The sequence below is a fragment of the Enterococcus sp. AZ088 genome (assembly GCF_051714845.1).
Lineage (GTDB): Bacteria > Bacillota > Bacilli > Lactobacillales > Enterococcaceae > Enterococcus > Enterococcus faecalis.
On record NZ_JBIOSQ010000001.1, the window covers coordinates 1,852,533 to 1,910,203 of the forward strand.

The 57,671-nt window shown below is 37.0% G+C and carries 42 protein-coding genes and 1 riboswitch (2 of these 43 cut by a window edge); of the genes, 6 read left to right on the top strand and 36 right to left on the bottom strand.

What is annotated here, in order from left to right; translation table 11 throughout:
* The 8 genes from IGL17_RS09020 to IGL17_RS09055 form a co-directional block, all read right to left on the bottom strand.
* Positions 1-448, bottom strand: partial view of a response regulator transcription factor gene (locus tag IGL17_RS09020; RefSeq protein WP_025193388.1) — the beginning only. It extends 1,034 nt beyond the left edge of the window; the window shows 448 of its 1,482 coding nt (coding positions 1-448); it begins with the start codon at positions 446-448; its stop codon lies beyond the left edge, outside the window.
* Positions 449-459: 11 nt separating this feature from the next.
* On the bottom strand, positions 460-2,190 hold the full coding sequence (locus IGL17_RS09025; RefSeq protein ID WP_002387241.1) for a sensor histidine kinase: 1,731 nt from the start codon (positions 2,188-2,190) through the stop codon (positions 460-462).
* On the bottom strand, positions 2,144-2,779 hold the full coding sequence (locus tag IGL17_RS09030) for a YesL family protein (protein ID WP_002362905.1): 636 nt from the start codon (positions 2,777-2,779) through the stop codon (positions 2,144-2,146). The genes IGL17_RS09025 and IGL17_RS09030 overlap by 47 nt, the downstream gene beginning before the upstream one ends.
* A gap of 70 nt (positions 2,780-2,849) precedes the next feature.
* Positions 2,850-4,316 carry an ABC transporter substrate-binding protein gene (locus tag IGL17_RS09035; RefSeq protein ID WP_016618080.1) on the bottom strand — a complete coding sequence of 489 codons (1,467 nt, stop codon included), beginning with the start codon at positions 4,314-4,316 and terminating at the stop codon, positions 2,850-2,852.
* Between the two features lie 23 nt (positions 4,317-4,339).
* Positions 4,340-5,263, bottom strand: a complete 924-nt coding sequence (locus tag IGL17_RS09040) for a carbohydrate ABC transporter permease (RefSeq protein ID WP_002359877.1) — start codon at positions 5,261-5,263, stop codon at positions 4,340-4,342.
* A gap of 11 nt (positions 5,264-5,274) precedes the next feature.
* Entirely contained in the window at positions 5,275-6,231 is a 957-nt protein-coding gene (locus tag IGL17_RS09045) for an ABC transporter permease (RefSeq protein ID WP_002356852.1), read from the bottom strand.
* Positions 6,232-6,768: 537 nt separating this feature from the next.
* Positions 6,769-10,911 carry an isopeptide-forming domain-containing fimbrial protein gene (locus IGL17_RS09050; RefSeq protein ID WP_202255360.1) on the bottom strand — a complete coding sequence of 1,381 codons (4,143 nt, stop codon included), beginning with the start codon at positions 10,909-10,911 and terminating at the stop codon, positions 6,769-6,771.
* Positions 10,912-11,384: 473 nt separating this feature from the next.
* Positions 11,385-12,200, bottom strand: a complete 816-nt coding sequence (locus IGL17_RS09055) for a MerR family transcriptional regulator (protein WP_002383586.1) — start codon at positions 12,198-12,200, stop codon at positions 11,385-11,387.
* A gap of 66 nt (positions 12,201-12,266) precedes the next feature.
* Between IGL17_RS09055 and IGL17_RS09060 the strand changes: the two genes are divergently transcribed.
* Both IGL17_RS09060 and IGL17_RS09065 read left to right on the top strand, forming a co-directional pair.
* Entirely contained in the window at positions 12,267-13,994 is a 1,728-nt protein-coding gene (locus tag IGL17_RS09060; protein ID WP_002359874.1) for an ABC transporter ATP-binding protein, read from the top strand.
* A 52-nt stretch (positions 13,995-14,046) separates the two neighbouring features.
* Positions 14,047-15,825 (top strand): ABC transporter ATP-binding protein, encoded by a 1,779-nt coding sequence (locus tag IGL17_RS09065; protein ID WP_016618171.1) that lies wholly within the window; start codon positions 14,047-14,049, stop codon positions 15,823-15,825.
* A 53-nt stretch (positions 15,826-15,878) separates the two neighbouring features.
* On the opposite strand, the gene trpS is transcribed toward IGL17_RS09065, so the two are convergent.
* From trpS to IGL17_RS09115, 10 genes are all read right to left on the bottom strand, one after another.
* The gene (gene trpS, locus IGL17_RS09070; RefSeq protein ID WP_002356846.1) at positions 15,879-16,883 is read right to left on the bottom strand and encodes a tryptophan--tRNA ligase; all 1,005 of its coding nucleotides are present in this window, start codon (positions 16,881-16,883) and stop codon (positions 15,879-15,881) included.
* Positions 16,884-17,044: 161 nt separating this feature from the next.
* Complete coding sequence (locus IGL17_RS09075; protein WP_016618170.1) at positions 17,045-20,824, bottom strand: Ig-like domain-containing protein; 3,780 nt, start codon at positions 20,822-20,824, stop codon at positions 17,045-17,047.
* Between the two features lie 10 nt (positions 20,825-20,834).
* On the bottom strand, positions 20,835-21,803 hold the full coding sequence (locus tag IGL17_RS09080; RefSeq protein WP_010775982.1) for a hypothetical protein: 969 nt from the start codon (positions 21,801-21,803) through the stop codon (positions 20,835-20,837).
* Positions 21,804-21,903: 100 nt separating this feature from the next.
* The gene (locus IGL17_RS09085) at positions 21,904-22,575 is read right to left on the bottom strand and encodes a hypothetical protein (protein ID WP_002389950.1); all 672 of its coding nucleotides are present in this window, start codon (positions 22,573-22,575) and stop codon (positions 21,904-21,906) included.
* A gap of 12 nt (positions 22,576-22,587) precedes the next feature.
* Positions 22,588-23,505 (bottom strand): carbohydrate ABC transporter permease, encoded by a 918-nt coding sequence (locus IGL17_RS09090; RefSeq protein ID WP_002383582.1) that lies wholly within the window; start codon positions 23,503-23,505, stop codon positions 22,588-22,590.
* Positions 23,478-24,380 (bottom strand): carbohydrate ABC transporter permease, encoded by a 903-nt coding sequence (locus IGL17_RS09095; RefSeq protein ID WP_002356840.1) that lies wholly within the window; start codon positions 24,378-24,380, stop codon positions 23,478-23,480. Before IGL17_RS09095 ends, IGL17_RS09090 begins: the two co-directional genes overlap by 28 nt.
* A gap of 150 nt (positions 24,381-24,530) precedes the next feature.
* Complete coding sequence (locus tag IGL17_RS09100) at positions 24,531-25,808, bottom strand: ABC transporter substrate-binding protein (protein WP_016618169.1); 1,278 nt, start codon at positions 25,806-25,808, stop codon at positions 24,531-24,533.
* Positions 25,809-25,857: 49 nt separating this feature from the next.
* On the bottom strand, positions 25,858-27,000 hold the full coding sequence (locus tag IGL17_RS09105) for a glycoside hydrolase family 88 protein (protein ID WP_002362143.1): 1,143 nt from the start codon (positions 26,998-27,000) through the stop codon (positions 25,858-25,860).
* 15 nt (positions 27,001-27,015) lie between these two features.
* On the bottom strand, positions 27,016-28,815 hold the full coding sequence (locus IGL17_RS09110) for a DUF2264 domain-containing protein (protein WP_002398050.1): 1,800 nt from the start codon (positions 28,813-28,815) through the stop codon (positions 27,016-27,018).
* The gene (locus IGL17_RS09115; protein WP_002356835.1) at positions 28,796-29,182 is read right to left on the bottom strand and encodes a hypothetical protein; all 387 of its coding nucleotides are present in this window, start codon (positions 29,180-29,182) and stop codon (positions 28,796-28,798) included. The genes IGL17_RS09110 and IGL17_RS09115 overlap by 20 nt, the downstream gene beginning before the upstream one ends.
* Before the next feature lie 175 nt (positions 29,183-29,357).
* Between IGL17_RS09115 and IGL17_RS09120 the strand changes: the two genes are divergently transcribed.
* Positions 29,358-30,419 (top strand): LacI family DNA-binding transcriptional regulator, encoded by a 1,062-nt coding sequence (locus tag IGL17_RS09120; protein WP_002356832.1) that lies wholly within the window; start codon positions 29,358-29,360, stop codon positions 30,417-30,419.
* 40 nt (positions 30,420-30,459) lie between these two features.
* Here IGL17_RS09120 and IGL17_RS09125 read toward each other — a convergent pair whose 3' ends face one another.
* Both IGL17_RS09125 and lepA read right to left on the bottom strand, forming a co-directional pair.
* Positions 30,460-31,293: a hypothetical protein gene (locus tag IGL17_RS09125; protein WP_002369000.1), complete on the bottom strand. Its 834-nt coding sequence runs from the start codon at positions 31,291-31,293 to the stop codon at positions 30,460-30,462.
* A 278-nt stretch (positions 31,294-31,571) separates the two neighbouring features.
* Positions 31,572-33,410, bottom strand: a complete 1,839-nt coding sequence (gene lepA / locus IGL17_RS09130) for a translation elongation factor 4 (protein WP_002362887.1) — start codon at positions 33,408-33,410, stop codon at positions 31,572-31,574.
* Positions 33,411-33,656: 246 nt separating this feature from the next.
* Between lepA and IGL17_RS09135 the strand changes: the two genes are divergently transcribed.
* The gene (locus IGL17_RS09135; RefSeq protein ID WP_002356813.1) at positions 33,657-34,877 is read left to right on the top strand and encodes a GNAT family N-acetyltransferase; all 1,221 of its coding nucleotides are present in this window, start codon (positions 33,657-33,659) and stop codon (positions 34,875-34,877) included.
* 23 nt (positions 34,878-34,900) lie between these two features.
* Complete coding sequence (locus IGL17_RS09140; protein WP_002362157.1) at positions 34,901-35,380, top strand: nucleoside 2-deoxyribosyltransferase; 480 nt, start codon at positions 34,901-34,903, stop codon at positions 35,378-35,380.
* 36 nt (positions 35,381-35,416) lie between these two features.
* Here the strand turns inward: IGL17_RS09140 and clpB are convergent, their stop codons facing one another.
* The 12 genes from clpB to IGL17_RS09200 form a co-directional block, all read right to left on the bottom strand.
* Positions 35,417-38,023, bottom strand: coding sequence for an ATP-dependent chaperone ClpB (clpB, locus tag IGL17_RS09145; RefSeq protein ID WP_438760173.1), 2,607 nt, complete (start codon positions 38,021-38,023; stop codon positions 35,417-35,419).
* 273 nt (positions 38,024-38,296) lie between these two features.
* Positions 38,297-38,668 (bottom strand): DoxX family protein, encoded by a 372-nt coding sequence (locus IGL17_RS09150; protein WP_002359784.1) that lies wholly within the window; start codon positions 38,666-38,668, stop codon positions 38,297-38,299.
* Between the two features lie 191 nt (positions 38,669-38,859).
* Positions 38,860-43,509, bottom strand: a complete 4,650-nt coding sequence (locus IGL17_RS09155) for a WxL domain-containing protein (RefSeq protein WP_438760175.1) — start codon at positions 43,507-43,509, stop codon at positions 38,860-38,862.
* A gap of 33 nt (positions 43,510-43,542) precedes the next feature.
* Positions 43,543-44,604 (bottom strand): DUF916 and DUF3324 domain-containing protein, encoded by a 1,062-nt coding sequence (locus tag IGL17_RS09160; RefSeq protein WP_029679973.1) that lies wholly within the window; start codon positions 44,602-44,604, stop codon positions 43,543-43,545.
* A gap of 386 nt (positions 44,605-44,990) precedes the next feature.
* Positions 44,991-46,286, bottom strand: coding sequence for an adenylosuccinate lyase (gene purB / locus IGL17_RS09165; RefSeq protein ID WP_311792433.1), 1,296 nt, complete (start codon positions 46,284-46,286; stop codon positions 44,991-44,993).
* A gap of 42 nt (positions 46,287-46,328) precedes the next feature.
* The gene (gene purK / locus IGL17_RS09170) at positions 46,329-47,444 is read right to left on the bottom strand and encodes a 5-(carboxyamino)imidazole ribonucleotide synthase (protein ID WP_002384262.1); all 1,116 of its coding nucleotides are present in this window, start codon (positions 47,442-47,444) and stop codon (positions 46,329-46,331) included.
* Positions 47,445-47,771: 327 nt separating this feature from the next.
* On the bottom strand, positions 47,772-49,091 hold the full coding sequence (locus IGL17_RS09175; protein WP_002382793.1) for a nucleobase:cation symporter-2 family protein: 1,320 nt from the start codon (positions 49,089-49,091) through the stop codon (positions 47,772-47,774).
* 2 nt (positions 49,092-49,093) lie between these two features.
* The gene (locus IGL17_RS09180; protein ID WP_002356804.1) at positions 49,094-49,675 is read right to left on the bottom strand and encodes a xanthine phosphoribosyltransferase; all 582 of its coding nucleotides are present in this window, start codon (positions 49,673-49,675) and stop codon (positions 49,094-49,096) included.
* A 154-nt stretch (positions 49,676-49,829) separates the two neighbouring features.
* A riboswitch (purine riboswitch) is annotated at positions 49,830-49,927 on the bottom strand.
* Between the two features lie 146 nt (positions 49,928-50,073).
* Positions 50,074-50,760 (bottom strand): hydrolase, encoded by a 687-nt coding sequence (locus tag IGL17_RS09185; RefSeq protein WP_002356802.1) that lies wholly within the window; start codon positions 50,758-50,760, stop codon positions 50,074-50,076.
* Between the two features lie 19 nt (positions 50,761-50,779).
* Complete coding sequence (locus IGL17_RS09190; protein WP_002366997.1) at positions 50,780-51,421, bottom strand: glycoside hydrolase family 73 protein; 642 nt, start codon at positions 51,419-51,421, stop codon at positions 50,780-50,782.
* 99 nt (positions 51,422-51,520) lie between these two features.
* Positions 51,521-51,700, bottom strand: coding sequence for a hypothetical protein (locus IGL17_RS09195; RefSeq protein WP_002384259.1), 180 nt, complete (start codon positions 51,698-51,700; stop codon positions 51,521-51,523).
* A 59-nt stretch (positions 51,701-51,759) separates the two neighbouring features.
* Positions 51,760-52,284, bottom strand: a complete 525-nt coding sequence (locus tag IGL17_RS09200; protein WP_002382789.1) for a hypothetical protein — start codon at positions 52,282-52,284, stop codon at positions 51,760-51,762.
* A 166-nt stretch (positions 52,285-52,450) separates the two neighbouring features.
* Here IGL17_RS09200 and IGL17_RS09205 point away from each other — a divergent pair, with 166 nt between their 5' ends.
* Positions 52,451-53,410, top strand: a complete 960-nt coding sequence (locus tag IGL17_RS09205) for a Gfo/Idh/MocA family protein (RefSeq protein WP_016618164.1) — start codon at positions 52,451-52,453, stop codon at positions 53,408-53,410.
* Positions 53,411-53,456: 46 nt separating this feature from the next.
* On the opposite strand, the gene asnS is transcribed toward IGL17_RS09205, so the two are convergent.
* The 4 genes from asnS to IGL17_RS09225 form a co-directional block, all read right to left on the bottom strand.
* A complete protein-coding gene (asnS, locus tag IGL17_RS09210) occupies positions 53,457-54,809 on the bottom strand; it encodes an asparagine--tRNA ligase (RefSeq protein WP_002376912.1) in 1,353 nt (450 codons plus the stop codon).
* A 16-nt stretch (positions 54,810-54,825) separates the two neighbouring features.
* Complete coding sequence (locus IGL17_RS09215) at positions 54,826-56,025, bottom strand: pyridoxal phosphate-dependent aminotransferase (RefSeq protein WP_016618163.1); 1,200 nt, start codon at positions 56,023-56,025, stop codon at positions 54,826-54,828.
* Between the two features lie 38 nt (positions 56,026-56,063).
* Complete coding sequence (locus tag IGL17_RS09220) at positions 56,064-56,582, bottom strand: cell wall elongation regulator TseB-like domain-containing protein (protein WP_002382785.1); 519 nt, start codon at positions 56,580-56,582, stop codon at positions 56,064-56,066.
* Between the two features lie 75 nt (positions 56,583-56,657).
* Positions 56,658-57,671, bottom strand: partial view of an ATP-dependent DNA helicase DinG gene (locus IGL17_RS09225; RefSeq protein WP_016618162.1) — the 3' portion only. Its footprint extends 1,776 nt past the window's final position; 1,014 of the gene's 2,790 nt are visible here — the last part of the coding sequence; its start codon lies beyond the right edge, outside the window; its stop codon occupies positions 56,658-56,660.

The window sequence follows — 57,671 nt, forward strand, 5'->3', positions numbered from 1 at the left end:
TGATTTCATCATTAAGCCAACGCATCAAGCCATTTTCTAGATATAGACGCACGCGGGCATGGGATTTTTTTTGTTGGTCCAATTCTGTTTTAATTCTCTGGATATTGGCTAATAGTTCTTGCTTATTGACTGGTTTCAAAAGATAATCTTGGACCTGCAAAGCCATGCCTTTTTTGACGTAATCAAACTCTTGATAACCTGATAAAATTAAACTAATAAATTGATGTCCTTTTTTCTTTGCTTGCTCAATTAATTCGATCCCACTCATTTCCGGCATCGTAATATCTGTTAATAAAACATCAATGGATTCTGTTTCTAAAAAAGCCAATGCTTCTTGCGCACTACGCGCTGTTTTAACAATTTCAAAGCCTAACTCTTGCCAAGGAATAATCCATTTTAAGCCTTCTAAAATCATATATTCATCATCAACAAACATCACTCGATACATCTTTTCACCCCTTATGCTACAAACGAAAGACGAATTGTCGTCCCTTCTCCTTCTTTCCCTTCAATGGTTAAACCATAACTCTCCCCAAAAAAGCGTTGTAAACGTTCATGAACATTTCTTAATCCAATGGACTGTTCCGTGTCTATTTCTGTTTGATTTAAACGTTCGCGAATTTCCTCTAACCGATTGGCGGTAATTCCTTTTCCATTATCCACAACAGCCACAATAATTTTTTCGCCTTCTCGGTAGGCGTGGACCTTGATAGCATTGTCTTGTCGTTGATAGTCAATTCCATGCACAAAATAATTTTCGACAAGCGGCTGAATGATGAACTTAGGAATTTCAACATCAGCAATTGTTTCTTCTATTTCGAACTTATAGGCAAATTGGTCGGGATAACGCATTTGATACAAATACACATATTTTTCGCAAAATGAGATTTCCTCTGCCAAGGTCGTGGTTTTTTCTTGGTTAATATTATTCCTAAGTAACGTTGAAAAAGCATAGACAACATCAGCTAGTTCTTCTTGTTGCCGACTCAAGGCATACATACGAATATATTCCAACGTATTATAAAGAAAATGAGGATTAATTTGCGACTGTAACGCTCTCATGTGAGCATCGCGTTGCTTAATTTCTAAAGTATAAATATCGTGAATGTATTGATCTAAACTGTCTACCATAAAATTAATCGCGGAAGCAATATCATTCAACTCTTCCTGAACTTGATTCGTGTCAATTCGTTCTTTTAAATTGCCATCGCCAATGGCTCGTGTCGCTTCTAAAATTAATTGGACTTGTTGAGAATAGCGTTTAAACAGGCGGTTTAAGCCCACTAATAAAATAACAATCAAAAGTAACCCAATCCCTAAAATGGCCGCATAATTCATAAACAATTGCTGAAATAAGACTCGGCGGCTTGTTAATAAGAGAATGGTACTCCGGCCACTGCTTTCTATTTCCGTAATATCGTAGCGATTATGAAAAACCTGTTGAATGTCACTATCGGTGTGCATTCTTTTATCTAGTTGCCGCTCTTCTTCTTTGGTAAATTGTGCTTTTTCAGAAAAAATTTGATTCCCAGCACTATCATAGATAAACGCATTAATACCTGATTTTTTCAATAAGTCTGCTTGGTTGCCTAGCAACTCTTGACTTGAAAACACAGTGTACAACTCTCCCAGCGGTTGTCCTGTATAAGGATCGGAGATAATTCGCATTAGTTGAAAGCCATGTTTTTTAATTGATGACATATCCATTTTTTTCCCATTTGTAGCTGTGCGATTGGCGAACAAAACCTGATCAAATTCATCTAAGCGAATAATCACTTCTTCTAAGTCAGGAAAGGTGCTAAATAATGTACTTAAATTATTTCCAAAGTGGGTACTGACCCGATCTTCCGACCATTGACTGTAAGTATAGTCAAAATACTCAGGAGGAGAAAGTTCCATATATTTTCGCATGTTTTCAATTTTACTTGCAGAGCCAGCTAATTCATTAATCATATTTGTCGCCGCATTATTTTTATTCGTTACATAGCTGTCAATTTGGGAAACGGCGTTATTTTTTTGTGAATCAATTGATAAGTTAATTGTATAAGTAACATAAACGCACAAAGCAGCCACCGTTAACAAAATAATACTTGTTAACAGTAGACTGTATTTTTGTACTAATCGATTTAATAAATATTTTTTTTTAAACAGTTTTTTGAAGATTCGCTTCATTTTGTTCCAACTTTCCATCAATAAACTGGCGATTTTTGCGCGTGACATAGGCACACCACATCATAATTAAGGCAAACGAAGCAAATAGTAGCAGTCCTTTCATTTTCCAAGTTAAAGCAACGATACTAATTACACCGAATAAGACTTTAAAAAATACACCGAGGTTTAAAAAGATACTGATAAATGAAAGCTTCATTAAATCAATAGTTGAGATAAAATAGCTTCCTTCATATAGTAGCATATAAATGTAAAAAATAACGAGTATTAGGGAAACAAAAAATAAAATAAATGTAATAATTAACCACATTATTCCGGTAAATTGAACGGCTAAATAAATATTATAAAAAACAAATCCTAAAGTGAAGAGAAAAAGTAGAAAATAACAGTTACTTCTTTTAAAATGTGCTTTCCATGATTCAAATGCTCGTTTAACGGTGATTGCTTGATAATTCATGCCCTCTTCCAAAATGAAATCAGTCATCATTTGGAGTGCTGGACCAACACCAAAAATAATCCCTCCAGCTAAACTAAATAAAACAAACAGTAAATTTAGTTTGATTACTGTCCAGGAAAGGTAAAACAACCGCTGAATCCCTGTACTTTCCATCTTCCTCTTCCTTTCTATTATGTAAAAGGCTGAGCCAAAAGCGCTCAGCTAATGCCTCAGCCTCCTGTGATTATTTTTGAGATTGGATATATTCGTCTAATTGTGTTTGCATTTCTTTTTGAACTTTATCCCAGCCAGCTGTTTTTAGGTCATCCATTAATTTTGGAAGTGTTTCTTCTGGATCAACAGTTCCTGTATTTAAGCTTGCTGCGTAACGATTCATAACTGTAGCAACGTTAGTGATTTCAGTTTTCACTTTATCATTTACAAAAGTAAAACCAAGAATTGGTGAATCTTTTGCTTCTTCGATGCTCTTATCACGTTCTTTAACCATGTCTTCAGTGACAGATTCTTCTGGCCAAATGATTAAGTTGTTTCCTGTGTTCCAAGCACTCAAATGAGTTGTTGGTGTGTAATCTTTCAATAATTTCACGCGATCATCGCCAACTTTTTCATATTGTTTGCCTTCTTCACCATAAACAAGTCCGTTTAACAATTCTGGATTGCTGTTTAATAAACCTAACAATTCAACAGATTTTTCTTTGTTTTTAGACGTGTTTGCAACAACATAGTTAGCCATTTGCGCTTGTGCTGTTGTTTTTAATGGTTCTGTTAGTGGACGAGAAACAAGTGGTTTGCCAGCAGCTTGTGTTAAGATTGTATCACCATAATCCATAGGTCCTTGTGTTTCTTGACGCATGAACCAAGTATTGGTATTTAAGTCATATGGTGTTGTACTTGTAGCAGCATCTGTTGGAATCAAGCCATCTTTATACCATTGATGTAAGACTTTTAAGTTATTAATCATGTCTTTGTCGGCATATTGGTTAATAATTTTTGGTGAGCCATTATCAGTTGTTTTTACTGCAAATGGATATTGGTTACCAATAGGGAAGTCATAATTACCTGTTGCAAAGAATGTTTGGCCGATAGCAAAAGCAGCAATATTTGGTTCTTTTTTATGGAATTCTTTTAGAACTTCCGTTGCACTTTCATAACTACCATCGACTTTACTAATATCTAAATTGTATTTATCGACATATTCTTTATTAAAAGTTAAAACTTGTTGACCGTAAGAGTTACCTAGAATTGGGAACGCATACAGTTTTCCATTGATCGTATTTCCTTTAATATAGTTATCTGGCAATTGATCATAGGCTTCTTTGGCATATTTAGGTGCTAAATCAGTTAAATCAGCATAGGCGCCTTTTTGTGCATTCGTTGCATAATTTTGTGCTAATGAAATATCATAGCTTTCACCAGAAGCAACGATTGTTGACATTTTTTGGTCCCAATCGCCCCAACCAACAAATTCCATTTTTAATTTTGCCCCAATTTTTTTCTCGATAATCTTATTCGCATTATCGATTAATTGGTCATAATTATCTGGTTTGTCCCCAACACGATACATTAATAACGTTGGTGTACTATCATCACCTTTTGACGCTGCATCTTTTGAAGATTTACCGCACGCGCTTAATCCTACAGCTAAAGCTGCTGCGCCAGCTACGGCTAATCCTTTTTGCCATTTTTTCATTCCTTATTTCCTCCTGTACAATTTTATTCTTTCACGCCGCCGATTGTTAAACCACCCACGAAATATTTTTGGAAGAATGGGTAAGTTAACGCAATTGGTAACGTAGATAAGACAACAATCGCCATTCGAGCCGATTCACTTGGTAGAACGCCTAAGCCTTCTTGTGCTGCTGCACCCATATCCGTACTTCTTGATAAGAACTCTAAGTTGTTTTGAATTTTCATCAATAAATACTGTAATGGTACCAAGGTATCTTTTTGAATGTAAAGTAACGCATTGAACCAATCGTTCCAATAACCCAAAGCCGCAAACAAACTAATTGTGGCAATCCCTGGAACGGCTAGCGGTAACACAATGCTGACAAAAATGCGCATTTCACTTGCGCCATCAATACGTGCTGATTCAATAATACTGTCAGGCACGGTTTTCTTGAAAAACGTTCGCATCACTAAAATATTAAATGGTCCTAAAGCTAAAGGCAAAATTAACGCCCAAATTGTATCTTTCAATTGCAATAAGTTTGTCATTACTAAATAGTTCGCAACCATCCCTGGTGAAAATAACATTGTAATTAAAGCAAACAATGTAAAGAATTTTTTAAACGGAAAGTTGGAACGAGAAATGACATAGGCATATAATGACGTCATTGTTGCATTGACAATCGTCCCTGTCACCGTAATGAAGACCGTTACCCCTAAGGCATGAATAATGCGTTGACTCATTGCCCCTTGGAAAATGTAACGATAGGCCTCCAATGAAAATTCTTTTGGCCAAAACCGATAGCCGTTTGCTGCTAATGATCCTTCACTTGTCAATGAAATCATAATAACAAAGAAAAACGGAACCACACAGGAAATAGCAAAAATAGCAATGACAATATTGAAAATCAAATTCGCTGTCGGGTTGAAGGATCGAACGTTAACGCTAGTGACTTTTTTCTTTTTCATAATCCTTCCTCCTAAAATAGTGCTGAATCTGGTTCAATTCGACGAACAACTAAATTCGCAATTAATAATAAACATGCCCCAACGACAGATTGATATAACGCTGCAGCTGCCGTCATGCCTACATCACCAGTAGCCGTTAAGCCATTGTAAATATAGGTATCTAACACACTTGTCACGTTGTAAAGCGCACCTGAATTTCTTGGTACGATGTAGAACAAACCAAAGTCTGCTCTGAAGATACCGCCGATGTTTAAAATTAATAAAACAGACATCATTGGTAAAATTTGTGGAATCGTAACATTTTTTATTTGTTGCCATTTGTTGGCACCATCTACCATCGCTGCTTCATAGTATGTCGGATCAATCCCCATCACAGAAGCATAGTAGATAATACTGTTGTAGCCTAGACTCTTCCAAACATTTAGGAAGACAAAAATTACTGGCCACCAACGTGGATCTGCATACCAGTTAATCATTGTGCCGCCATTACCAGTAATCCATTGATTCAAAATCCCTTTATCTGGACTTAAAAAGGCATAAACAAAATAGTTAATAACCATCCAAGATAAGAAATATGGTAGCAATGACATCGTGTGATAAACTTTAACCAAGCGACGATTTCTTAATTCACTCATAATAATAGCAAAAGCAATCGCAAAGAATAAGTTAAAGGCTAAAAAGACGACATTGTACAAAATGGTGTTTCTAGTAATTAACCAAGCATCTTTTGACGCAAATAAAAATTTAAAGTTTTCAAAACCAACCCAAGGACTTTCTCTTAGACTAGCTAAGAAACCATCTGGTGAAATATGAAAATCTTTAAATGCGACCACATTGGCTAAGACTGGTATATAGAAGAAAAATATAAACCAGATAAATCCTGGTAACGCCATAAGGATTAAGGCCTTATAACGCCATACATTTTGAAAAAACCCGTTTTTCTTCTTCATTCGTTTCGCTCCTTTCATAAATATAATAGCGTTTTCATAATATCTTTTTAAGGAACAAATTATAGGATTTGAGAAACAAATTATAGATTTTGTGTCATTTAAGGTAAAAATTTGCCGAATTGACTGTTCTTTGTGAAAACGTTTATCTGATATTTTTTTTACAACTGTTTAAGAACCTTAAAAATAATTGGATAAGCTTCACTCATAAAGCGATTTTGCTAGCGTGTATTTGTTTTATAAAATCTGAGAACTTGATAGTTTCACAGAGGATATCCTCTAATTATTTTTGAGGAGGACTATTTTTGAATTTTATCCGTAAAAAACACTAGAGCAATTCGTTTAATTGTAGTTTATTTTTTTGCAGTTTTAATGCAAGCTGGTTCTTTATTATTACTAGCTATTTCACTACTATTTTTCTATTTGCCTTTATGCACACACAATATGTTGGATTTCTTGTTATAAATCAAAAAGAGTTGACGACATAGGTCATTTTGACTTATGTCGTCAACTCTTAAATTTTCAGCTAATTAGTCGTTCTAAAACAATCGATTTTGTTTACTCCTCTTTTTCTTTGTTTCTCTTTATAACATAGAGAATTAATACAATTAAGATCAGTCCTACACCCAGATACGCAAATATTTTTTGAACTTTTTCTCCTGTTTTTGGTAAATAGGATGATTTAGACGTTTCTTTCTTGTTTATGGCAATTTCATTTTTACTATTTTTTGTAGGTTTGTTCTGGTCTGTAACAACTTTTTTTGTTTCCTTTTTATTTTCCGCTGGTTCTTCGGGTGTAATAGGTACCTCTGGTTCTTCTGGTGGATTGATGCCATCACCTACTTTGGCTTTGTTGAGAATTGTTTCGCCCGCTTTCGCTTCTTCGTTAACAATCACTTTGAAGCGAATACTCCGCTCTTTTGTATCAGTGATACTTGGGTATTCCGCTGTGATTGTGCCGTTGATTTCTTTCAAGCTGGTTGGTTTTGGTTCATCACCGACACTTGTTAGGCTATCTTTGACATACGTCAGTCCTTTTGGTAGTTGGTCTGTGATAACTACTTTGTTTAGGACGCCGTTTTCGATGGTGTTGCGGAAACTGATTGTGTACTCGATTTCTTCCCCTAGTTTTGGTTTGGCGTTATTAACGGTTTTTGTTGCGGTTAGTTTGCCTTCTTTCGCTTCTGGTACTACAGGCACCTCTGGTTCTTCTGGTGGATTGATGCCATCACCTACTTTGGCTTTGTTGAGAATTGTTTCGCCCGCTTTCGCTTCTTCGTTAACAATCACTTTGAAACGAATACTCCGCTCTTTCGTATCGGTGATACTTGGGTATTCCGCTGTGATCGTGCCATTGGCTTCTTTCAAGCTGGTTGGCTGGGGTTCATCACCGACACTTGTTAGGCTATCTTTGACATACGTCAGCCCTTTGGGTAGTTGGTCTGTGATAACTACTTTGTTTAGGACGCCATTTTCGATGGTGTTGCGGAAGCTAATGGTGTATTCGATTGCTTCCCCTAGTTTTGGTTTAGCGTTATTAACGGTTTTTGTTGCGGTTAGTTTGCCTTCTTTTACTCGAGGTGTGATTGGTTCTTCGGGTGTAATGGGCACCTCTGGTTCTTCTGGTGGATTGACTGTGTCATCTACTTTGGCTTTGTTGAGAATTGTTTCGCCCGCTTTGGCTTCTTCGTTAACGATCACTTTGAAACGAATACTCCGTTCTTTCGTATCGGTGATACTTGGGTATTCCGCTGTGATTGTGCCGTTAGCTTCTTTCAAGCTGGTTGGCTGGGGTTCATCACCGATACTTGTTAGGCTATCTTTGACATACGTCAGTCCTTTGGGTAGTTGGTCTGTGATAACTACTTTGTTTAGGACACCATTTTCGATGGTGTTGCGGAAGCTAATTGTGTACTCGATTGCTTCCCCTAGTTTTGGTTTAGCGTTATTAACGGTTTTTGTTGCGGTTAGTTTGCCTTCTTTTACTCGAGGTGTGATTGGTTCTTCGGGTGTAATGGGCACCTCTGGTTCTTCTGGTGGATTGACTGTGTCATCTACTTTGGCTTTGTTGAGAATTGTTTCGCCCGCTTTGGCTTCTTCGTTAACGATCACTTTGAAACGAATACTCCGTTCTTTCGTATCGGTGATACTTGGGTATTCCGCTGTGATTGTGCCGTTAGCTTCTTTCAAGCTGGTTGGCTGGGGTTCATCACCGATACTTGTTAGGCTATCTTTGACATACGTCAGTCCTTTTGGTAGTTGGTCTGTGATAACTACTTTGTTTAGGACACTGTTTTCGATGGTGTTGCGGAAGCTGATTGTGTACTCGATAGTTTCGCCTAGTTTGGGTTTGGCGTTATTAACGGTTTTTATAGCGGTTAATTTGCCAGTTACTTGTTCGTCCGCAATTTTTGCTTCTACTATATTAGAAGTTTCGTTGACTTTTGCAGATGTTAAAATATCTACTGCCTCAACTGTTGCGCTATTAGGCACTAATTCATTTGCTTTTGCTCGTTCATTTATCTGCGCTTTAAATTCGTAAATTGTTTCAGCTGTATCAGCTTTGTAGCTACCTCCTTGTGTAGCAGTTGCACCATTGCCGACACGGACTATAATTTGTTTATTGGTTTCATCATATTCAGCTTGATCATCGCCTGAAGCATCCGTTTTTTCACCAGAATTTGGTCCACTAATAATTTTTAAAGAGCCTGGCAAATAATTTAAGCGACCATCTAGTGCATCCTTCGAGACTGAATTTATCGCTTCTGAATCAGCTTTTGTATTTTTTAGTGAGACACGATACGTGATCGTTTCACCAACTTTGTAAGTTTCTTTTGGTTCCACAATTTCTTTCTTAATTTCAAATTCAGGTGTTTCTGCGTTTACAGCAAAACCAATCGCATTCGTAGAATAATCGTCACCACTACTTGTTGTTCTAAAATTAATTTGGTTTTGTCCAGCATTTAAAACACCTTCGGGAATTGCCATACGATCGATATCAATATCTAAAAAATTAGGATGATCCGGCGCAAATTTTCCTGGATACTTATCTACCATATGTTCATCGTTATCTGTCACAGTTGCGTTCATAGCATTGTTAACTGGATTGAGCGTGTTCGAAATATTTACCCAAATTCCTGCGCTATTTTTAATTTGTGCGTTGTCTCCAGTCCAGTATTTATCTCCTTGAACAGTAAACCAGGTCACAATTGGATCAAGATTTCCTTGTTTTGCTGTTAAAAAGTTGCTCATAGTAAATTCATTATTAGTTCCAGCAGCATTGCCACGTGCTCCATAGTAAATACTAAAAGCTCTTGACTTACTTGCCTGATCCTTTGTAACAACAAACAAACTCCAACCACTAAAGTTATAATATTGATATTGACCATTTAAACTACTTGTCATAGGAATATCTGCTAACGTATAACTTCCTGTCGCACTTTTATCCCCTTGTAAAATTGAAGTTACATCTGCATAATTAGAAAATCCAGTATTATTGTACCCGAAACGTTGTCCTGGGTTTGTTGCATCTTGATCGATACGATGGTACCTTTGGGGCGAAACACGCTGTACGGTTCCATTTGGTGTAGTAAATTGAACTGGTGCACTAATTTCTTCATCAGAAAGATTTGTTCCGTAAGCAGGGCCTTTATATCTAGATGCACTCCAAAATAAGCCCGCCCAAGCAATCTCTTTTGCACCATTTAAATCAATATAAGCCCGACTAGAGTTATACGTATTTGGATCATTGTCAACATCTGCAAATTCTAAAGGAAAATTGTTAATTGCATAACCACTACTTGCTCCTCGTGTGTTTAAAAATGTTTGTGCAGCCGCCGTATTTTCATTCGCAATTTTTAAGTTGGTATTTCCCGTTGAAAAAAGTTCTCCTTTATGAACGCTTTGATAAATCGGTGTATTAAACCCCCGACCAGGTGTTGGTGGCACTAACGGACCAGTAGGTTGCGCCTTTAATGGAGGTTGCTCAGGACTTTCGGTAGCCTGCGTTAGTGCTGTCTCTTGAATACTTTCTGTCGCCTTTCCTGCTTCAGGCTTTGTTTCGTTACTAGTAGTTGCGGTCATTTCATTTGTAGAAGAGGCTGTTTCGTTTGCCTGATTTTCTACTTTTGTTTCTGAAGTTTCCTGTTTTTCCTTCGAAACAAACTCTTTATCTGCTAGCATATCTTTATTAGGTAAATCAATTACTAGTGTCCCTTTTTCATTATCTTCTATTAGTACGCTGACCAATAACTTGCTCGACGCTTTTGTAGTTATTTGCCCATTTATGGTAATCTTTCTTGTCGAATTTGGTTGAAGGTTAAGCAGTTTAATATCGGTTGTTCGATCTTTCTCATTTGTTTCAACCTTTGCTTGTTCTTCTAAAGACGTAGGTCCTCGCTCTTCGCTTAAAGTATCTAATACAAATTTGATTGGACTATCATTGTTATTTTTTTGTTTTAAAATGAGATTTTTGATTGGTACATCTCGTGTATTTGTTACTTCGTAAGTGACCGTTTTAATATCTTCTTGAGACGATGTATCTTCTATTTTCCCTATTACTTTGAGCCCGTCTTTTTCAACAGTATTCTCAGCATCACTTGTTACTTCTTGAGCAAATGCGTTCATCATTGGTAACAAATTTAAAATAAACAGCATGGTAATCATAAGGTAACTCACAAAATTTTTAACTGCTTTATTCATTTACATTCTCCTTCGTTCTTTTCATTTACTTAAACAAATCATCTTCAAACAACTTTTACAATTACTAATTGTTTCTCAATATCCACCTCCATAAAATACTTTTCAACCTTCAATTCTTTCTTTATTTAGCTACAACAACTTTTTTTAACGTACGATTTTCCGTTTCTCCTTACAATCAAAAAGTAACACATTATATTAGCTAAAAAAAGAAAAAAACCAGATATTTCAACAAAAAATTGCGAATTAAATAACACGTTTTATATGAAGCAAATATATTGACTTTCCCTAAAAAAATACAAATATAGGTAAGTTCTAGCTTTAAGAGTAATTTTTTTATTGTTTTTCCTTTAATAACATTCGTTCTAAATTGTTTTAAAAACTAAAACTTTTTTCATGTAATTTTCATTACATTTACCAAAAAAAGAAACTAGCTTAGCTACATTTGCTATTGCTAGTTCCTTTTTTTAATTGTTTTACTTTTCCCCTAAAATTTCAATCCAACCATAATAATATTCAATATATTGATTTTCCTCTTCTAGTTGTGTCAAGATATGCTCTCCGACAACGATGCCTGTTTCAAATCCTTGTTTTGCTAAACGCTTTTTTACTTCTTCGATATTATTCAAACGGGTATCTTGTGTATTGACTTTTAAAATAAAGCCTTTGTATTGGCTACTTGATTCTTTGAGCCAAATCACTTTGTCTAAACTTTTTTTATTCACATGATTTGCCAAACAAATCCCATACGTCAGTTCATTGGATTCACTTAAATCCCCGTAAATACCTAAAGTTGAAATGTGTTCCATGTAAACTTTCATCTCTTCTGGATCCTCAATATCAACAACAACAATTTTATCAAAAGGAATTGGTTCATCTGAAAAAACCAATGTTTCTAAATCAATTAACGCATGTAAATGTAATTTTCTTTTCTTGATTTCTTTGTATTTATGTTGAAGCCTTTTTATTTCTTGCCCCAGTTGTTCTTCTGTTGCTTCCATGGTGGCATAGAGATCGGTAGGTGTCTTTTTATATAAATTCAACATATCTTTGATAGGAATCCCCATTTTTCGATAAAAATCAATATCATATATTTTGAACAAATCTTCTAAATCAAAGGTTCGATATCCGTTTTCTTCATTGCGTGTTGTACTAATCAATCCTTGCTCGTCCCAATAACGAATCGTGGACTTAGGGATATTTAACAACTCAGAAACATCTTTTATTGTGTAATTTTTTTCCATACTGTTCCCTCCATCAAAAAGTTTAGCATTTCTACTGTTGACATTCAAGTTACTTGAACGTGTACAATGACTCTTTGTAACAGCTAAAACGGTATTGTTTAAGGAGGAAATTTCATGAAATTAATGAAAGAGTTTATTAAAGAAAATAAATGGATTGTTCTTGCGACAACTTTAACCATCTGTTTGCAAATCGCAGGAACCCTTGGCGTCCCTAAATTAGTTGGCAAGTTGATTGATGTGGGCATCGTTAGCGGTGACCAACAAGTAATTAAAACGATTGGCATACAAATGTTTCTTGTGGCATTCATTGGAACAATTGCCGCAATTATTTCTAGCTATTTGTCTGCTTTAGTAGCTGCTAAGTTTGGTTTTCAAGTTAGAGGATTGTTCTTTAAAAAATTTCAACAATTCTCGATGAAAAATGTTGATAAATTTGGTTCAAATTCTTTGCTAACTAGAATGACCAACGATGTAGACAATGTTCAAACAATGATTGTGCTGTTTTGCCAATTAATCTTTCCAGCGCCTATTATTAGTTTATTTGCCTTAGTGATGACATTTTCTTATTCAGTTTCACTCGCTTGGGTAACATTGGCTTCCATCGTATTTTACTTAGTCGTTGTTTATTTTTTAATGAAAAAAGGTACCCCTTTATCTTTAAAAATTCAACCAAAAATGGATCGAATTACTACGACTTTACGAGAGTTCTTTACTGGAATTAATATGATTCGTGCGTTCAATAATCAAGACTTTGAAGAGCAGCGAACCAATCAAACATTTAAAAATTATGCTGAACGCATGAGTAAAGTGAATCAAATCTTTGCTTGGATTACTCCCGTTGCCTTTTTATTAATGGGCGTTGTGTACGCCTCTATTTTGTGGTTTGGCGGTAATTTAGTTGCAGTAGGCACCCTACAAATTGGCACCGTTACAGCTGTGATTGAATATACGCTTCTAACTTTGGCCTACTTAATGATTGCGGCTATGGTATTAGTTGTCATTCCACGGTCCGTTGCTTCCTTGAATCGCTTGCAAGAAGTTTTGTCAGAAGAAATTGAAATTAGCGATCCTCATACTGAAGCAACCATTGCTTATCATCCTGAGAAAGCCTTGATTTGCTTCGATCACGTCACGTTTCAATACACAGAAACAGCTGATCCTGTTTTAGAAAATGTTAGTTTTGTCATCCCTAAAGGAAAAACAACGGCGATTGTTGGGGCAACTGGCGCTGGTAAAAGTACTTTAGTTAAGTTACTTTTACGAATAAATGAGGTCACAGCCGGCACGATTAGCTATTCTGGCACAGATATCCGCTCATTATCTCAGCAAACGATTCGCCAAGTCATCAGTTATGTGCCACAAAAAGCCTTTCTTTTCAGTGGGACAATCTTATCAAACTTATTAATGGGAAATGCCAAAGCAACTACAGAAGAAATAAGAACGGCACTAGAAATTTCACAATCTTCTGAATTTATCGATTCCTTACCACAAGGGATTGAAAGTTTCGTAGCACAAGGCGGGTCCAACTATTCTGGTGGTCAAAAACAAAGAATGTGTATTGCACGAGCCTTAATCAAACCGGCAGACGTTTATATTTTCGATGATAGCTTTTCCGCATTAGATTACAAAACTGACGCCGCTCTACGTGCCGCTTTACATGCACAAATGTCGGACAAAACTTTACTCATTGTTGCTCAACGGTTAAGTACAATCATGAACGCTGACAATATTATCGTCCTAGATGAAGGAAGGATTGTTGGTCAAGGCACCCACGCTGATTTACTTACCACTAATAGCTATTACCAAGACTTTGCTAAATCGCAAGGTATCTTACCCAAGTAACTAAAGAAAGGATGTGACTGCTTGAAAGAAAGTTTTCTTTTCAAGCCATACAATGAAAAAAACAATGAATCTTCAAAGCTTTAAACGTTTCTGGAAAATGATTAAACCTGAGCATCCAATCTTTTATGGTCTAATGATCTGCAGTTTAATTGGAAACTTATTAATTGTTGCCATGACCTATATTATGGCAATCGGGATTGATAACCTCTTAGAAGCTATCAAGCGTGTCGGGCTCAAAGGCATGACACTTCCTTTAGTTGAAGAAGCACTCTTAGGTCCCGTCTTACTTTTAATTCTCTTTTCAATCATTAGTAGTATCACTTCTTTTATTCAGGAACGAGCAATGGCTTCTTTAAGCGAACGGGTTACTTTAAGAATTAGAAAAGAAGTGACAAAAAAGTTTAAAACTTTACCAATGGCCTTCTTTGACAATCACCAAGTGGGCGATATCATTAGTCGTTCAACAACTGGCTTAAACCAATTGTCACAAGTTCTTTTAACAGGCATCAACCAATTTTTCACTTCCGTCGTGACTATCCTTTTTGCAGGAATCATGTTGTTCTATATTGATGCAAAATTAACCATTTTAGTGTTGCTCCTAATTGGCGGCAGTACTTTCATGACGACAAAAATCGCGAATAAAAACAAGGTGTTTGCTGATCAAAGTCAAGCTGAATTAGGTCAATTAAATAATAAGATGGAAGAATATTTAGCAGGAAATTTGGTCACAAAAACCTTTAATCAACAGCAAAATGCTGAAAAAACAATTGCTGCTGTTAATCAACAACATTATCGTGCCTTTAAAAAAGCACAGTTTCTAAATTTTGCGATTTATCCAGCTATTCGTTTTATCAATCAGTTGGCTTTTATTATTAGTGCTATCTTAGGCGCAATGCTCGTTTTATCTGGTGGTATTACGATTGGTTTCTTGCAAGCATATTTGCAATATATCAACCAAATTTCTGAGCCGATTTCTACCGCTTCTTATGTCATTAACTCAATTCAAGCAGCGATGGCTTCCATTGATCGGATTTTTGTTATCTTAGATGAAGCTGATGAACAGCCAGAAGCAACTCATTTAGAAACTATTTCTTCTCCTAAAGGAGCCATTGAATTTAAAAATGTTCAATTTGGCTACACACCAGAAAAAATTTTAATGAAAAATGTTGATTTTTCTGTTCAACCGAAAAAAACAGTGGCCATTGTGGGACCCACCGGCGCTGGTAAAACAACATTAGTTAACTTATTAATGCGTTTCTATGAAATAAATCAAGGCGCCATTACTTTTGATGGGATTGATATTACGGAACTTTCTCGACAAAATCTAAGAAATTTATTTGGCATGGTTTTACAAAACACTTGGCTATTTGAAGGAACCGTAGCAGATAATATTGCCTATGGAAAAAAAGATGCTTCTCGTGAAGAAATAATTGAAGCAGCTAAAATTGCTCAATGTGATCATTTTATTCGGACCCTTCCTCAAGGATATGACACAATTATTTCTAGCGAAAATGGTGCATTATCACAAGGGCAACAACAGTTATTAACCATCGCCCGAATCATTTTAGCAAATCCGCCCGTTGTTATTCTCGATGAAGCAACTTCGAGTGTGGACACACGAACAGAAGCCCATATTCAAAAAGCGATGGAAACTGTCACAGAAAATCGAACAAGCTTCGTTATCGCTCATCGATTATCTACGATTGAAAATGCTGATTTAATTTTAGTGATGAAAAATGGCGATATTATTGAAAAAGGAACGCATCAGGAACTATTACAAGCTCCGACTCTTTACGCCAGCTTATATAATAGTCAATTTCAAACCACTTAAAAAGAACTGGAACAAGTCATTCTTCTTTTGACTTGTTCCAGTTCTTTTATTGCTTAGAAATATTGAATTCCCATCGCTTTTTTGACTTCTGTTAAGGTTTGTGCTGCCACTTTTTCAGCAGCAAGACTTCCTTTATGCAACATTTCCATAATCGCTTCTGGATTTTTAGCCAGCTCTTCACGACGTCGACGAATCGGTGCGAGTTCTTCTTCTAGGACATCAATTAAGTAACGTTTAATTTTCACATCTCCTAAACCGCCATGACGATAGTGCTCTTTTAATTCTTCAATATATTCTTTCTCTTTCCCAAAGACATCCAAGTAAGTAAAGACCATATTTCCTTCAACTTGTCCTGGGTCCTCTATACGAATATGATTTGGATCGGTATACATACTCATTACTTTTTTCTGTACCACTTCAGCTGGATCTGAAAGATAAATACCATTGCCTAAAGACTTACTCATTTTTCCGTTGCCATCAATTCCTGGCAAGCGTCCCATGCCTTTTGGTGGTAACACAGCTTCCGGTCTAACTAAAACTTCACCGTACGTCTGATTAAAACTATGCACAATTTCTTGCGCTTGTTCCAACATTGGTTTTTGGTCTTCCCCAACTGGGACTAAGTTCGCTTGAAAGGCAGTAATATCAGCAGCTTGTGAAACGGGATAAATAAAGAATCCTGTCGGAACACCTTCCCCAAATTTTTTTTGTTCAATTTCTGCTTTGACCGTTGGATTCCGACGTACACGTGACGTGGTCACTAAATTTAGATAGTACATTGTTAATTCAGCTAACTGTGGAATTTGCGATTGGATAAAAATTGTTGTTTTCGTAGGGTCTAAACCAACTGCTAAATAGTCCAAAGCAACTTCTAAAACATTGGCTGAAACTTTTTCGGGATTTTTTGCATTATCTGTCAATGCTTGTAAATCTGCAATCATGACAAATAATTGATTTGTAGGGTCTGCTTGCATTTCTACTCGTTTTTTTAAGGAACCTACGTAATGTCCTAGGTGCAATTTACCAGTTGGACGATCACCTGTTAAGATAGTATTCATTGTCTACACACCTTTATCGTTTACTTTCATTTATTATTTTACCTTGTTTTAAAAAGAATGAATAGTAGGCAATAGAATATTTATTGATTCTAGATAATCGAAGAGACTAGAAAGATTGCAAGCTACAGCAATTCTTGTTCCAGTCTCTTCAAACAGTTTATTTATTTTGTGACTTTAATTGAAAATTGTGCAGTCACTACCGGTAAAACTTTGCTTGTTACTTTGATTTGATAATTTCCTGCAGCAGTCGTTGCTTCTGTCCTAATCAGACCGTTCTCATCTACACTTACTGTATTGCCAGAATCTGGTGTAACCAACTCATACGTGACTTGCGAGCTCCAAGCATCCGTTTCTGTGTGCGGCGCTTGACCAATCACTTTAGATTGAATTTGATAATTTTCGCCTGATTTTATAGTGGCTGTTTCTGTAGCAAATTGAACTCTTTCAGGAATCGCATGAGTTTGCACGACTTGGAAGATTTTTCGTTCATCAGGATTCGCAATTCCTATTTTTTCTTCTACTGCAGCAGGGAACTGGTAAGTACCTGGCGGGCTACTTGGCGAATAATTACTAACATCGTCATCCCAAGAAATAACCTTCAATTTCGTTTCGCTACCATCATCTAATTTTGCAATTACTTCAGTTGGCAAATTCAGTTCGCCTCGCGAGGTGCCTGTTAGTCGATCCAGCGTAGGCAATTCCTTGAATCCAACAATATGTTTAGCGGTGACTTTTACATTGGCAATAATTGGCATTGAGACACCTGCTGCTCGTCCTACAACAGTGAATGTTCCTTCTTTTTGATAAGAAGATGCTGGAACTTCTGACCAATTGACAGTCACTTCTCGTTGTGAACCATCCGAATAAAAAATAGTTGTTTTTTCTGGTAGTTTAGGGGCTTGACCCGCTTCTGTCGCAACCTCAATCGACTCATGTTTGACTTCGAAAACATTCGATAAAACAATTTTAGGAGCTAAACTATCCTCTGTTAGCTGTTGACCAGTTGGCAAGGTCAATTTGCCTGCTAAAAAGTCTTGATAGGCCTTTTGTGCGCCTTCTTTTGAAAAAGCATCAAACCCAGCATTATCAGAATCATAACCAGGCAAACGACTGTCTGTAATCGCTAATAAGAAACTTAACTTGGCTGGAATTTTCTCACCACTTTGAATTAGCTTTCGTAGATAGTTACTAATATCAATAGAGATTGTATTTTGATTATTCATAATTGAACTATTTGTAAAAGATTGTCGAGCAATAAATTCTTCATTTGGTACATTTAAATTATTTGGACCATTGTTCCAAGTAATGGTGTTACTCATCCAATTAGTATCTGTTCCATAAACATCTACTTGGAACTGCGTATTTTTCAAACGTTCATCATTTGTATTGCCAGCACCATTCCACGCATCATAACGCATCACATTTAGTTCTAAATTGGCACTTTTTAGTGATTGATAGTTCTTCAATTCTTGTGTATCAATTTCAACGTAAATCCGGCGATTATACCCTGCAGAACTAGCATTTTTTAATTTTAATGCGTAATTGCCCGTATAGTTTACTCCATAAGGATATTTATAGGCGTCTCCTGAACTAATGGCAGCGGTACCGCCTGCTATAGCAGAGTATGCTCGGTTACCATCACTCTTTTGAACATAGGCAGTTTGAGCTGTTTTTAGTTTAACGGTGTCTTTTCCTTCACCAAGTTCACCCTCAAAAGAGACCTTGGCTGTTACTTTGACAGCATCTATCGGTAAGCCGATAACTGTTGCTGCAACTTCAACTGTACCTGCTGTATTAATTTTTTCTTGAGGGATTGCTTCCCATTGTAACTTAAATTCTTTTTTGCCTGTCGCAACCACTTCCTCATTAACGACTTCTTCGTATGTTAGTTCAACTTGCTCTGGCAAATTAGGATACACACCTGTTGCCGAACTAATTTCTAACACTTGATTTTGATAACGAATATTTTTTTCAATTGTGGATGCTTGTTGCGCACCAATATCTAAAACTTTATTTTTCAAGCTATTTCCAAAGAAGTCTTCGGCCGCACTGTTCACTTCCGACAAGCCTTTACCAATCGCTGGCGAGGTTTCTTTTAATTGGAACATTTGTGCTCGCTGACGTAAGCGTTCTTTGGAAGTAAATTCAACCACATTATCTTTTGTTGGTTTCATTGTCGTAAATTCTTGCTCTGCCAACTCTTTCACTTTTTCAGGGTTATCTGTGATTTCTAATTGTGGTTTTTCAAAAATGTTTCCACTTGATACTAATTTTGCAACAGTTGCACCACTTTTTTCTGTAGCAATTTCTTTTGGCCAAATAACATTATTTTTGAAATATTTTTCTGGATTATCGACCATTTTACGTTCAATTGGTTGTGTCCCATTTGTTGGATAATTAGATAAGAATTTTAATTGTCCGGTACCTTCTTTGTATAAAATATTATTGTAAAAATTGGCTACTGTACCACTGTTGTCAGAACTATTTCCTTCACCAAATAATGATGTTGAAATGCCATCGCCAACATAAATCGTATTATTGTGGATAGTTGGCATTGCCGCTCCATCATTTTTTACCCAATAATGGAAAATGCTTTGTTCTTTATAATTGTAGCCACCAGCTCCGCCTGGATTATCTTTACCTGTTCCTCGGTTACCACCGCCGTCATTAGCTGAGATATTGTAACGAATAACCGAATTTTTTTGATCAGACATAAGCAATAAAAAGCCGCCAGTATTATGATGTGAATAGTTATATTGATAAATAACATTGTTTGACTGCATGTCCACATCATAAGCTTCAGCATCGTTAAATCCATATTTGATTCCGTATACTTCGTTATATTGGAACAGTCCGTCATCTACAGACATTGCCCAAACGCCCGCGTAATTTTGTGTACCATAATCGGCATTGCACATTCGGACAGCAACATTTCCTTCGACGACACCGCCACTTTTGGCTTCTGACAAGACAATTCCGTCGCCAGCAATATCTTCTAAATAGTTATTACGAATCGTAATATTAGAAAACGTTTTGTAGAAAGTGTTGCCTCTTGAGGTATCTGAATCAGCTTTTGTTCGAATTCCTTCAAGTCCCACTCGTTGAATCACATTATTTTCAATCAAAATATCATTAAATCCAGTCGTTGTTCGATGATCATTGGCTGCCGTTACTACATTGCCATTCTCATCAAACCAACTTCCTAAAACAATAATTCCACCTACCGCTTTTAATCGTTTGGTTGCAGTATTCCCACTTAGATTCAAATAATATTCTGTTTGAACGTCATGAACATAGTTATTCCGTATCGTGACACTATTGAACGTTCGATTTTGTTCATATCCTAGGACTAATATCCCCGCTCTTTGAGCATCTCCTGGTTTCTTATAGCCTTCGAGATTATCTAGCTCTGGTGTATTTGTCACTTCTAAGTTTGAAATATCCCAATATTCTTGGTTCACTAACTGCACGGCCCCTGAGATTGCACGTTTGAAAGTCCCTGTGCTGTAGGTGCCACCACCGTTAATAATCGGACGCCGTGTTGTTTCAAAAATGGTTTCTCCTTTGTCATTCGTATCATAAAAATCAATGACAATCTTTTGTGCCGCTGTCCCATTCCCTTTTGGATGCAACAATTGGTTGTTCCAGGTACTTTGCGCATTCAACAGAAGATGGTCGCCTGGCTGAAACTCCGTCTGATTCACTTTTTCAAAATCACGCCAAGCACTGGCTGGAGACTGCCCATCATTGGCATTATTTCCTCCTTCCCCATCCACATAGTAGGTCGTTCCATTTTGAGCGACACCTACTGAACGAAAAAGTAACGGTTGATCACTCACCGTTTCCCCATAAGCAGGAAGACTAAATAATTGAAGCTGGGAAAAAACAAGCAAAATAGAAAGGAAAATGGTTACACTTTTAAAATACGCTTTTTTTCTCATTTTCTGCTCCTTAACTGTTTTTATTTTGATAATTTTGAAAAAACTTTTCTCTGTCTTTCTCCAACAAGTCTACTTTGGTTGCTTGTTGATACGTAGCTAATTTCTCTTTGTAGCATGTGTTGATATAGGCATTTTTGCCAAATTGTGGTGCTTCTTCAAACTGTAAAAGTTGCCCTCCTTCCTTATTAAAAATATAAAAGTATTGGTTTTCGTGGTATCCTTTCACCACGGTACCAACAGCTTTTTCACTAAGAATCTCCCCAACAGACAACGAATAAATATCCTCTTTTTGGATTTCTGCACTCTTCAATTGATACGATGCAATAACAAGATTAGGTAATTTATTTTGCCATTCCAATAACGTCTCCTCATAAGATAGATTCGGAGAGATTGCTTCGGCTATTTTTTCTAATTCTGCTTGCTTACCTGAAAAATTTGGAATTTCAATTGCTTCAATAAAGTAATCGGTCTTTTTATATTTATCATCCAATTGCTCAAAGGCCTGCCGCAATTCTTTTTGCGTTGGCTTTTCTTTCTCCATTAATTTCTCTTTTATTTGGTCCTGTAATTGTTGATCTTTTGCATCTAAAAATTGCCAGAGCGTTAAACTGCTCTTTTGGTCTTGCCATTCTTTTTTTTCTTGCCCAAATGTTTGTGAGTGGGCTATTTCTAACTCCGTCGCCAGCTGTTTAATCATTTTATGTTGTACTAAATCCTTCGTTGCAACCTTCAGTAGTTCCTGAGTGGGTGATTTTCCGTTATACGTTTTGCGCCAGAAATTTTTCCCAAACGAAGTTAAATTATTCTGATCAGAGAATTGCTTCGCTACACGATTCATATTTTTATCGCCATAAACAATTAATTCTTCGACTTGGATTGCTTCGTTATTAATCATACTTTGCTGGCTGGTAGTAAAAATAACGAGCACAAAAATAGCACCTATCAAAAAGCTACTTAAAATAATTATTTTTTTCTTCATTCGTTCGCTCCCTCCACTTTAATAAACAAGGCAAGAACAAAATAAGCAACCCCACCTTCATTCATTTTCCTGAAAATCGAGATTACTTATTAGGTAAAAATTATTTATTCTTTTTTTGCTTTTCATGCAATTTCCCAGTATTTAAATAAATAATCCCTAGGAACAGGACAGGGGTTACAACAAACCCAAACTGTGGCTTCAAAAACATCATTGCAAACATTGAGAATAGTAAAAAAACATTTAGACAGCTGACATACCATTTCCGCAGTCCATAGTAAATTGAAATCCGAAACACATCTTTAAAAGAAGCTTGCGGGTTTCGTACTTGAAAATACCAAGCATTCAGCATAATAGCTAACCCAAAAATTAGCAGAAGGACCATCAATGGAATAAACCATTTACCAATCGTTGTTTTGGCAAAAAAGAATATATCTGTCACACTGATGATGCTACTTCCTAAGCCTAGCAAGCTGATAAGAAAGCCTCTTAACCCAAACTGACGAAACTTTTGGAAAAAAGTTTTAAATGGATCCAGCTCCTTTTCTTCTTTAAAAGTATCGATTAAACCTAAAAGTGCAATCATCCCTGCCCCCATCGGCAACAACGTTACTACAAAAAGTGGGAGGTTTCGTGGATCAATGTCTAAGCTAATCACCGCTATGAAAAAAGGAATGTTCACTAAGAGAAGCCCTAGATTACCGATAAATAAAATGTAAAGCCAGCGAAAAATTTTCATATAGATATTATTATCAAAGGTTTGCTTAGTAAACATTCAAACTTCCTCCTAATTCTTCATTCCAGATGTAGCAATACCTTCAACAAAGTATTTTTGCATTGCTAAAAAGACAATCCCTACTGGTAAAATAGAAACCACTGATGCGGCCATGATTAAGGCATATTCAGCATCAAATAAACCGACGAACATTTTCAAACCTAACTGAATCGTTTTATTCTCAGTAGAAGATAAATAAATGAAAGGTCCCATATAGTCATTCCATGTATTCACAAAAGTAATAATCGTGAGACTGGCTAAAGCTGGTTTGGTTAATGGTAAAATAATTTTCCAATAAATTCCCCACTCACTTAACCCATCAATCCGCGCGCTTTCACATAGTGAATCTGGAATACTGCTGTAATATTGTTTCAGTAAAAAGACCCCAAATGCATTAAATGCTTGTAATAAAACAAGTGACCATAACGTGTCAGTCAAACCTAATTGACGCATCATAATAAATTGTGGAATCATATACGATTGCCAAGGAATAGCAATTGTTGCGATGTACGTAATAAAAAGTGTATCTCTTCCTCTAAAATTCATTTTTGAAAAGCCATATGCTGCAAAACTTGAAGTAAATAGTTGAATAATCGTAATCACAATACTTAAAAATAACGTATTTTTAAAGAAAGTTAACAATGGAATGCGTTCCCAAATAACGGAATAGTTTTCTGGATGCCAACTTTTAGGAATCCATTGAATTGGAATGGTGAAAACTTCATTGTTTGTTTTAAATGATGCTGAAACCATCCAAATGAAAGGCACCAAGGTAATTAACGCAAGTAAAGTTAAGAGAATGATTACAAGGATCCCACCAGGTGTGACTTTTTCTGCTTTTTTCGTTTTTGCTTTTCGAGTATTTTCTTTTTTTGAAAAAGTTGCTTCCATCTTTTCTCCTCCTAAACTTTCTCTTGATGTTGATTCCATTTAAATTGAGCCACAGTAATCGCTAGAACGATGATGAATAAGACCATCGCAATGGCTGATGCATAACCAAAATTAAATTTGACAAAGGCTTCATTGTAAATTTCGTAAACTAACACATTCGTTGCACGTCCTGGTCCACCACCAGTCATAACTTGAACTAAGTCAAACACTTTGAAACAGTTAATTACAAGCATGATAGTCACGAAAAAGGTCGTTGGTCGTAGTGAAGGTAAGGTAACATTTAAAAATTGATTCCATTTACCCGCGCCATCCATTGACGCTGCTTCATATAATTCTCTTGGCACACTTTGTAAACCAGCTAAATACAAAATCATATAATACCCCATAAAGCGCCACACACTAACGATGATAATTGCTGGTAAAGCCCAAGTAGAACTAGATGTCCAGCCAGGAGGATTTTCAATAAATAATTTCAAAAATTGATTAATTGGTCCCATTGTTGGATGAAATAGCATATTCCAAACGACCGCAATCGCAACTAATGACGTTACATAAGGAAAGAAAAAAGCCGTTCTAAAAAATTTCATCCCTCTAATTTTACGATTCAACAAAATCGCTAGTCCTAATGAGCAAATCAATGTTAACGGAACAACACCAATCGTATAGATAAACGTTTGTTTTAACGAAATCCAAAACGTATCATCATGAATCATTTTGGTGAAATTTTTCATTCCGACAAATTCAGGAGTTGAAAAAGAATCCCAACTCATAAAAGCTAAAATCAGTGAACAGATAACCGGGATTAAAGTGAAGAGGAAAAAGCCAATAAAGTTTGGTGCGATAAAAGATAACGCAGTCCACGTATTTTTTCGTCTCAATTTATTTGCTGTTTTTGTTTTTGAAGTAATTTCCATAATTGTATTCTGTTAAGTGAACTTAACAGGCCCTCCTTCCAAACTCAAGCTACATTCTTTATTTAAAAAAATAAGCTGAAATTCATTGTAGGTTACTCATTTCAGCTTATTTTTTTCATCAATCTTTTGTGTTTTTGCAGGAAATAATAGTTAGTCTATCTCTGCTTTGACACGTTTTTCCATGTTAGCAATACCATCTTTTGGTTTTTCGTCGCCGACCATAATTAAATCATGTTCTTCTTGTAATACTTTATCAATTGCGGCACCGTTTTTATCAGATGGGAATTCTAAATTAATTGTATCTGGGTTAAAGGCTTTTTGTGAGACTTCATCTGAAGGCATTCCTTTTCTTGCAAAGTAGATTTTATCAATTTCATCTGTTTTATAAGAAGGAACCACCCCTACTTCTGCTAAAAGTTTTGCACCTTCTTTACCTGAAGCAAAGTCTAAGAATTTTTGAGCAGCTTTTTGTTTTTTACTGTTTTTATTAATTGCAAAACTTGTCGGTGAGCCAAAGGTAGTTGCTTTGCCTTTTTCTTGTTGTGGTATTTCGGCAATCCCCCATTCGACATTTGTTTTGCCATCATCAATGTTGGTTAATAAAGTCCCCATGTACCAGCTACCCATGTACATCATCGCCGCTTTTGAATTTTCAAATTGTGATTGATACGTTACTTTTGTTGATTTTGCTGTTCCAAAATCCATTTGTGATTGATCTTTTTGCATTCTCAATGCGCGATCATAATAAGTTTCCATATAATTGTATTTTGGTTCAATCAAATTGGCATTGTTTTGAGCAGCAGCAATCGCTTGAACGGTTGAGCGCCAAGTATGTTGATAGGCACCATATACTTGTTCTTCTGGTTTAGATAATTTTTTCGCTAACGCTTCATATTCATCCCAAGTTAAGTTATCGGGATAGGCAATTCCGGCTTCATCAAACATTTTTTTATTGTAATACAATACCCAGAAATCTGTACGGTAAGGCTGAGCATAGGTTTTACCATCGATTTCATACATCTCGTAACTTGCTTTGGCAGGTTCGATATCTAAATCTTTAACGTGATCGGTTAAATCCACCAATTGATTGCGTAGCGCGTAATTAGAATATGAAAGTAAGTTTTTCATGGTTAAAATATCCGTCGTATCTCCTGATGAAAGCATCGTTGTTACTTTTGTGTCATAATCATCTGAAGCAATGTCCACCGGTTCAATAGTGATATCAGGATTTTCCGCTTCAAAAGCTCTGAATAATTTCTCAAATTCTGGGGTCGTGTCATAATTCCAAGTAGTTACTGTTAATTTTGTTTTGCCATCTTCACTCTTTTCAGTTGCTTTCTTTTCACTTGAACCACCACATGCTGTTAAAGTTACTGCCGCCACTGCTAACAACGCTGCCACTGTTAAGCCTTTTTTCCAAAATTTCATTTGTACTACCTCCGCTATTTATTATTTTTTAGGAGTTTTCCTCCATGAATTACCAAAAAGAATACCAGCTTTTCGCTAAACGAGTTAACGCTTCCAAATAAAAGTAGTCGCCCCAAATCATGCATTCATCGACTCCTGTATTTGTTTTTTTATCATAGACACCATGAAGCAATAGGCCGTTCGACTCTGGTCGTAAAACCGTTGTATACTTTTCCGCTAATGCTTGTAATAGTTCTAGCGCAACCTTTTCATAATAGCCATGTTTTTCATCATTTAATGGAAGCTGACGAGATAATTCTAGTAAGCCACATGCAGCAATTGCAGCAGATGAGCTATCACGTTCTTCTTCACTCCCTTCATTGAAAATTAAATCCCAGTAACAGATTTTGTCCTCTGGTAATTCTTGAATAAAGTAATCAGCAACATTTTTTGCTGTTTCCAGAAAACTACTATCTCCTGTATATAAATAACTTAACGTAAAGCCGTAAATTCCCCAGGCTTGGCCGCGAGCCCAACAAGAATCATCTGAGTATCCTTGCTGTGTCTTTCCGTACAAGGCTTCGCCTGTTTCCGTATCAAAATAATACGTATGGAACGTGGTGTGATTTTCTCGCACAATATATTTTTGTGTTTGTTTCGCATGATTGTAGGCAGCTTCATAATACTCTTGCTTGCCAGTCATTTTTGCTGCAAAGTATAATAATGGTAAGTTCATTAAACAATCAATAATCATTCTACCTCGTTGCTCTGGATCGTCTAAATTCCCCCAAGCTTGAATAATCTTGGCTTTTGGTGAATAACGTTTCATTAATAAGTCCGCAGCTTGCAAGGCCATTTCTTTTGAGGCCTCATGACCATTGACTTGATAATCGGCAATGGCTGTTAAAATATACAAAAAGCCTATATCATGTGTCTCCAGCTCAATTTGTTCATCTAAGCGATGTTGAAAAGAAGCCATCTGTGTGGCAATCACCTCATCGAACTCTGTTGAATTTGTTAATTCCTTTGCTAAAAATAACATTCCTGGCCAAAAGCTGGCCGTCCAGTCAATATTTTCTTCAGGATAATAAATTTGATTTAAACTTGCCGCGGGTGGAACTAATTCTTTAAATGTCTCTAAATTTCCTCGAACTTTGTTTAAAGCAAAACTGATTTGCTTCGGCAACCACTCAATCTGTCCATTTTCTGTCATTGTGTATTTCTCCCCCTAATTCCCCAAAATTACAACTTTTTCTTCAACTAAAAGCTGATTTTCTTTTAACCTAACTTTAACTGGCTCAATTTGTTCATTCGGTAGTACGCCTGTCACCAATGAAATTAAAAGATGTTTCCCTTTCGACAAGTTTGCTTTCAAATATGGCAACTCCGTTAACGGATAAAGTAAATTTGTATTCGGTTCTGTCCGAATAATCGCAGCTTCAGAAAAACCGTTGATATTTTCTACTTTTGACACACCTTTTGCATTTTTTACCTCAGCCATTTGATCAGAAACACAAGTGACCTTTTCATCGAAGAGCGGGATTGAGAAGCCACCTTCATAAGCCACTAATGCACGTTGTGTCTCAATTTCGTGGATCCGTAAATGCTGGCCTTCTAATGGTACAATTGTCGTTTTGATTGCTACATCGGACCAAGGATGCCATTGATGAATGATACGATCATCAAGAATTTCGCACTGATCATCTAATCCTTTCGTGCGGAAATAGTGGTCGTCTTCAGCTAAAGCCAAGCAATTATCATAAGCACCTTCGTAATACCAATAATCACTCTTTATAGTACTGAAACCAAAATGGGAAGAATAAACAAATTTACTATATTTATCATGCGCATGAGCTTGATAATTAATAAATTGTCCCGCTGGAAACATTAAACCATGTGTCCCTGCATCATTTACTTGATAGTAGTTCCGACTTTCTGGTGAAGGTAAGTGTTTTTCTGGAAAGCTAATAGGCTGTGTTTCTGCTTGCCAATAAGGATGATCTTTTGGAACCGCTAACAAAATAAATGTTTTAAAGGCCCAATAAGGTGAACCAGGACCATTATAGCCTTCAGCAAAGACCATATTTTGATAATCATAACCTACCGACAATAATCCATCTGTTGTAAAAATATCTTTGTTCATCCATTGATGAAGATGTCGGCTGATTAGACCTTTGATCTCACCCCACGGCAATGCTTCAACATCTGCAAAAACTAAGGCACTAAAAAATGACACTTGAGCAAAACGATACGTTAAGCTACGTCCAAAGGGAATCGCTTCTCCTGGCTGAGTAAACCAATATTTAAACTCTTGCGCGAACAAAGTTGCTCGTTCCTTCATAATAGCCACTCTTGCGGTATCTTCCGGGGCAAAACGACAATACAATAAACTATAATAATGAATAGCGAAAGAAACATAATAATCAACTTGTGTCTCGACTCCGTCATAATACCAACCATTACCGACATAAAAACGATCAATTACAGCCAAATCAACAGCGATCTGTTCTTTTGAATACGGCATTTCACAATGTTTCATCGCTAAATTCAGCAACACTCTAAAGAAATGCCAATTATTTGGCGGAATAATGTTTTCATTGGCTTGTATCAGCCAACTGTGTAAATTATTTTGCTGTTCTTTTGTTAGCTGGTCCCACGTTTTTTCTTTGTTTAACAAAAGAAATGTACTTAATGCTGCCATCTCAACAATCAATTGATCATAATCTTTTGTTTTTCCCCAATAAGATGAACTCTCAGGATCGGTGCCTTCGATAATTCCCGTTAGAAAGTCATTCAAATACTCACTTTCATTTTGCGTTACATAAGGACCTAGTCCCCATAATGGTCGTAAAAATGCCTCCGCATCACGTGTTCCTTTAGAATAAACTGTCCCGTGTGTCCCTAAATCCAGATGACCTTGATATTCTCGATCAAAAAACAATTCCAGTGGCGCTAATAAATCTTCAAATCCTTCTGCAACTTCTTCGTATGTTTCAAAAGGATTCTGTCTAATTCGTGGCTGAATCATGATTCTCCTCACTTTCAATTAATGTCCCTTTCAAAAAGCCGTAATATTCTCCGTAAACTGTCACTTCGTCACCAATTTTCAATTTTTTCTTTTGCTCATTAAAAACTTGATATTTACTAGAACCACTTTTCAAAATAAAACGATCACCTTTTTTTATTAAACTGGAACGACTGTCGCTCTCAACAATCTCCCCTTTCAAAGAAATATATTCATTTAAACGAACGTCACCATTTTGTAATTCTGTTTCTGAATAAGACTGTGCCGTTTCCTTTAGATTTTGAAGAGATTCTTCATCAAATTCTTTTTCACCGGATTTACAACCTGTTAAAGCAAGTAAAATTAGTAAAAAAAGTGAAAATCTTTTCACTAAACCACCTTCTCCATCGAATTAAAGCGCTTTCTTTGACTTTATAGTATATTTTTTTAGTCAAAAAATCAATAGTTTTTGCTAAAAAAAAGTAAAAAAAGCTTTTTCTTGCTTTTTTTTACTAAAAAGAAATATACTATATGCTATAATAGTACTTGAGAAGGAGGCATTTAGAATGGCAACTATCACAGATATCGCAAAAGTCGCGAATGTTTCAATTTCAACTGTATCGCGAGTTCTGAACTATGATCCAAACTTATCCGTTACAGAGGAAACCAAGCGAAAAATTTTTGAAGCAGCAGAAACCCTGAATTATACGAAATATAAAACTAAAAATAAAAACAAACAGCAGGAGCAACTGACACCTAACCTTTCCGTACAAACAGCTCCGCAAGAGCCTTCGATTGCCGTCGTTCAGTGGCGTTCAGATGACGAAGAACTAACGGATATTTACTATATGTCGATTCGTTTAGGCGCTGAAAAACGGGCCGAAGAGTTAGGTTACAATATTCTAAAAGTTTCTCAATTGGAACAACATAACCTTCAAGGGATTGATGGCATTTTGGCAATTGGTAAATTCACTCAAAAGACGCTACAAGAGTTGCAGCAACTGCATCCAAACCTTTGTGTAATTGGCAGTAATTTCCCATTGGAAGAATTTGATTCTGTAAATACTGATTTTTATCAAGCAACCGAGATTGCCTTAACCCATCTTTTGGAATTGGGCCACGAAAAAATTGCCTTTATTGGTGCCGAAGAAAGCGAAAATATGTATGGTTTCCGTCGTTATAAAACGCCGACAACCAATGCTTATCTTGACATTATGCAGCATTATCACTTGTTTAACGAAGATTATTTTATCTTAAAAGAAAATGGCATGTTGGATGTCAAAACGGGGGAACAATTGACAGAAGAAGCGTTAGAGAAATGGGGAAATGATTTACCTACTGCGATTCTTGCTTATAACGACGCCTTTGCAATCGGTGTGATACATACGTTAGCCGCACACGGTATAAAGGTTCCTGAAGAAATTAGTGTCATGGGGATCAATGATATCTCTATTTCTCAATATGTCTCACCACCGCTATCCTCTGTCCATGCCTTTACTGAAGAAATGGGCGAGACAGGCATTAATTTATTGCACAAACGAATTCAAATGCCTAGCATTCCTCGTAGAGTCCTGTTAAACACAGAATTGGTTGTCCGCCAATCGACAACTAGCCCACGCCAGAAATAAAAAATAAGGACCGCTCCTATAAAGGAACCGTCCTTATTTTTTATTTGTTTTGACCAAATAATTCAATTTGTGTTAATGCTGGAAATGGTGATGGTTCATCTGCTTGAATTAACTCTGTTAGTATCACCCACTCCGCTGCCCGTTTCGCAAAGGTAAAGCTCTGGCGTTGCTCAGTCTTAACAGTTTTAAAAACTTCATGTGTACCGTCGGAAAATTTTAAAGTCACTTGTTGCCAATAATTATCATGGGGAAAGTCCGCTCGTAATGTTAAGATCACTTTATCCAACAAGACTTCACGCCCAAATTCAATTTTTAATGCGGCATCTAATTGCTGATTAATCCCCCATGATTGATAAGGATACGGCCCATGATAAAGATTAGCAAAGGTACCGTCAATCGCATTGCAAGCAAAAAAAGTGGCATCATTTCGCGTTTCCACGTTGGCAGATGCATGAGGATACGCACCAGTAAAATGTTGTAAATCATGTGGATTTAACGCCCAATTACGATAACTCTTAATTTCTTCTTTAGTGGCAATACGCACACTTATATAAGGTTTCTTGGTTTCAAAACGATACGCTGCTCGCGCTTCGATAGCGTTTTCATTTTTTATGATTGGAAACGTCCATTTTTGTTCTGGAACATAAATCAAACTGCTATCAAGCGTAGCATCTAACTTCACCATTAAATAAGTATTGGGCGTATCTAAACAAACTTGAATCACATCGCCGTCTTGTAATTGACAATCCCGAGCAGCTAAACAAACAAAATCTTTTCCTGTAATAGTTAACTCTTTCAAAGAATCTGAATCATCTATCTTAGCTTTTCTAACTTCTTGTTCTTGATTTAAAATCGATAATGAAATACACGTCATATGCTTCCCTCCTAGTTTTACCTTTATTATATATTATTTTAGTAAATTAATCTATTTTTTACTAAAATAATAGCTGATTAAAGAATAAATGTTTAGATCAAAAAAATAAAAAGACTTTTCTTAAAAGTCTTCTTTTGTTCAAACTGATTATCTTAAGAGTTAAAAAGTGGGACATAAGTTGAGCCGACCCCCAAAAGTTAGATTTCTAGGTCTAACTTTTGGGGGTCGGCTCAAGTCGAAATGACTAATGTCCTACTTTCAATAAAAAAAGAATAAATTTATGATTTTTTCTGATCATCTTCATCCATTTTCAGAACCGCCATAAAGGCTTCTTGAGGAACTTCCACGGATCCAATTTGTTTCATCCGTTTCTTCCCTTCTTTTTGTTTCTCTAACAATTTACGTTTACGAGAAACATCGCCACCATAGCATTTAGCCAGTACGTTTTTGCGTAAGGCTTTAATATCTGAACGAGCCACAATTTTTTGACCAATCGCCGCTTGAACTGGGACTTCAAACTGTTGACGTGGAATTAGTTTTTTCAGTTTCTCAACAATCGCTTTACCACGCTCAAATGCGAAATCTCGGTGAACAATAAAGCTTAAAGCATCCACTTTTTCAGCATTTAATAGAATATCCATTTTTACTAGACGGCTGGTACGATAGCCAGCCATTTCGTAATCTAAGGATGCATAGCCTTTTGTACTTGATTTCAATTTATCGAAAAAGTCAAACACGATTTCAGATAACGGAATTTCATAAACTACGTTTACACGATAATCGTCTAAGTAATCCATTGTAATGAATTCGCCACGTTTACGTTGTGATAATTCCATTACTGCTCCTACATAATCATTTGGCACCATGATTTGCGCTTTAACATAAGGTTCTTCCACAGATTCAATCGTTACTGGTTCTGGAAATTCAGCTGGGTTGTCAACAACAACGGTTGTTCCGTCAGTTTTATTAACGTGATAGATTACAGACGGTGCTGTTGTAATTAACTCTAAATTAAATTCTCGTTCCAAACGTTCCTGAACAACATCCATGTGCAGCAAACCTAAGAAACCACAACGGAAACCAAACCCTAAAGCTTGCGATGTTTCCGGTTCAAATTGTAACGCCGCATCATTTAATTGTAATTTTTCTAATGCTTCCCGTAAATCATTGTAGCGCGACGTATCAATTGGATATAAGCCACAATAAACCATTGGATTCATTTTGCGGTAGCCTGGTAGTGCTTCTGCTGCTGGATTGTCGGCCAAAGTCACTGTATCCCCGACCCGTGTATCTTGAACCGTTTTAATGCTAGCGGTGATATAACCCACATCACCAACCATTAAATAATCACGAGCAATTGGTTTCGGTGAAAAAACGCCGACTTCTGTTACATCAAACGTTTTACCGTTACTCATCATTTGGATTTTATCCCCAGGACGAACGACACCGTCAATTACACGGATGTTTAAAACGACCCCCCGATAACTATCGTAAATAGAGTCAAAAATCAAAGCCTTTAAAGGAGCCTCAATATCGCCTGATGGAGCTGGTACATACTCCACCACTTGTTCTAAAATATCTTCAATCCCAATCCCTGCTTTTGCACTTGCTAAAACAGCTTCCGATGCATCAATTCCAATTACGTCTTCAATCTCTGTCCGAACACGCTCTGGATCAGCGGCGGGTAAATCAATTTTATTAATAACAGGTAAAATTTCTAAGTCATTATCCAATGCCAAATAGACATTTGCTAGCGTTTGCGCTTCAATTCCTTGCGCCGCATCAACAACTAGAACAGCCCCTTCACAAGCTGCCAAGCTACGAGAAACTTCGTAGGTGAAATCGACGTGCCCTGGTGTGTCAATCAAATGGAAAGTATAGGTTTCACCATCTTTGGCTGTATAGTTTAATTCAATTGCGTTTAATTTGATGGTAATGCCGCGTTCTCTCTCTAAATCCATTGAATCAAGTAATTGATCTTGCATTTCTCGACTGCTAACTGTATTTGTTTTTTCCAAAATCCGGTCGGCTAAAGTTGACTTCCCATGGTCAATGTGGGCAATGATCGAGAAATTACGAATTTTCTCTTGTCTTGCTTTCATTTCTTTATTGTTCATTTTTTGCCTCATTTCTTTTAAGAAAAGCTAGCTCCCTGCTAGCTTCATCAATCAATTGTTATATTTTAGTTGCCTTTTTTATCAAATTATCATGTTTAAAGGTCTAGGATAATCAGCACTTTTCATTATACCAATTTTTGAAGAAGATTTAAAGCACTTCCCTTTTATTCTTTTGGTTTCGAAAGGCTAACAGAGTTTCGAAAAATTTGGTATACTAAAAACAGTAAATTTATTGGAGATGGAAAAATGGATGAACAAGAATTTCGAAAGCAACTGACCTTAAAGCCTGTTGAGGAAGAACACATTGATCAATTTAATGAACTTCTTTCCTATGTTTTTCAAGTAACTGAAGCGGATATTGAAGAAAGTGGTTTTGAAAACAAACGCGCATTTATCAAATCAAAACAACCGATTTTAGAACTTTCAAAAGTATTTGGCTGGTTTCACGAAAATCAATTAATTTCACAAATTGCTATCTATCCATGCGAAGTCAATATCCATGGTGCTTTGTATAAAATGGGCGGCGTTACTGGTGTCGGTACCTATCCTGAATATGCCAACCACGGTTTAATGAAAGACTTGATTCAAACAGCATTAGAAGAAATGCGCCAAGATAAACAGTGGATTTCTTATCTTTTCCCTTACAACATTCCTTATTATCGACGTAAAGGTTGGGAAATCATGTCCGACAAGTTATCTTTTAAAATTCGGGATACGCAATTACCAAAAACCGTTCCTGTTCCAGGAATGATTGAACGGTTAGCTGTCGATCACCCAGACGTCTTTGATGTCTATGCGCGATTCGCTCGTCAAAATCACGGCGCGCTCATTCGTAGTGCCTTCAACTGGGAAGAATATTGGCGTTTCGAAAACGAGGAAGAACGGACTGCTGCTGTCTATTATGGTGCCAATCAAGAACCTTTAGGAGTACTTTTCTATTGGGTGGCCGATGAGGTATTTCATATTAAGGAAATGTTTTACTTGAACCAAGAAGCCCGAAATGGCTTGTGGAATTTTATTACTGCGCATTTTTCGATGGTTTATTGGGTCAAGGGCGATATCTATAAAAACGAACCATTAGCCTTTCTTTTAGAAGACAGCCAAATTAAAGAAAGTATTGAACCCTATTATATGGCGCGAATTGTTGATGTCAAAGCCTTTTTAGAAAACTTTCCTTTTGAAAGTACAGCTAAGCCCTTCCATTTTGTCGTTAAAGATCCTGTCGCTGAGTGGAATAATGGTATTTTTGGCTTAATTTGGGATGAAAATGATCAAGTAACCATTACGGATGAACCTTTAGGCACCGCCGTTCACTTAGATATTCAAACACTAACTTGTTTAGTCATGAATTACCGACGCCCTTCGTACTTACATCGAATTGAGCGCATTGATACAGATAAAGAAACTTTAAATTCTTTGGAACGGATTTTTCCTGACCAAGAAGCTTATTTCAGTGATTATTTCTAAACCCTTGGATTGGAGACAGACAAATGACAAAAATTTATTTTGCAGGACCTTTATTTTCGCAAGCTGACTTACGTTATAATGCCTATTTAGTCGAACAAATTCGACAATTGGATAAAACAATCGATCTTTATTTACCACAAGAAAATGCGGCGATTAACGACAAATCTGCTTATGCCGATAGTAAAATGATTGCCTTAGCAGATACAGAAAATGTCCTTGCTAGCGATTTATTGGTTGCTTTATTAGACGGCCCAACCATTGATGCGGGCGTAGCTTCCGAAATTGGTGTTGCTTATGCCAAAGGAATTCCGGTGGTTGCCCTTTACACAGACAGCCGCCAACAAGGTGCTGATAATCACCAAAAGCTTGATGCTTTGAACGAAGTCGCTGAAAATCAATTCCATTATTTAAACCTTTATACAGTTGGTTTGATTAAATTGAATGGTCGGGTTGTTTCTTCAGAAGAGGATTTGTTGGAAGAAATTAAGCAACGATTGTCATAATAAAAAAAAGAACGAGCGAATTCGCTCGTTCTTTTTTTATACTTCTTCTATCGGTTCATTTTCAAAAACTAATTGATTGTCTAATAGACTAATCGTGACTTTTGTTTTTGGCATTACTCGACCAGAAACAATTTCTTTTGCTAATGGTGTTTCGACTTCACGAGTAATGAAACGTTTTAACGGACGAGCTCCATAAGCTGGCTCATACCCATTTTCAGCAATCCATGTTTTAGCTTCATCAGTGATTTCCAACACAATTTCTTGTTGCTCTAAACGATGAGCAAGTTGTGCGGTCATTTTACCAATGATTCCTTTCACATTATCCAAGCTTAATGGTGTAAATAAAATAGTATCATCAATTCTGTTTAAGAACTCTGGTTTAAAGTGTCCTTTTAGAATATTCATGACTTGATTTTCAACTTCTTCTGGAATTGTTCCTTCAGGTGTCACACCTTCCAATAAAAGCTGAGAGCCAATGTTACTTGTCATAATTAAAACCGTATTTTTAAAATCAACGACCCGACCTTTAGAATCTGTCAAACGACCATCATCTAAAACTTGTAATAAGATATTAAAAACATCTGGGTGCGCTTTTTCAATTTCGTCTAATAAAACAATTGTATATGGATTTCGACGAACAGCTTCTGTTAACTGACCACCTTCTTCATAACCAATATAACCTGGAGGGGCCCCAACCAAACGAGACACGGCATGTTTTTCCATGTATTCACTCATGTCAATCCGTACCATATGATCTTCAGAATCAAACAAATCTTCAGCTAAAGCTTTAGCAAGTTCTGTTTTACCAACACCAGTTGGTCCTAGGAAAAGGAACGAACCAAGTGGGCGATTTGGATCTTGTAAGCCTGCTCTTGAACGAATCACCGCATCACTAACAGCATCGACGGCTTCATCTTGACCAATCACACGTTTGTGTAATGTTTCATTCAGTTTCATTAATTTTTCTCGTTCGCCTTCAACTAATTTTGTCACAGGAATGCCGGTTAAACGACCGACCACTTGCGCAATTTCGTTTTCAGTAACCGATTCTTGTACCATTTTAACGTTATCTTTGGCGTTCTTTTCTTCCAATTCTTTCAATTCATGTTCTAATTGCGGAATTGTTCCATGACGCAAAACAGCAGCTCGTTCTAAATCATAATTATTTTCAGCATCTTCTAATTCGTGTTTTGCTTTATCAATCTCTGCACGTTTATTGGAAACCGCATTAACTTCTTCTTTTTCCGTTTCCCATTGCATTTTCATTGAATTGGCTTCTTCACGCAAATCTGCTAATTCTTCTTGCAAGTTGGCTAACCGTTTTTTACTTGCATCATCTGATTCTTTTTTCAAGGCCGCTTCTTCAATTTCTAGTTGCATTAACCGACGTGTTACTTGATCGAGCTCTGTAGGCATCGAATTCATTTCCACTCGAATCGTTGCGCTTGCTTCATCGACTAAGTCAATCGCTTTATCTGGTAAGAAACGATCAGTAATATAGCGATCGGATAAAGTAGCGGCAGCAACTAAAGCATTGTCATGAATATTCACGCCGTGGTGAATTTCAAATCGTTCTTTTAAGCCACGCAAAATAGAAATGGTATCTTCTACTGTTGGTTCTTTGACTAATACTTTTTGGAAACGACGTTCTAAGGCTTTATCTTTTTCCATATATTGGCGATATTCATCAAGCGTTGTGGCACCGATTAAATGCAATTCACCACGTGCTAGCATCGGTTTTAATAAATTCCCGGCGTCCATACTGCCTTCAGTTTTACCAGCTCCGACGATATTATGAATTTCATCAATGAATAAAATGATTTTGCCATCACTTTTTTTCACTTCTTTTAAAACAGCTTTTAACCGTTCTTCAAATTCGCCACGGAATTTTGCTCCCGCAATTAAGGCGCCCATATCTAAAGAAAAAATAGTTTTATCTTTTAAGTTTTCGGGAACATCTTTACGAACGATTCGTTGTGCTAATCCTTCAACAATCGCTGTTTTACCAACACCTGGTTCACCAATTAAGACTGGATTATTTTTAGTTTTTCTTGATAAAATCCGAATAACGTCACGAATTTCTTCGTCACGACCAATGATTGGATCTTGTTTTCCTGCTTTTACTTGTTGTACTAAGTCAACACCGTATTTTTCTAATGCTTTATATTGTTCTTCCTGGTTTTGAGAAGTCACACGATCTCCTCCTCTCATCTCTTCAATATTTTTTCTTAACTCTTTTTCCGTAATGCCTTGTTGCATTAAATATTTTGTTAAACGATAATTTTTCAATTTCATTAAAGCTAAAAGTACAATTTCGGTTGATAAAAATTCATCTTGGAATTCTTCTCGAAGTGAATCAGCTTCTTGCAATAAATGGAACAAATTTTGACTTAAATTTTGACCATATTGCACATTACCGCCCGCCACACTTGGATATTCATCTAACGCGTTATCTACTTCTCGTTCAAATGCGTCAACATCTAAACCAGCATCTGTGTAAAAATTACGTCCAAAATGGTTTGGTTGAAGAAAAATTTTCCATAAATGTGCGACATCAATTTCTTGATGTTGCCGTGTCACCGCAACTTTTTGAGCTTCAGCAATCGCCTCTTGTAGCGTTGTTGTCATTTTTTCAATATTCATAAACGATCCCTCCCGTTTATTGTTTTGTCTTTTTTTTATTTTAACATTCTTTACAATTATTATTATCCGACTTTTGATGGATTTCTTCAAAAGTTAAGGTATCTGTAAACCTTATAAATTTATTATACTCCATTGGTCAGTAAAGGTCAATAAATAAATTGACCTTTTTTGACCTTTTTGATAAAAAAAAACCTAAAACAGTTAAATATCACTGTTTTAGGGCTTTTTTCGCAATAACAACTAGTTTGACTAACTCTTTATTGCTTTGATTTATTAAAAATAAAGTTTTAACGTAAGATACTTTTTATCGGCATAGCTAACCAAAATAGCCAAACTGGTTATTGCTAAAAATAATTCGTACTCATAACCACTAAAACCACTTGCCAAACCAAAAGAAAAAATAGCTCCGACTAAAACTGCTATGAATCCTACTGATACCAATGGAATTAAAAAACCAATAATCATAAATAATCCACCAATTAATTCAATTGCTGCTACACCATAAACAAAAAGACTTGGCAAACCAATACTAGCAAAAAACGCTAAAGTATCTTCCAATGACGTTACTTTCATCACTCCATGAATTAGCATCGTCACCCCTAGCCAAATTCTAATCACTTGAATGCCTCGCTGTTGTTTATCCATACTTCTCCTCCTTTGTTTGCATTTAATAGTTAATGTAACTATCGAAGTTACATTATAAAGGATAAATCGAAAAAAGTATAGAAAAAAACAAACGTATTTAACAATACGTTTGTTTTTTAATATTCCTGTAAAACTTAGAAGCGTTTTTTCTTAATACAATTAACTTTCCTTCTAAGTAAATCATACTAAGATTAGACTACATCGTCCAATGACCAAGTTACTGTCGATTGATATACTTTTGATATTTCTCCTACATTTGCAGGCACAGTTAATTTTATCTCTTCAAAAGGAAAATATAGTTGCCAAGTTCCACTTCCTTGTGCTCCAGTTGCTGTGATTATTGATTGGGCTGTTGCACCCGATCGAAAAGCTTGAGAACCTAACATCGGTCCATTGGTAAAACCAGTCGTTACTGATTCCTCGGCTGTATTAGCATATTGAACTTTTTGAAGTTGAGTGTCCGCAAAGTTCAAGGTAATTCCTTCTCCTTGTGGTAAAGATTTACCAGTTTTATCTTTAAATTCAGATAAACTAACGTTTAATTTCCAACCTGTACTAGTTGGTCGATTATCTTCTAGACGTAACATAAAACCAGCTTGTTGTAATTCGGGACTTCCGACATAGCTTGCTGAATTTAGTCCATAACTTTTTGCCGTTGGCGAAATCGTTTGTTTGCCAAAATCAAACGTACTTGGCGTCCCCATCAATACAGGTCGTTGCCCACTCCATTTCGCATATAAAGTTACAGTCCCATTATTAGTAGCAGTTAATGTCGAAATTATTTGTTTATCCGTATAGACAACTGCACTTGTCCGTGTCCTTGACCAACCAAGGAACGTATTACTCTCTTTCGTAAAGGTGTTGGCTGGTAATGGCTTGCCTGTTCCATAAATAAAACTAGCGTTAGGCATAGTACCAGTTCCCCCATTCGCATCAAACTTTACGGTATAAGCGTTCCCCTTCCAAACAGCATAATAGGTCTTAGCTGAGGCATAATTAACGAGAGGGTTTGTTGTAATATCTGGTGTTGTGGTACTGGCTGTTGTAGCCAAACCTTGAAAAATATAGCCTGTTCTTGTTGGCTTCACAACCGTGCTTAAATTAACTACTGTCCCAAAAGTATAGGCTTTAGCAGCCGTACCACCCGAGCCCCCATTGGCACTAAAAGTCACATTCACTGAGATTGGTTTCCAAATAGCTTTCAGAGTTATTTTTGTGGTAGTTGACGTAGACGTAAAGCTAATCGTTGCTCCCGGTTGATATTTTTTGGTTGGTGTTTCAACATCTTGCCATTCTACAAAAGTATAACCACTAAGCGTTGGTTTGGCTGTTGGAATGACAATTTTGCCGGCATCATTCACATCTAACTGGATTGTTTGCGGAGAAGGTAAATCTTTCACTCCACTTCCAGGAACTGTAATACTCGGTAAATTTTGTTCATAGGCTACTTGAGCAAACTCTGTGCTAAAGGTAATTTCATCACTAACTGCTGTTAAAGTGGCTCCTGCTTTAGCTTCTTTAGCAGAATATTGAAATTGGTTAATCGCTTTTTGATTCTCTGCATCTGGCACTAAAAAACTCATAATCGCATCTAATGTCTCACTTGGTTTGATTGTCGTTGCGCCAAAATCGACATAGATTGCTGTGATTAAAGCTGAATTAGCGGGTTTAGTTGTAGTGAACCCTAAACTGGTTAGTTTAGTGGCATTCCACGCTTGCAAATCATTGTTAGCATAACTAGGCAATTGTGAGACAGGCTTAGTTGTATAGTAAGTTTTGGCTGTCCCATTATTACTGGTCAAGTTTGTAAACCCGATGCTGCCTGTTGAACCACGACCATCGCTAGAAGAAGGTAAAATATTATACAAGCGAACGTTATTGAAGTTTGTATTTCCAGAATTTTTAATGACCGTTTGCATTTGCGGGGTGCCTTTGCGGTCTACCGCAAAGATATTCGTATTTGACCAAGCTTGCGTCGCGGAGCCACGAGCATTAGTAGCGCTGTCTAACTTAGAAGAATCCACTACAGAAAAATCGCTATTTAAAGGAGATGAGTTGATCACGTAGCTATTTTCGTTCGTGTTGTCTACACCGATTTTTTTAGCCTCTGCAGCAGATAATTGACCAAGTACACCATGAAAGAAATCAGTTGGCTTAGGGCTACTATAGGCGATATAAGGAATTTGATAGCTTCCAGAAGCAGCTGAACTATCCACTACAAATTCTAAAGGAATTCGAAAAACACTAGCCTTCCCCCTTACTTTAGATTTATAAGCCGTGCTGGACGTCTTAAACCGATAATAATTGTAAGTTGTGTCATTTATAGCTAAAGTTTCAGCGGTCACCGAAGCTGGATAGGTAACTTGATTACTCTCATCAATAAAATCTTTTTTCGTAGTCGCTTTTAAACGTAATTGTTTGGGAACTTTAATTGTAATAATAGGATTCTCCCAATCCCCCAAAGAAGTATCTGTATAGTAGCCATAATTACTCCCGACTATTTCATAGTTAATCGTGTCCCCAGGCAGTTTATTTTCCCTATTAACACTGTTAAAGCTAACACCAGTACTTAAAGCTACACCTTTATTATAATAGACTACATTATTGTTTAATTTAAGCTCTGTAGGAGTCCCTGTTGCATCTTGATACTGCATCGTGGCTCCAAAGGTGATTGGATTAGTTTTCTTAGAAAGCGCTGTCCCATCTGGCCACTTCCCAGTCGGCCAACTTTTAATGCCATATTCAAGAATCATTCCGTTCCCTGGAGGTAACGAATTGGGGGTTGTGCCATCGGTTCCCATAGGAATAATATCAATGGTTGAAATATACTCATTGGTTGCTAAAGTCGGTAAAGCTGGACTAAAGCTACCAGTCTTAGCCGGTGTACTGCTCCAAACAGAACGACTCGTTCCAGTTATGGCATTTTTAATATGATACAAAGGCCGATAATAGGCGGGGGCACTCACTCCATCAGTAACACCATAAATATATAAATCAGTGAAGTTTCCTTTAGCTGAGCCTACAGTTAATTCTTGTAATTTGTATGTCACTCCTTGAATTGATTTAGCGCCAGTATTCTTAATAGTAGCAGAGCGGCTAAATGAACCATAGCCAAAAGTGGAAAAAGTTCCAGCTGTCGCTAAATCGTCTAAGTTATTAACTTTGTTAGTAGAAGTGTTAAAAATTGCATGATATCCTGTTCCTGACAATTGAAAATCTGGTCGAGAACGTTTTGTATAACTTTTCGTAGTGGTAAGCGTATTTATTTTTCCATTCAGGAATTTTACTTTCATTCCAAAATTAACAGAAAAAGTACTCCCTTCTGCATACGTTTTATTCAAAGTAACCCTTGTGTTAGTATAGGCTAAATCAATTCGAGTTGCTGGGTTTTCTAAAATATTTGGTGAGAGAGTTACTAATTTTTGATAGTACCGAGTAAAACCCGCTGGCACACTAGGGTCTTGTGCATTTGTGACCCCGGTTTTTAATAACGCATTAGCTAAAGTTCCCGTTAATGTAGCTCCTGTGGGAATTTCAACATACACTTGATGCTCATAATTAGGGTCTAAATTCGCTCTAGCTAAATAATTAAACCGATAAGAGTTTGTCACAACAATATCACCATCAAAATAATTGTCATCACTAGGAACTGCGTAACCAGAAAGCACATATGAAGCACTAGAAACAGCCACATCAGTTTTTAACACTTTATTTGCCGCTGAACTTGCTATTTGTGTCCCCGTATTATCAAATACCTTCGCTTGGAGATTATTCCACACGATTTGTTCAGGTGGGATTTTGGCATCATAGACATTATTAAATTTAAAACGTAAATTAATCGTCTCTAAAGTTGTCTTGGTTTCTTTCAAGCGAATAATTAATTTTTTATTGGCCGTATCATTTACATACGAAGCCACAATGGAGTTAGCACTAGGTGTACTAGGTGTGACCAACGAAAAAATCGGTTCTGTACTATCAAAGTCTTTAAAAATCGGGTCACTTTTACTTGGATAAAAGCCATAAGGAAGCTCAATCGAAGTACCAGTGAGGCCCGCTTGGCTGATGGAAACTGGTAAAGAAACAGTTAAGTAATCTGGTGCTGTTCCTGTCGCAGGGTCAGTATATGTACGATAAGTGGCTGGTGCAGTCAAACCGACCGTAATCCCATTCGCTTTAGCGGCAATGTTTTTAGACTTAACGACGGGGTTGCTTTTTTCATTTTCCTTTGTTTGCTTCTGCTCACTACTCTTCTGGGTCTCTTGTGGCACTACTACTTGCTCTTTCACAATCGTCACGTCTAAATTATTAGCCAACGTTTCTTGGTTTTTATCTTTGACTGACAAGGTAAAGGTTCCTGCTTTTGTTGTCGTTAACAGCAAGTAACTCTCCCCCAACTGGGCTAAGTCTCTTAAAACCAAGCTATGTTGTTCTTGATTATAAGAACTATGCTCCTGCAATTGTTGGTTCTTTTGGGGATTATATTGAATTTCCTGAGGCAATTGGATTTCCGCCCAAGTTACATTACTAGTTATTTTTAGATAAAAATCCGCTCCGGCAGTTACTTGACGTTCTGATTCTTGTTGTGACCAAGTAAAGGAAACAGTTTCTACTTCTTTCGTTGCTTCAGTTGCTTGAGTTTTTTCAATTGAAGAATCGGTTGTTTCAGTTGTTTCTATCGTTTGCTTGGACGGTTCTGATAGCTTAGGTAATGAATCTTCAATAATTTGTTGCATTTCACTCGTTACTGTTGTTGACTCAGTCCCCTCAGCTAAGCCATTAATTGGTAAAATCATCGTGCCTAATAATATGACACAGATTAGATTAGTCATTTTCTTGTTCATAACCAACACCTGCTTTTCCTTTTTATTTCTTTACTATTTAGTTCTACTCTTTTTAAGGTAAAAATAAATGCTAACTACAACGAGGACCATTGCACTACTCCCCACTAACAAAAACGGTTGCCTTTTTGCTGAAGGTGTATTCGTCGACCATTGTTTTATTTGCGTTTGTGTAATTGTAAAATCTTTTCGCCACTGCCATTCGCGATTACCAGCGCTTACTTGGCTGTGAACAGTATAAGTTCCCGCTGGCAGGACAACGTCATTCAATGGCAGATCCATAGCTAATAGCGAATTAGGTGCCACTGTCACATCTGCTTGTACTTTTTTTAGTAACTCTTTTGTCTGACCTTTTTTGGTTAACCAATTGGTAATTGTTGCTTCTTTCATAACTTTTGGTTGCCGATTTTGGTATGTTACTTGAACCACAGGTTGGCCAGCACTGATCGTTGTACCAACTTTTTTTAGTTGCAATTCTGCTCCTTCATCAAATGGTTGTTTATCTTCTGTCAACATGACGGAAATAGTATACGCATAGGTTGATGTAAACTGATTACTTGTTAATGATTCATCCTCTAATTGTTTAATAAACCGTAATGCGCCTAATTTAACTCCAGAAAATGGCTCTTTGGGTATTTTGATTTCATAATTCACTATTTTTTCTTCAAAGTTTTTTACAGTGACCGTAGCTTCCTTATTTTGCAAATGAACAATTTGTGTGATGGAATTTGTCAAACTAGAATCTAGTTTGGGGCTCGTCTGCGTATAGTCAATCTGTCCTTCCGTTCCGTTCACTGCATCATGAATACTTAAAGCGACAGTTACGGGCTCTTTTTGCAAACTTCTGATTTTCACTTGAATAATCTGCTGACTACTTGGCTGAACGCCTAAATAAAAATAAGTTTGGTTCTTATCTAGCTGATTATCTGGTATCACACTTTCAACTGTGAAACCCGCCAGTGGCTGTGGCTCTGGTTGTTGGGATAAAGCAACTTCGAAGCGTAAAAAGATTAGATAACAGCTAACTATAAAACAGAGATAACAGAATATTTTTATTCCATTCCCCGTCGTTTTATTTGGGACTTGTGACAATTTCATTACAATCAACTTTCCCTCCATTCTTTTAATAATTATCGTTAATAGACTCATTATAGCTAAAGATACACAAAAAAAAATTTTGAATTTTTAAACCCATAATTAAAAAATGATATATGCTTATCCTATAAGGGTTTGATAGCGCTTTACACCTATGAAAACACCTAAATTCCATCTTTTTTTGAAAATATCTCCTTTATAATCTAAAGAAAAACCAAACAAATAGCGAGAAAACGTCAAAAGGTAAATAAATGAATTATACCTTTTGACGTTTGCTCGCTAAAAATTAATACTTTTTCTTCTCATTTCTACTAAATAACTTTTCAACTTTTTTTCTGAAAACAAAAAAAGCGCTCAGGAAGAAACTGTTTTTTCCTGAACGCTCTTTTTTATCCTAAACCAACACGTTCAAAAATCGTGTCAACATTTTTTAAATGATAATGATAATCAAAGGCATCATCTAGCTCTTCTTTTGATAAGACAGAAGTAATTTTTTCATCCGCATCTAGCAACGGACGGAACGCCGTTTGATGATCCCATGCGTAAGCTGTTTTTGGTTGGACCAGATCATACGCTTCTTCACGTGTCATGCCATGATCAATCAATTTTAACAAGACACGTTGGCTATAAATTAGTCCATAGGTCGCATCCATGTTACGTTTCATATTTTCTGGGAAGACCGTTAAGTTTTTGACAATATTACCAAAACGATTCAACATGTAATTTAGTAAAATCGTCGTATCGGGAATAATAATCCGTTCAGCAGACGAGTGAGAAATATCTCGTTCATGCCATAAACTCACATTTTCAAAGGCAGTAATGACATGACCACGAATCACACGTGCCAAACCAGTCATATTTTCAGAACCAATTGGATTCCGTTTATGCGGCATTGCCGAAGATCCTTTTTGTCCTTTTGCAAAAAATTCTTCTACTTCATGCGTTTCTGATTTTTGTAGACCACGAATTTCTGTTGCAAATTTTTCAATACTTGTCGCAATTAATGCCATGGCAGAAACATATTCTGCATGTAAATCACGTGGTAAAACTTGTGTCGAAATCTCTTGAGCACGGATCCCCAAATGTTCGCAAACATATTCTTCAACAAATGGTGAAATATTGGCAAAGGTACCTACGGCTCCACTGATTTTACCCGCTTCAACACCTTTGGCTGCATGTTCAAAACGTTCAATGTTGCGTTTCATTTCAGAATACCACAACGCTAATTTCAAACCAAATGTAGTCGGTTCTGCATGAACACCATGCGTTCTTCCCATCATGACCGTATGTTTATACTCTTTGGCTTTGGCTCCGACAATCTCCGTAAATGTTTGTAAATCTTTCCGTAAAATATCATTCGCCTGTTTCAATAGATAACCATAGGCAGTATCCACAACATCTGTGCTGGTTAACCCATAGTGTACCCATTTTCGCTCTTCACCAAGCGTTTCTGAAACGGCACGAGTAAAAGCGACAACATCATGACGTGTTTCTGCTTCAATTTCTAAAATACGTGCAACATCAAATGATGCATTTTCTCGGATTTTTTGTACATCTTCTTTAGGAATTTCGCCAAGTTCTGCCCAAGCTTCATCCGCCAAAATTTCAACTTCTAGCCATGCCTTGTAGCGGTTCTCATCTGTCCAAATTGCGCCCATTTCGGGTCTTGTATAACGATCAATCATTGTACCTTATCCCCTCTTTACTCCTCAATTTTTGAAAAATAATTACGACCAAATCTTTGTTTCTTTAATTTCTTCCAGTGTTTCATCGATTTCTTTGGTTAATATAGTAATATGCCCCATCGCTCGTTGCGCTTTTGCTTCACTGTGGCCATAATAGTGGAAATGCCAATCTGGATGTTCATTAATAATGTCCATCGTTTCATAGGCCTCATTTCCAAGCACATTGACCGTGACTGCTTCAGACAACAGTTGAATCGTTGGCATTGACCAATTACATAAACCACGAATATGCGTATCATATTGGCTAAAAGAACAAGCATCTATTGAAAAATTCCCAGCATCTTCTGGACGAGGTAAAATTTTATTTACATAAATCCCGCCTGTTTCTGTATAAAACATTTCAATTGAAAGGGTGCCGACTAAACCAACTGCTTTAGCAATCACCTTAGCAATTCGTTGCAACTCGCCACTGACTTCGTCATCAATTCGGGCTGGCGCAATCGTTTCATGTAGCTTACGCTCTTTTTTAATTGTTTCCACAACTGGAAATGTCGCAAATTCGCCACGACCATTACCAGAAATCAGAACAGATAATTCTTTTTCGTAAGGAATCCAAGCTTCCAAGACACAGGTTCCTTCTCTCAGAAGATTCATGGATGGCGCTAAGTCTGACGTACTATGTAGTACATAGCGACCTTCCCCTCGCGTATTCTTCAAGATACACGGGTAGCCAATGCCATCAATTGCTTCTTGAATATCAGTCGGACTAACAATCGTTGCATAAGGGGCAATCACAATATTATTATCTTCCAAGAAACTTTTTTCCATTAAGCGATCTTGCGTAATCGCTAAAATGTCTGTTCCTTGTGGTATATTCGCTAAATGTTGAATCGCTGTTAACGCATCAACATCTGCATGTTCAAATTCATACGTAATCACTTGGGCACGTTTTGCCAATTTCTCTAACGCTTCAGGATCATTATATGCTCCTAATAATTGCCAATCGGCAACTTGTGCAGCAGGACAATCAATTTGTGGATCTAGCACACCCACTCGAAACCCCATTTCTCTTGCACTAAGGGCCATCATTTTTGCTAAATGTCCGCCACCAATGATACCAATCACTTGACCAGGTAATAGTGGTTTATCCAAGTTCATCACAACTTTCCATCACAGTTTTATCCTTAAAATCCTTCTGCGGTTTCTCGTCGCAGTCTAGCCTTTAAGAGTGCTCTTTTTACATGATACAAGGAAAAAGGCTCAACTTCAAGTGCCAGCAGTGTTTCCATTAGGTTTTCTCATCAGAATTTATTAACATACTTTAGGATAAAACAGCGGTAACTTACTACTCGTCTCTTTGTAACCAAGCTTTTTTCTCTTATTCTCTTCAAATTGATGAAAACATTAAATTTTTCTAAACGATGATTAGGTCAAAAAAGTATGAAAGAAAAGCCACCTGACCTTATCTATCATACTTTTTTGAAACTATTCGTTACTTTCTGAGGTTTCTTTTAAACCATTGAATAAAAGATTTAAAATAATTGCGGTAATGCTGCTCATGACAATTCCATTACCAGTAAACATGCTAACAGTTTCTGGTACTTTATTAAAGAGCGTCGGCATAATATTAAAGCCTAAACCAAAGCCAATCGAGATGGCAATAATTAATAAATTTTTGTCATTTGAGTAGTCAACTTTTGACAACATGCGCATTCCTTGGACAGCCACCATTCCAAACATAACCAGCATTCCGCCGCCTAAAACTGGCTCTGGGATAATTTGGGCCATCGCACCAATTTTTGGTAATAAGCCTAAAATAATTAAGAAAAAAGCAGAAAAATAAATTGGTCGACGTGTTTTGATCCCAGATAATTGAACTAACCCGACATTTTGAGAGAAACCTGTATAAGGAAACGTATTAAAAATCCCCCCTAAAATGACGGCTAAACCTTCTGCATGATACCCACGACGTAAATCATCTTCGCCAATTTTCTTCCCTGTAATGTCTCCTAAGGCAAAATAAACACCTGTTGATTCAACCATACTAACAATTGAAATAATAATCATCAACACAATAGAAGAAAGATCAAACGTTGGTTTGCCAAAATAAAATGGCTGTGGAAAATGAAACCACGTAGCTTGACCAACAGGAGATAAATCCACTAATCCCAGAAACGCAGCTAAAATTGTGCCGCCGACTAGGCCGATTAACACGGCAATTGACTTGATAAAGCCACGTCCCCAAACTTGCACAACAATGATTAAGGCAATTGTTACAAATGCGAGGAGCAAGTTTTTAGGATCACCAAAACTTTTGTCCGTTGCTAAGCCGCCACCCATTTTTTCAACAGCAACAGGAATTAAGGTCAAACCAATAACTGTAATGACTGTGCCGGTGACTAAAGGCGGAAATAGACGTTTAATTTTTGAGAAAAATCCTGCAATAAGAACGACAAAAATGCCCGAAGCAATAATTGAACCGTAAATTGCACCAACCCCTTTGTTCGTACCAATCATGATTAAAGGCGCAACTGCTTGAATGGCACAACCTAAAACGACTGGCAAGCCAATCCCAAAAAACTTATTCACCGTTAATTGTAAAAGTGTCGCAACGCCGCACATAAAAATATCGATTGAAATTAAATACGTCATTTGTTGCGAATCAAAATTCAAGCCGGTTCCGATTAATAAAGGTACGGCAACTGCTCCAGCATACATCGCTAATAAATGTTGCAATCCTAAAACGGCGGCTTTCCCATTTGGTGTTTCCGTCTGTTGTGGTGTATTCAATTGTTTTGTTTCCAAGATTATGCATCCTCCTCTAAAAACGTCACCGTTCCTTCACTTAATGAAGCAATACGCGCTAAAGAGACTACATTTAAGCCCATGTCTTCTAATAACTGACGACCATCTTGGAATGATTTTTCAATTACGATACCAATTCCTTCAACCTTTGCACCAGCCTGTTGGCATAATTCTACCAACCCTTTGGCAGCTTGTCCGTTAGCTAAAAAGTCATCAATAATCAACACTTTATCAGCATCAGATAAAAATTTTCTTGAAATGGAAATTTGACTTGTCACTTGTTTTGTAAATGAATAAACTGAAGCCGTTAAGAGCTCTTCATCCATGGTTAAACTTTTTGCCTTACGAGCGAAGATCATTGGCACACCTAATTTTTGCGCTGCGTATAAGGCAGGAGCGATTCCTGATGCTTCAATTGTAATTACTTTGGTAATGCCTGCTTCTGCGAAAACCTCAGCAAAACGATTACCCATAGCCTCCATTAATTCTGGATCCACTTGGTGCGTAATAAAACTATCTACTTTTAAAACACCTTCACCTAATACACGGCCATCATTTTTGATACGTTCGACTAATTCCTTCACAATATGAACTCCTTTACTTATTTTTCGATAGATGCTTTGTTCTCATCCTGAGGAAAGGACGGTTCGTTAAAAACGAACGAAATAAAACAAAGTGCTATTTATATTCGTGTTCTAACAAAAGAAAAAAGCCCATTTTGCCAAAGCAAAAAAGGGCTATCCGCTCTTCTTCACTTATAGACCAGCATTTACGGTGCTGGGTAGAGACGGTCAACCGTATTTTGACCTTATACAAGCTTCTATGTTTCTCTAGGATAGTACAAAAATCTCTAACTTTCAATGGTTTAACAACTTTTTTTCATTAGAATTTTCAAATAATTGGTTCATTCTTCCATTGTTCCGTAAAAGCGAACATTAAATAGCCAAAAACGCTTTGGCAGGATAGACTGCCAAAGCGTTTTTTATTCTTCATCGGTTGCTTTTTCTTGTTCACGATATTTTTTCATTTTTTTGCTGAATAATTCACCGTTACTAGGGGGCGTATATGTAATAGCATTCGCTCCGGCGATAATGGTTTCATGAATACTCGATTCAGTTGGTCCTCCTGTTGCAATAATCGGTAATTCTGGATACTTGCCACGGAAATAGCGTACGGTGGCTGCAGTGTCTTTTCCTGCACTGATATTAATCATATCCACGCCAGCCGCAAGTTTTTCATCAATTGGCGTATGAATAGAAGTTACTGTGCTGATAATAGGAATATCGATTGCTTCATCCACCATTTTAATTGTTTCAATTGGTGTAGGACCATTCAAAACGACACCCATTGAGCCTTGTGCTTCTGCAAATAAACTCATATAAGCAGAACGCATGCCTTGCGTTAAACCGCCGCCGACTCCTGAAAAGACAGGAATATCCGCTGCTTCAATAATGCCTTTTGTAATCGCTGGATGCGGTGTAAAAGGATATACAGCAATCACTGCCTGTGCATCCGTATTGCGGATAATCGCAATATCTGTCGTAAAAATAATTGATTTTATTTTACGGCCAAAAATTTTAATGCCACTGGCTTGCCGAATAATCTCTGGCATTTTTACAATATCTTGTTTCAGCGGCGTCATAATTTCTGGAATCCACTTTTCGCTCATTGTCATCGTTCCTCCATGCTTAACGGTCGTATTTATTTAAATTGTATTCTTCAATTACATGAATGATCTTATCAGCGTATGTAGGATCCGTTGCGTATCCAGCATCTTGAAGCGCTTGTGCAGCCTCTTTATAATTTTTGGCTAACAAGACTTTTTCATATAAATTTGGATCCCAATCGACCCCATCAACAAATAACTTGGTATGATCTCGCATGGATTCTTCCCAATTGTCATAAACTCGAAAATCACCCTGAATCGTAATCCAGACCTCATTGACATACTCTTTTGTTTCTAAATTGACTTTTGGTTGATTGCCATATGCTTTAATCCCAAAAAGATTGTTATATTTCGATGCTAATTGACTTTGTCCAAAATTTGATTCTAAAACTGCTTGCCCCATAATAATACTTGGTAACACCCCGTAAGATTCTTGTAATTCACGTGCATACGGTGTGATTTCAGCAACAAATTCTTCTTTTGAGATGTTTTCATTTTGGCGATTGACTGACTCGCTTTGTCCCTTATCTGAATCAGAAAGGACAGATAACGAAAAGACAAAGGCCAAACCGACGACAACTACGCCTAAGAATAACTTTGGCAAATTCAGCTGCTTTTTTCTTTTTTTCTGATAGTTGCTCACTTCATTAATTCCCCACTTCATCTTTTATTTTCCGATAAAATGTTTCATTATCTTTCACTTTCGTGATTGATTTCATTTGTTACTATAACCGAATAATTGTATCATTTTCACAGAAAATTATCAACTTTCATCACTGCTTACGCTCGTGATTTCAGTACTTGATTCAGTGGTAGCAGTTGAAGAAACTGTACTACTTTCAGAAATTTTAGTGGATGATTTCACTGTTGTTTCAGTTGATGTGTGAACAGATTCTTCAACTGGCTTTTTGCCAAAAAAGACAAAAATTACCGCACCAAACATAATAATCACAGATAAAATCCCAGCAATTGTGTATTTCAAAAGACCATCCTTCCTATTCGTTATTCACCTACGTAAGTATCCATCAGATTTTCGTTGACCCAATCTAATAATTCAACTTTTGAACCTTCCAATTGTCGTTGAATCGTAGCTGGTAACCGGAATGTAATAATATCATCAAAACCCCATTCGCCATAGGCCAGCGTCACTTTCAAATCAATATAACCAGCAGCAATTTCTTGTTCCTGTTTATTGTTAGGAATCAATTCTACAACGCCCAAATCAGATTGTAACCATTTTTTGGCAATTGTTGTTTTTAACCGTTTATATTCCGAAACAGCTAGGTTACGTTTTTCCGGAAATAAGATGGTTTGGCGGAGTATTTTTTGAGTCAGCATCCACTCATAATCCGTAAACAAATTCTTAATTTTTTGCATGACTTCATTGTCCAAACCAAATTGGCCTTCTTTCCAAGCTTGCCAATCGGCTGCTTGAATTTGATAAGCGGAGTAAAAATTTTCTTCTGTTTGGTACTGTTCAATAATTGCGTCAACAATAATATCTACATAAACTTGATGCATAATCATTCGCCTCCATTTTCTATTTTACTGAAATTCTCTAAAAAAAGCATCTTTTTATCTCTGGATTTTATCATATTTACAAAATTGTCCTTGTTTTCTAATTTCTCTTGTTTACAGTATAATAAATAATGAAGAAGATTTGAAGAAATTGCATAGATTAGGAGGACTTCTTTTGACAAAAAAAATATATCAATGGGGCATCGTCGGATTAGGTGGGATTGCCCACGAATTTGCTTCAACGTTTAAACAAGAAACTAGCCAACTTGCAGCTGTTGCTTCGCGGACATTGACTAAAGCAGAACAATTTGCCGCTGATTATTCAATCCCTAAAGCCTATGGTTCTTATGAAGAATTGCTAGCAGATGAAACAATCGATGTTGTCTATATAGCAGTGCCAAATAAACAACATGCTGAACACATTTTAAAAGCGCTCCAGGCCGGAAAACATGTGTTGTGTGAAAAAGCTATTACGATGAACGCGGCAGAATTAAAACAAGCCTTGGCAGTTGCAGAAAAAAATGACCTTATTTTAGCAGAAGCCATGACTATTTTTAACATGCCACTATACGACGAATTACGTCGCTTGATGGATGCTGGCAAATTTGGTCAGTTAAAAATGATTCAAGCACCATTTGGAAGTTACAAAGAACCCGATCCTAAAAATCGCTTTTTTAATCCTGACTTAGCAGGCGGCGCATTGTTAGATATTGGTACTTATGCGGTTTCGTTTGCTCGTTGGTTTCTCAGCTCACAGCCAGACGTTTTAGCTTCTAGCATGGTTCCCTTCTCTACTGGCGTTGATGAACAATCGGTGACATTGCTTCGGAATAAAGAAAATGAGTTGGCTACTATTTCATTAACATTCCAAGCAAAAATGCCAAAGCAAGGAATTGTTGCTTTTGAAGATGCCTATATTACCATTACAGATTATCCACGTGCAGATGAAGCAATCGTTCACTACAATGACGGTACGGTTGAGACCATCGTTTCTGGGTACTCAGCTGAAGCCATGAATTATGAAATCTACAATATGGTTGAAGCAATCAAAGGTACACAACCCAACCGCTCCTTATTTTTCACGACAGAAGTCATTGATATTTTGGACCAGATGCAAAAATTATGGCAGAATTAAAAAAAGAACTTCGGCTTTTGCCGAAGTTCTCTTTTTTATTTGTTCTCTATGGATAAATACGGTTTAACATACGTGGGAACGGAATCGCTTCACGAATGTGTTCATTACCAGTAATGAACGTAACAGCACGTTCTAAACCTAATCCGAAGCCAGAATGTGGCACAGAACCGTATTTACGTAAATCTAAATACCAGCTGTACTCTTCTTCTGATAAGCCAAACTCAGCTACTTTTTCTTTCAAATAATCATAATCAGTTGCACGCTCTGAACCACCGATAATTTCACCATAACCTTCTGGTGCAATTAAATCGGCACAAATTACAACATCTTCACGTGTTGGATGTGGTTTCATATAGAAGGCTTTAATTGCTTTTGGATAATTTAAAATGAATGTTGGAACGCCATAGTAATTTGAAATAAAGGTTTCATGTGGGCTACCAAAGTCTTCGCCCCATTCAATGTGATCATAATCATTGTTTGCTTCTTCTTTTTGTAATAACTCAATCGCATCATCGTAAGTAATACGTTTGAATGGTTCCGAAACATATTTTTCCAGTAAAGCTGTATCACGTTCTAAAACATCCAATGGATATTGTTGATTTTTCAATACTGATTTAATTAAATGTTTTACGTAGGCTTCTTGAATATCTAGTGATTCTTCATGAGTTGTGTATGCCATTTCTGGTTCAATCATCCAGAATTCCGTTAAGTGACGACGAGTTTTGGATTTTTCCGCACGGAAGGTTGGTCCAAAAGTAAAGACTTTTCCAAATGCCATCGCACCAGCTTCTGCATATAATTGACCTGTTTGTGATAAGAATGCTGGTTGTCCGAAGTAATCTGTTTCAAATAATTCTGTTGTGCCTTCTGGTGCTGAGCCTGTTAAAATTGGGCTATCAATTTTAATGAATCCTTGTTCGTTAAAGAACTCGTAAGTAGCACGAATAATTTCGTTACGAACTAACATGATTGCATGTTGTTTGCTTGAACGTAACCATAAATGACGATGATCCATTAAGAAATCTGTGCCGTGTTCTTTCGGCGTGATTGGGTAATCTTCTGAAGCGCCAACGACTTCTAAATCAGTGATATCCATTTCATAGCCGAATTTAGAACGGCTATCTTCTTTGATAACACCAGTAACCATGACCGCTGTTTCTTGTGATAAATGTTTAATTTCTTGGAATTTTTCTGTACCAGCTTCTTCACCAAAGGCTTCAATGAAGTTTGGTTTGAACACGACACCTTGGAAAAAGGCTGTCCCGTCACGTAATTGTAAAAAGGCAATTTTTCCGCTTGAGCGTTTGTTAGCAATCCAAGCGCCAATTTTTACTGTTTCTCCAACATGTTTGTTTGAATCAATAATTTGAATTTGTTCCACGTTTGTCTCTCCGTTCATTTCTTAGTTTATTCTTTTAGGCGTTGTGCTGAATCCGTTTCTTTTCTATAAAGTCGTTCATTCGCTCAATCGCTTTTTCTAACGTCATTAAATCTGTCGCATAGCTCATCCGCACATGTTCTGGTGCACCAAAGCCCTCTCCCGTTACCAGAGCAACATGCGCTTCTTGTAATAAATCTTCCACCCAATTAGTCACGTTATCATACCCACAAATTTCTAATGTTTTTTTGACATTCGGGAATAGATAAAAGGCGCCTTCAGGTTTTATTAGCGAAACACCTGGCAAAGCTGCTACTTTTGGATAGATATGATTCAGGCGTTTTTCAAAGGCCTGACGCATGTCTTCAACTGTCGTCTGTTCACCTGTTAAAGCCTCAATTGCCGCATATTGGCTAACCGCGACTGGATTACTGGTGGATTGTGAAGCGAGTTGTGTCATTGCTTGAATAATTTTTTCATCACCGACTGCAAAACCAATGCGCCAGCCTGTCATTGCATATGTTTTGGAAACACCATTTATAATGATTGTCTGTTGACGAATTGCTTCTGAGATGGTTGCAATTGGTGTGAACCGATGTCCATTGTACACCAAACGACCATAAATATCATCTGCAATAATGAGGATATTATGAGCAACTGCCCATTCACCAATTTGGCGTAATTCTTCTTCCGTATAAATAACACCAGTTGGGTTAGATGGTGAATTTAAAATGATTGCTTTTGTTTTGTCCGTTCGTACAGCTTCTAATTGTGCGACTGACACTTTAAATGATTGCTCTTGCGTGCTTGATACAAATACTGGCTTGCCTTCTGCTAACTTGACTTGTTCACCATAACTTACCCAATAAGGGACAGGGATAATCACTTCGTCCCCAACGTTCAAAATGGCTTGAAATAATAGATACAGCGCATATTTGGCACCATCTGTCACAATAACTTGCTTGGGTTGATAACGAAGTTGATATTCTCGTTCCACATAAGAGACAATTGCTTGCTTTAATTCAGGAATGCCGCCAGAAGGTGTGTAATAACTTGCTCTTCCATCCTCAATTGAAGCAATTGCTGCTTTTTGAATATTTTTCGGGGTTACAAAATCTGGTTCCCCAACCGTTAAGCTTAAAACATCTACACCTTTTGCTTTTAATGCTTTCGCTTTGGCGGCAGCTGCTAATGTAACAGAAGGAGTCAATTGCTGTGCTCGATTTGATACGTTCATACACCTTTCACTCCCACTTTCATCAAAACCTATCTAAATTAAATATCTTTGACAACGTTGATCTCTTCGCCTTTATCAAAGCTCATCAGATAATACGTCAGTACTCCTTGATCATTTTCGGTGACCACTTCCCATGCAGGGCGCTTATCATAAAGCCCTAACGTAGCTTTCATCACCGATTCATCGGGATGGGCTTTAGCAACAATGTCTGTTATTTGTTGTTCAGTTTGACCATCTTTTTGATTTAAGACCGTGACTTTTTCTCCCGATTTAGGGACAATCACGACAATCTCTGTGCCTTTATCATTTTTGCCGGTTAAAGTAAAATACGTATTTTTGCGTGTAAACCAGTAAAATTTATCAACTGTTTCTAAATTAGCAGAAGTTTTGGCAATTGCGGTTGCTTCTTTTTTTGCTTGAGCCATTGGTTGATTGGTTCGTACAAAAAAGATAATTATTGTTACAAGAATTGCTAAAAGGATTGCCAATAGGGTTAAAAGGACAGTAATCCGTTTTTTCTCTTTCTTTTCTTCTAATTCCTCCAAAAATCCTTCCATCCTCTCTAAACTTACTGGGTCTTATTATAGCAGAAAAATAGCGGCCTTTCACAAATATGACCTAAAAATAATCGATTATTTGTTTAAAAATTCCTTTAATTCTTCTAAAATTTCAGGCATAGGCGCTTCTTTTACTGAGAGTCCCTTAGGAAACGCTTTGATTAATCGTTTGCCATATTTTGCAGTGACTAAACGACGATCCAGAATCAGCAATGCCCCTCTATCTTCTTCAGAACGGATTAAACGGCCCAGTGCTTGTCGCAAACGTAAGGCTGCTTTCGGTACCGCTTCTTGAGCAAATGGTTGTATCCCTTCTGCTTCTAAATACGCATATTTTGCTTGCACAAGTGGTCGTTTCGGGTTTTCAAAAGGTAAACGCGTGACTATCAATAACTGTAAAGCTGTTCCTGGTAAGTCCACACCTTCCCAAAAGCTATCGGCTCCTAGTAAGACATTTGGTTTTCCATTAGAGAACCGTTTAAGAATTTTTTCACGACTGCCGCTAATCCCTTGGGCGAGGACCTCTTGTCCTTTTTCCAATAATCTTGGCTGGACTTGATGATACACGGTGGACAATAATTCATGCGAAGTAAAAAGAACCAACATCGAACGTTCCTCTTGCGCCATCAATTTTTCAATGGTATCTGAAATGTATTGACCCATTTCATAGGAAGAGGCATTTTGAATGGCTACTGCTTCTTCCGGTACATAGACTCGCGCATTTTCTGCATAGTTATATGGCGTTGGCAGGGTTTTGAACGTCACCTCTGTTAAACCTAACCGTTGCGGTAAATACTTTTTATTGTTGCCAAACTTCAATGTGCCGCTTGTATAAATAATTCGTTCATACCGCGGATACCACTTTGTTTCAGGAAGCAAACTAGCTTCTAAGTCATGAATTTCAATCAAGCCATGGTCTTCATTTTGTGGTAAATATTCTTTTACCCAACGTGGACGCCAATCATCAAGATAAATGGTAAAACAGTGATGAATACGTTCAATTTCATCAAAAAATTGAAACAAGCGAACAAAAACGATGCGATCAGCCAAACTAAAGGTTTCCAACTGACTCATAATTGTTTGCTGTAA

Coding starts and splice junctions, on each gene's coding strand:
- IGL17_RS09200 (WP_002382789.1), bottom strand. CDS start 52,284: ATGATTATGCATCAAGTTTATGTAGATATTATTGTTGACGCAATTATT.
- IGL17_RS09100 (WP_016618169.1), bottom strand. CDS start 25,808: ATGAAATTTTGGAAAAAAGGCTTAACAGTGGCAGCGTTGTTAGCAGTG.
- IGL17_RS09065 (WP_016618171.1), top strand. CDS start 14,047: ATGAAAAAAACAATGAATCTTCAAAGCTTTAAACGTTTCTGGAAAATG.
- IGL17_RS09140 (WP_002362157.1), top strand. CDS start 34,901: ATGACAAAAATTTATTTTGCAGGACCTTTATTTTCGCAAGCTGACTTA.
- IGL17_RS09120 (WP_002356832.1), top strand. CDS start 29,358: ATGGCAACTATCACAGATATCGCAAAAGTCGCGAATGTTTCAATTTCA.
- purK (WP_002384262.1), bottom strand. CDS start 47,444: ATGAACTTGGATAAACCACTATTACCTGGTCAAGTGATTGGTATCATT.
- IGL17_RS09125 (WP_002369000.1), bottom strand. CDS start 31,293: ATGACGTGTATTTCATTATCGATTTTAAATCAAGAACAAGAAGTTAGA.
- IGL17_RS09085 (WP_002389950.1), bottom strand. CDS start 22,575: ATGTTTACTAAGCAAACCTTTGATAATAATATCTATATGAAAATTTTT.
- IGL17_RS09160 (WP_029679973.1), bottom strand. CDS start 44,604: ATGAAATTGTCACAAGTCCCAAATAAAACGACGGGGAATGGAATAAAA.
- IGL17_RS09025 (WP_002387241.1), bottom strand. CDS start 2,190: ATGGAAAGTTGGAACAAAATGAAGCGAATCTTCAAAAAACTGTTTAAA.
- lepA (WP_002362887.1), bottom strand. CDS start 33,410: ATGAACAATAAAGAAATGAAAGCAAGACAAGAGAAAATTCGTAATTTC.
- IGL17_RS09110 (WP_002398050.1), bottom strand. CDS start 28,815: ATGATTCAGCCACGAATTAGACAGAATCCTTTTGAAACATACGAAGAA.
- IGL17_RS09095 (WP_002356840.1), bottom strand. CDS start 24,380: ATGGAAATTACTTCAAAAACAAAAACAGCAAATAAATTGAGACGAAAA.
- purB (WP_311792433.1), bottom strand. CDS start 46,286: ATGATTGATCGTTATACAAGACCCGAAATGGGCGCAATTTGGACAGAT.
- IGL17_RS09090 (WP_002383582.1), bottom strand. CDS start 23,505: ATGGAATCAACATCAAGAGAAAGTTTAGGAGGAGAAAAGATGGAAGCA.
- IGL17_RS09185 (WP_002356802.1), bottom strand. CDS start 50,760: ATGAGCGAAAAGTGGATTCCAGAAATTATGACGCCGCTGAAACAAGAT.
- clpB (WP_438760173.1), bottom strand. CDS start 38,023: ATGAATATTGAAAAAATGACAACAACGCTACAAGAGGCGATTGCTGAA.
- IGL17_RS09050 (WP_202255360.1), bottom strand. CDS start 10,911: ATGAATAAAGCAGTTAAAAATTTTGTGAGTTACCTTATGATTACCATG.
- trpS (WP_002356846.1), bottom strand. CDS start 16,883: ATGAATACTATCTTAACAGGTGATCGTCCAACTGGTAAATTGCACCTA.
- IGL17_RS09135 (WP_002356813.1), top strand. CDS start 33,657: ATGGATGAACAAGAATTTCGAAAGCAACTGACCTTAAAGCCTGTTGAG.
- IGL17_RS09035 (WP_016618080.1), bottom strand. CDS start 4,316: ATGAAAAAATGGCAAAAAGGATTAGCCGTAGCTGGCGCAGCAGCTTTA.
- IGL17_RS09040 (WP_002359877.1), bottom strand. CDS start 5,263: ATGAAAAAGAAAAAAGTCACTAGCGTTAACGTTCGATCCTTCAACCCG.
- IGL17_RS09080 (WP_010775982.1), bottom strand. CDS start 21,803: ATGAAGAAAAAAATAATTATTTTAAGTAGCTTTTTGATAGGTGCTATT.
- IGL17_RS09075 (WP_016618170.1), bottom strand. CDS start 20,824: ATGAGAAAAAAAGCGTATTTTAAAAGTGTAACCATTTTCCTTTCTATT.
- IGL17_RS09190 (WP_002366997.1), bottom strand. CDS start 51,421: ATGAAGTGGGGAATTAATGAAGTGAGCAACTATCAGAAAAAAAGAAAA.
- IGL17_RS09150 (WP_002359784.1), bottom strand. CDS start 38,668: ATGGATAAACAACAGCGAGGCATTCAAGTGATTAGAATTTGGCTAGGG.
- IGL17_RS09030 (WP_002362905.1), bottom strand. CDS start 2,779: ATGGAAAGTACAGGGATTCAGCGGTTGTTTTACCTTTCCTGGACAGTA.
- IGL17_RS09195 (WP_002384259.1), bottom strand. CDS start 51,700: ATGTTTGGTGCGGTAATTTTTGTCTTTTTTGGCAAAAAGCCAGTTGAA.
- IGL17_RS09105 (WP_002362143.1), bottom strand. CDS start 27,000: ATGACAGAAAATGGACAGATTGAGTGGTTGCCGAAGCAAATCAGTTTT.
- IGL17_RS09045 (WP_002356852.1), bottom strand. CDS start 6,231: ATGAAAGGAGCGAAACGAATGAAGAAGAAAAACGGGTTTTTTCAAAAT.
- asnS (WP_002376912.1), bottom strand. CDS start 54,809: ATGAACGGAGAGACAAACGTGGAACAAATTCAAATTATTGATTCAAAC.
- IGL17_RS09155 (WP_438760175.1), bottom strand. CDS start 43,509: ATGAACAAGAAAATGACTAATCTAATCTGTGTCATATTATTAGGCACG.
- IGL17_RS09215 (WP_016618163.1), bottom strand. CDS start 56,025: ATGAACGTATCAAATCGAGCACAGCAATTGACTCCTTCTGTTACATTA.
- IGL17_RS09060 (WP_002359874.1), top strand. CDS start 12,267: ATGAAATTAATGAAAGAGTTTATTAAAGAAAATAAATGGATTGTTCTT.
- IGL17_RS09220 (WP_002382785.1), bottom strand. CDS start 56,582: ATGGAAGGATTTTTGGAGGAATTAGAAGAAAAGAAAGAGAAAAAACGG.